Here is a 46,135-nt window from a genome sequence, read left to right as displayed (position 1 = left end):
AGCCGGTTTCCACAGATCATTATTTTATTGGCTGGAACTTCATTTCCGCTATGTGTTAAATTCTTCAAGGCCCGGCCAACATTAAACATTCGCTTCATCCGGTTAATGCGTACCTTTATTATTTTGCTGTCATTGCGAGCCCGAGTGAAACCGTGGCGCGGCAATCCCGGGCGGAGCTGAAAAGGTCAAAAGCTGATTCATCATAGTCACGCCGATGGCGTGACTTGAGGGTCACCCCACCCTTCGACGCGCTGACGCTTGCTCAGGACAGGCAGGGTTTTAAAAGAGGGTTTAACAGAGGAGATCCAAAAACCATAAGGTCCTGGTTTTTAACTTCGCGAAACCTCGTAACTTTGCGGTCAGCTTGTTCTTGAACTGTGCAAAAATAGAAATAAAGCTGCTTCACCGCAAGGTACGCCGGGAAGAACGTTAGAAATCTTAAACCCGTTAAGGATTTTGCCTTAACTCTGTGTACCCTGCTTAACCCCGTGTACTCTGTGTTAAATTGTCTTCTTACCCGATCTGGTATTCATTCAGGTACGCATTCCCAGGATGACCCGAAGTTTGAGGTTTGAGGTTGAACATTTATAGGGTCGTAAAAAGTCCATCCCTGGCTTTTTACTCAACGGAAAGTAAAAAGTGTCATTTTCACTTTCCTCACAAATCTTATTAATCCAGTAATTCACGGATGGTGTGACTCAGAGCATCAAACTGAACAGGTTTGATTAACATCCTGCTGTTCTGTATCTGCTCATGGTTTCCGAGCATACGTTCCGTATCATATCCCGTTACAAAAACAATCGGCATAACGGGATTCACCTCTCTAATAAGTTTGGCAAGTTGTATGCCGCTGTAATGCGGCATCACCACATTCAGAAGAGCAAGGCTGATCTCTTCCTGATGCGCTTTGAATGCTTCAATACCCCTCCTCCCATCTTCTGTCTGTATAATCTTGTAGCCCAAAGATTCCAGCACTTCGGCGGTTGTCTCACGAACATGCTGCTCATCATCGGCAAGGAGAATTGTTTCGCCCTTTGCTTCAAGAGGTCCAATCAATGCCGTGGTTTTTAGATCTTCGCTAAGTTTTCCGATGAGCGGCAGATAGATGTGAAAAGTTGTTCCTCTGTCTTGCTCGCTCTCCACAAGGATGAATCCCGAATGGCTCTGCACTGCACCATAGACCATCGACAAACCCAGCCCGGTTCCTTTGCCGACCTCTTTGGTGGTATAGAAAGGCTCAAACACCTGATCCAAATGTTTTTTCGCTATGCCATAACCGTTGTCGGATATACTCAGGTGGGCGAATCTTTTACCCTCGGCTTCAGGATGTTTTGTTAAAAAAGTATCATCCGGATCATAATGGGAGAGCTTCAATTCGATGCGTGGTTCAGGTACATCTTCAACGGCATTACGCGCGTTATTCAACAGATTCAGAAGAACCTGTTGCAACTGAGTAATATCACCACGAATCAATACCGGCTCGCTGGTTACATCATGAATGACTCGGATATTCTCCGGGATCGTTACCTGAACAAACTTCAGGGAATCCTCCACAAATGAGTTCATGGATAACTCTTGCATCTCCACAATGCCCTTGCGGGCAAAAGTGAGCAACTGAGAAATCATGGCCGCAGCCTGCCGGCATAACCTTTCAATTTTGTTGATTTTATCCACTGCCTCTGGTAGCTGTTCGCCTTGTTGAATCTTTCTTTTGGCTAGATACATATTGCCGGTAATACCGGCCAGTATATTGTTGAAGTCGTGGGCAATACCACCCACCAGCGTGCCGATTGCCTCCATTTTTTGTGCCTGCTGAAATTGCTGTTCCAGCGACAACTTCTCGCTTAGATCTGAAAAAACTTTGACATAATTGGACAGTTTGCCATCGTTGGCATGGATCGCAGTAATCGAGATGTACTCCGGAAACTCCTCTCCACTTTTTTTGCGACTCCATAGTCTCCCTTGCCACTGCCCGGTTTCTTTGACAGATTTCCACATCTTCCGATAAACAGATCTGTCCTGACGCTCTGAATGTAACATCTGGAGCTTCCTGCCTACCGCTTCTTGCTTCGGATAACCTGTGATTTGCTCAAAGGCTCGGTTCACACTGATGATGTTTGCGCTCGCATCTGTAATTATAATGCCATCCACCGTATTTTCGATGGCTCGACTGGCCAGATGCAGTTGATTTTCCGCCTCTTTCCTGGCCAGCATTGCCCTGAAGGCCACGCCATAGGATATCAACAATTGCATGAGCGGCCGTGATGCAGCACGAATCCTTTCAGCATTAAGCTTAGATAATGCGATCAGTTCGGCAATAGCATGATCATGCATTTCTCCTATCGTTTCAGGGGGAGTGTTGGATAGAACCATCTTCTGCCCCAGACTTTCAATGGCAGCAAGTGGGGCTTCATCAAGAGAGTCAGCGTATTCAGCCAACAGTGAAGTGTATTGCTCCGAAAATGTGTCCTTGTCAAAGCTCATGAGTTTAATCCCTCATGGCGGTAAAGCAACACGCAGGCATCCAGATTAAAAAACGGACGTAGCCCATCCTACAACGCGGTATCAACATCAGCAATACCGGGATCATAGTGTGTGAAAAAAGATTGCCGGCCAGCTCGGATACCGCCATGGCAGGGTAATAACCATCCAGACAAGACCTGTCAACAGCTCTGCCTACTTCAATGCATGACGGCGAGCAACATGGATATAATACTCATCATGCACAGGGACATCGAGGGTACCTCCTTTGCAAGCCTGAATCAGGCAGGTGCCGCCACAGCGAGAGTCAACACGTCTGTAAATTCCCAAGCCTTGACACGAAATTCTTCCTTTGCCATCAGTCTGTCGGTGCGGCGACTGGTGTCCAATTTACTATCGATCACCTCAATCCATAATCCAGGCTCCAACGATCTCATCCTGTTTTGTTTTAATCAGTTCTGCAACAGTCATCGGTTTGGTCATGGGTAACCTCTTCAATGATATATTCACACACTTAAGCATAATGACTTTTTGCGAAGTCATCAACTTTGATAGGGTCGTAAAAAGTCCATTGCTGGCTTTTTACTCTACGGAAAGCGAAAAGTGTCATTTTCACTTTCCTCACAAATCAACAATTTGCGCTGCAAGTCATTGATTTGGGCGCCCATTAGTGGGCGCGTTGATGACTTTTTGCGAAGTCATCAACTTTGGACGTTGGTGTGAGGTTCTCCCACACCGCCTCTGCTCCGCAGCTCCATGTCTTCGCGTCCGTTTTTCATCTCTGGACTCTGATCTCTGGACTCTGAACTCTGGACTCTGGACCGGTGTTATCCCCATGAATTCCATAGTTTGATCCAGATTCCCTGATGCCGGTTGTCAGCCGAGCATGGAAAAACCCTTGACAGACAAGGATAAATGCCATTAAAATTAACCGTAAGCGGGAATTAACACTTAACACTTAAGGGTGAGGGGTGCGATGACGAAACTGGTAAAACGTAAGGATATCTGCCGCCTGATTGGGATCTCCCCGTCCAAGGTCAACTTCTACACGACCCAGGGGCTGTTTCCGCTCAAAGGGAGAACCCGGGGAGGCTATGGCCTCTACGATCCTGATACGATCCTGGCCCGCTTCCGTAGAATCCGCGAACTGAAGGCCGACAGGCTTACCATTGTGGAGATACGGGAACGGATTATGGATGAAGAGGAGGAGCGGGGGCAGTTCCTCGAGTTGAAATTTGACGATTAGGAAGAAAAAAACCGCGAATAGGCCAAGGCCATCGGTTGTGCGTCTGCTCGTGCGGGAGAGTTCCGAGAATCTGACCGCGGTTCTCCGAAAAGCTCTCCCCCATACCCTCTTCCAGATGGAGGTGGTCCAGGCAGTGGCGGAGTTCGTCGAGAGACTGCAATCGGGCGGAACGGATGTCGTCCTTCTGGATCTCTCAGTTCCGAGCATCGAGAACAAACGTTCCTTCGATGCCATCCGCAACCGTTATCCCACACCGCCGGTCCTGGTTTACGGGGACAGCGATTCCATTTCGACCATGTCGAGTTTTCTCAAACATGGGGCCCACGGCATGTTCTGCGTCAGCGACGGGACCGATACGATTATTCACGCTGTGCGTCAGGCGGCCTCACACTATCAACTTGTCAGGGAAAACGCGGCCCTCCAGGATGCTCTTGACCGTAGGAAGAAGGCTATCGATATTCTCGAGCGTCTCGGTGAGGCTATGTCAACCATCTTTGACGTCAGGAAAATACTCAATCTTACCCTGAGGGTTGTCCGGAGGGCCCTTGACTGCGAGGGCTGCTGTCTTTACCTGGTCGACAGGGATTCCGGGGCGCTCATTGACAGTCGGGACCTGGGCGATAACGGCGAACATCCACAGATGGAACTGTGGGGAGCGGGCGGGAAGGGAAGAGAACACATCCTACGCAAGGCCGCCGATCTTTCATTGAAAAGAGCCGAACCGCTTAATCTTGATGGAATGGATGGCTTGATGGACCTGGATCGATCAGCTTGCGCAACCTCCGATGAGGGAGACCTGCGGAACCTTCTTACGGCTCCATTGTCCGTCAGAGGCGATATCCTGGGGGTGCTCGTCGCCGTAAACAGGTTGGGTCGTCGGGACTTTTCGGGGGGTGATGTTGAAATCCTGGAATCGGTGGCGCGGCAGACCGCCTTTGCCCTTTCGGGAATCCGGACCTTGAAAAGAGAACAATCGTTCCAGGAAAAACTGGGCGATCAGGTCCAGCTGGCCACGGCCCGTCTCCAGGAGAGGAACCTTGAACTCCAGAAACGGCTTGAGGAGAAAGGGGCGGCCAGCAGAAAAATCGCGGCGATGGCTTCGGAGATCAGCGAGAAGAACCAGTCCCTCGAGGATATGATAGAACAGTTCAGGGTCATCCACGAGATAAGCCAGGTCATCGGTTCTGAGCTTGAGCATGAGAGCCTGATAAAGAAAATCATCCTGGAATCGGCATCCCTGCTGAAGGCCGAGACCGTCTCCATCATGCTCAAGGACACCGAGGGAAGTCTTACGATCAGGCATGCCCTTGGCCTCAGCAATGATGTCATCAAAAACACGAGGGTCAGGCCGGGCGAGGGGATATCGGGTTGGGTGGTCGAGGAGGGAAAGCCCATCCTGGTCAAGGATGTCAATAAGATTCGCCATGAGGCATCGGATAGTACGCTTTATCACAGTGATTCACTGCTCTGTGTCCCCCTCAAGATCAAGGGGAAGATCTCCGGAGTGCTCAATGTGACCAACCGGGTGGGAGGGGGGGCCTTTGACGAGAGAGACCTTTTCCTTCTGACGATTCTTGGGAACCACGCCGCCATCGCCATCGAGAACGCCAAGCTGTACGGCACCGTAAGGGAGAACTATTTCAACACGATCAAGGCCCTGGTGAATGCGGTTGAGGCCAAGGACAGCTGGACCAAGGATCATTCCGAGAACGTCACCAACTACAGTCTCAAGATCGCGGATTATCTGGGCCTGTCCGCAGAACAGAAGGACATCATCCAGTATGCGGGCGTTCTTCACGATATCGGGAAGGTCGTAATCAGCAGCACCATAACCGACAAGCCCGGCCTGCTGACGGACGAGGAATGGGATCTGATGAGGGAGCACCCCCTTATCGGGCAGAGAATTCTGGATCCCATAGATTTCCTCGAACCGGTCAAGGTCTGTATCCAGACCCACCACGAACGCTGCGATGGTTCGGGCTATCCCTTCGGTCTGAAGGCCCACGAAATTCCTCTGGAGACCAGGATTCTGTCTGTCGCCGATGCATTCGATGCCATGGTGCATTCCCGTCCCTACAGGGAGGCGCTTAGTCTGGATGAGGCCGTGGGCGAGTTGAAGCGGTCCTCCGGAACCCAGTTCGATCCCGCCGTCGTGAATGGTCTTGTCAGGATAATCGAGGCCGAGGATGCGTCCGGCGGGCTGGAACACTAGGATGGGCGCCATGAGAAAAACACCGGTCAGGGGGGATGGTGGTGTTACGGCCTACCTCAAGGTGTTTACCGAGTCATTGGGCATCCACCTTCTTCTCGCGGGCCCCGACGGGAAGCCCGTGGGTAGGGTGGAGGGCCTCAGGGGGCTATGCGGCTGGATGTGTGCGGCCAATCACCAACCCTGTGTGGATGTTTGTATGAAGCCAAAATCCGGCTTTTGCGCCGATGACATTATTCGGATAAACCGTTGCCCTCTTGGCTTGACCGTATTTGCGATGCCCATCATCTACAGAAAAAAGCTCATGGGCTACCTCCGGGGCGGCGGCGTCCTGCCCGTGGAGGGGTTTGTGCCCGAAATCTCCGTGTTGACCGGGACCGGAATGGACCGTTCCGATGCCTGTACGGCAGCGGCCATGACCGCGGAAAATTTTTTCCGGCCTGTGGCGGAGCTGTCCGCCCTGCTGAGAGGGGTAAAGAAGAGCCTTCAGATATTTGCGGGTACGCTTAGGCTCAAGAACGCCGCCGACAGGAGGATAAGGCAGGTTGAAGGTCTGTTCGGCTCCCTCGATGGGCTTCAGGCCGAACTTCCGAGAAGGGATATCGCCGGAATTTTCATAAACGCCATCAATATCCTCTTCGGGATCGATTCGACCTTTATGGCCGTGCCCAGGCCTCTTGGGGAAGGGCTTTTTCTGCTGGCCGCTTCCGGGGATGACACCCTTCTTCCGGGAGAGGTGGGGGGTAATATGGGGGGTCGGTTTTCCAGGGTCTTTGATGAGCTCCTGGAACCGTATCTCATGCAGGACATGGTCGCTCTTCTTGATGCCGGCTTCCCCGAGAGGGTCTACCGCGCATGGCTTATCCCTGTAGGTACCGGTGAGAAGAGGAGTGGGCTCCTCGTCCTACTCAACTCCTCCCTGTCCTCCGCGGATATTCGGCTCATAAGTGGGTTTTCGGGGGCTCTGGCGCAGGCATTCCGCATATTTCATCTGGAAAGGCAGGCGGAATCCCTCATGGACGAGAGGGCGTTTCTCCTTTCACTCGTCAAGGAGCTGATGGGGGCCGCGGAGGAAGAGGAGGTCTACGAAATCCTCCTGTCGAAGGCCTGTTCCATAACCGGTGCCGAGAAAGGTTCCATAATGTTCCGGGATGACGACGGGAAGCTTTCCGTGAGGAAGACCTTCGGGCCCGACGAGGAGGTCCTGAAGGGATACCGGACCCGTCCCGGGGAAGGAATAGCGGGTAAGGTTCTCGCGACGGGCACTCCCATGCGCGTCGAAGATGTCGGGAGAGACCTCGGGGGTACGCCGAAGCGCTCAAGATACAGGACCGGTTCTTTCATATCCCTCCCGCTGATCCCGGGCAGCCATCCACCCGGGGTTCTCAACCTGTCGGACAAGGTTTCAGGGGCCCCATTCAGCGAGGTCGACCTGGACCGGGTTCGGGCCATCAGTGACCATGCCCTCCTGGCCGTTGAGCGGGCCTACTATATCAACAGGTTGAAAGACGTTACCTCCCAGGCATCCACAGACGCCCTGACCGGTCTGGCGAACCGGATGCACCTCATGGAAAACCTGGACAGGGAAATGGAAAGGTGCCGCCGCCACGGGCGGGCACTGTCGGTGGTCATGGCGGACGTTGACCGGTTCAAGGAGTACAACGATCATAACGGGCATCTTGCCGGGGACGAGGCATTGAAGGTTATCGCCTCTGTAATGAAGCGATCGGTGAGAAATATCGACATTGCCTGCCGGTTCGGAGGAGAGGAGTTCTGCCTCGTTCTTCCGGACGTGGACACCCGCGGAGCCGTGATAATCGCCGAGCGGATTCGCGAGGAGGTTGAGCGAACATGTTTTCCCGGCGAGGAGAAGATGGCATCGGCCAGGTTGACCCTCAGCCTCGGAGTTGCCGGCTTCCACGGGCTTGCGATGTCGGCCGAGGGGTTGCTTCATTCGGCCGATATCGCTCTTTACTGTGCAAAGAAGGACGGCCGCAACCTGGTCCGGACAGCGGAATTTAACCGGAATCCGTCAACGCCCTGCGTGGCGGGTCAAGGGGTTTTTCAGGGTGGGAGGGGAACAAACCATGCCTGAGCCAAGCGGTAGGAACCGGAGGAGAAACTTCTTTATCAAGCAGTGGTTTCAGCTGAGGTACATGCTCCTTCTTGCCGTCGGCACCCTTTTTGGGGGTGTGGTTTATGCCGTTGTTCTGAGATATTTCTTGCGGAAACGTCTTCTGGAACTGATGTACCAGAGCCATTCTGTCCTTGTTAATACATGGCAGGCCCTTTATCCCATCATTTTCGGGTCGACCATGGTTCTGTTTTCAGGTTGTCTGGTCCTGTTGCTTGTCTTCCTGCGGATCTTCGCGGCCAAGGTAGAAAGGGCGGCCGGGGAGGTGGAAAGTCTTTGCAGTGACCTGGAGGAACACCTGAATGAGACTGTGGAGTTCAGGGGGATTTCCGTAAAGGAGTTCAACAAGGTTGGGGCAAAGATGTTGGATATGGTTCGGTTCTACCAGGGCCGGTGGGAAAAAATCTCGAAAGAGGCCGGAGAAATTTCGGAACTTCTAGGGAGGATGACGGAGGGAGGAGACGGTCTTTCTCCGGATATGGCGCGCCGGCTGGATGTTTTGCTTGACCATCTGTTTCGCAGCAAGGTGGAGCTGGATGAGTAGGGTGGTTAGGTGGCTTGCTCCGGCTGTTTTACTGACCGTCCTTGCGGGGACTGTCCTTTGGTCCGGCGCCGATACGTTGAGGGATCCTCACACCGCCCTATCCGACCACCGACAATGTGACCTGTGCCACGAGGTCGGGGAGGACGGGACGGTGCTGCCCGACAGGTTAAAAGGGCCCATTATCGACCAATGCTACTCGTGTCATCCCCCCGGGAAAATGGGCAGATCCCATCCGGTTAACGTTGACCTCAGGCGGAACAGGATGTTCCCGGACATGGAGGTCCCGGAGGTTCTTCTGGTCGGCTGGGATTGGGATGATGTCCTGACATGCGTTACGTGCCATACGGTGCACGAGGATTGGAAATCCGTCACCAAGTGCTTCCCCGGTCAGGAGCCTCTGAATATGGGTGGGAACCCCCTGTATTACCGGACCTACTACCTTCGAATCTCGGGGGACCCGAAGCTGGGATGGGCCCCTCTTTGTGATGCATGCCATAAGCTGCTTTAGGGAGGTACACATGAGCAGGTTCATCAATTCCGCCTTTATCCTGCGAAACCTTATCGCCTTTGCAGCGGCAACCCTTGCCGGATGTTTTGCCGCCTATTCCATTCTCTATTGGTCCCTTTCAAGGGACCTGGGGGAATCCTACAGCAGAGCTTTCTATCTCATGAAGGTCCTGAGGGAAGGAACGGGCCCCGTAGTCTGGTTCGCAGTTACCCTTTACGGGATCGTCATCTCCATATTTGTCCTGACCATCGCCCTGTTCGCCACACACAAGGTTGCCGGCCCCCTTTACCGGCTGGAAATGGCCCTGGAAATGGCCCTGAGGGGCCAACTGTCGGAGTCGGTGCATTTCCGAGCCCGGGACCAGATGGTTCCCCTCGCCGAATCCATTGGCCGCCTTATCTCCGTCATCAGGAGAAAAGAGACCGGTTTGACGGAACTGGCAGAGCAGATCCGGTCCGCTCGTGACGACATGGATGGAAAAATCAGATCCAAAGATCCTGGATGGATGGATTCGGCGGCGGGTGTGAAAGAGATGCTTTCCAGTCTTTCCGTCGCGGCCCGATCCAGAAATGGGGAGATATAGGTGACCGGTAAAGGCAGAAAAAGGCTCGGTGAGGTTCTGGTGGATGCCGGTCTCATCAATCAGGATCAGCTCACAGACGCGCTTTCCGAATCCGCACGCAGCGGGATACGTGTCGGAAAGGTCCTTGTGGACCGCGGCGTTATCTCGGAGACCGACCTCACCCGCGCTCTGTCCAACCAACTCAAGATTGAGATGGTCAGCCTCAAGGAAGCCCCGCCCGATGGGGACCTGGTTGACCTGCTCCCCGAGACGCTGGCGAGGAGATACAGCATCCTCCCCTACAGGCTGGATGGGGATACCCTGGTGGTGGTCATGGCGGACCCCCTCAATGTTTTTGCCACAGATGCGCTGCGTGGTGTTACGGGCCGCTCCCTCCGGAAGGTGATCGCTTCCGAGTCCGAGATTGGCGAGTGGATCGGCGATCTCTATGGCCGCGGGTCTCTCCTGGGGTCTGCTCTTGCCGATGCCATAGCTGATTCGGTCACCCTGGGGGAGGGGGAGGAATCTCCGGATCGGCTGATGAGGCTTGCCAGGGAGACACCGGTTGTCCGTCTGGTTAACGCGCTCCTTGGCCAGGCCATCGGTCAACGCGCCAGTGACATCCACATTGAACCCCAGGAAAAGGAGGTCAGGATCAGGGTCAGGATCGATGGGATACTGGAAGAGGCCGCCAAGGTGCCGTCCCACCTGAAACTTGCCCTGACATCCCGCATCAAGATCGTTTCCGGTATGGATATAGCCGAAAAACGCATTCCGCAGGATGGACGCTTCAGGTGGACCGAGGGGACGCATGATGTCGATGTGAGGGCGTCGACCCTCCCCACTGTCTACGGGGAAAAAGTCGTTCTGCGGATCCTCGATCGAGCATCGGACGTCCTCGATCTGTCGGAACTGGGATTTGGGGAGGAACATCAGGTCATCATCCGTGATCTCATCCACAGGCCCTACGGCATCATTCTCCTGACCGGTCCCACCGGGAGCGGAAAGACGACCACCCTCTATGCGGCCCTCAACGAGATAAACGTCATCGGACGAAATATCGTCACCGTGGAGGACCCGGTGGAGTACGAGATCGCCGGGCTCAATCAGGTACAGGTCGCTCCCAATATCGGATTGGGGTTTTCATCGGTGCTCCGAAACGTTCTCAGACAGGACCCGGACGTAATTATGGTGGGGGAAATCCGCGATGCCGAGACCGCGAACATCGCCGTCCACGCGGCTTTGACGGGACATCTCGTTTTTTCCACCCTCCACACGAACGACGCGGCCGGGGGAATTCCGCGGCTGCTCGAACTCGGGGTAGAGCCGTATCTGATCCGTGCATCGGTGCTGGGGTTCCTTGGGCAGCGTCTCGTTCGGAGGATCTGCCCGCAATGCAGGACGGAGGTCTCCCTTTCCCCCGATGTCCGATCCCTTCTGTGGGGGGAGTGGGTCGGGGAGACCTTTTTTCAGGGCCATGGATGCGACGAGTGCAGGGAGACGGGGTACCACGGCAGGACGGGGATCGCCGAGATCTTCAAAATCAATCGGCGGATCAGGGATCTTGTCGCCCGTGAGATCTCCCATGAGGCCCTGTCGGCCGAGTTGAGAAAAGAAGGGTTCGTCTCCATGAGGGAGGATGGGATCGCCAAGGCCGCCAAGGGAGAGACCAGCCTGGAGGAGGTCTTCCGGGTTACACAGGATGTTGAACTTTGATGACTTCGCAAGAAGTCATCAAAGCGCCCACTTAGGGGCGCTCAAATCGAAGATTTGTGAGGAAAGTGGAAATGACATTTTTCGCTTTCCGTTGAGTAAAAAGGCATAGAAGGACTTTTTACGACCCTATCAAAGATGATGACTTCGCAAGAAGTCATCAGGAAGGACTGAGGGTTTGCCAAACTTCAGGTATCGCGCAAGGGATGATGGGGGGAAACTCATCCAGGGGACGCTGGAGTCGTCCTCCGAGACGGCCGTGGCGGCGAGGATCAGCGACATGGGCTATCATCCCGTGGCTATCTCGCCGGTGAGCGGACACCGGGGATTTCTGAAACGGCGCGGGAGGAAGGTTCCCATCGCCGAGGTGGTGGTTTTCTATCGACAGATGGCAACGATGAATGACGCCGGCCTGCCCCTCATTTACAGCCTCAACACTCTTGCGGAGGGGACCGGGAACCGTCGTTTCAGGCAGGTCGTCGAGTCCGTCCGAATGGGAGTTGAGGGTGGTGAAACCCTGTCTGACTCCATAGCCAGGCATCCCGGTGTATTCGATGAGGTTGCCATCAACATGATCCGTGTAGGGGAGAGCAGCGGCAACCTGTCGGAGGTGCTCGAGAGGCTGGCCGAGTATGGAGAAAGGTCCGCCGAGGTCCGGGCGCGGGTAAAAAACGCTATGGCCTACCCCATCGTACTTTCTGTCCTGGCTCTGGGGGTGGTGATCTTCAGCCTTGTGGTCGTGATGCCGCGCTTCGCCTCGATTTTCAAGAGGATGAACGCGCCTTTGCCCCTGCCGACCAGGATGCTTATGTCGGCCAGTTCGGTGGTCAGGCACCAGGGGTGGCTTATTCTCGGCATCATCATCCTGGCCATTGTAATATTCAGGCTCCTCCTGAGGACCGACAGGGGACGCTGGGCCTGGGACGGGTTTCTGTTTCGTATCCCGGTTTTCGGACCTTTGAGGATGAAGAACCTCTCGGCCCGTTTTTCCCGGAATATGGGAACCCTCATTGACAGCGGAGTGGATATCCTCTTCGCCTTCGAGATCTGCGAGAAGACCTTGAAAAGCGTTCGTCTGGAAAGAGCGTTGCAGATTACCCGGGACAGCGTCAGGGAGGGGGAGAGCATCGCCCCTGTCCTGGAACTGCAGCGTGTCTTCCCTCCACTCCTCCACCGCATGATCGCTGTGGGCGAGGAAACGGGACGCCTGGGACAGATGCTTTTCAGACTGGCCGGCTACTACGATCTCGATGTGGAAATGACCATCAAACATCTCACAACCCTGCTCGAGCCGTTCATGATTATCGTTATGGCCGCGGTGGTGGCCTTCGTGGCGGGCGCCACGCTGCTGCCGCTGTTCAATATCGTCAAGTACATGCACTGAGGTGATCTTTTTTGCCGCTTTTAGCGAAATAATTATACATCAAAAGGAAAGGAGGGGATCGACGGCAGAGAATAAAGAGCGATTTATCGGACGTTAAAAAAACCGCCTCTGGTCCTGGAATTGCGGATGTCCATCCGTACAGATCCATGAAGTATACAGGGCCAAAGGGCAAACGGGGGTGTTGGACCGGCCCCTGGAACCGAAAAAAAGGAGGATGCAAGATGAGAACTCGCAGGGAAAAAGGTTTTACGTTGATAGAACTGCTGCTGGTGATCCTGATCATCACCGGATTGGCGGCCATCGTGGTACCCAATTACATGAAGGTGTCGGACCAATCCGACACTGCCGTAAACAAGGCCAATGAGGAGTCCATCAGGGCCGCGGCCCGTCTCATGGTGCTTGACGGTGGCCTGACTGCCGTTTCGGCCGTGTCTAACCTGAATACCAATAGTGGTGCGATCAACTTCGCGTCCCATACCGCCGTCTATGTCCATGGACCTTACCTGGAGTCAATCCCGATCACATCTGCAGCCGGGACTGCGTATTTGGTAAGTTTGAACTCATCGACCGGTGCGATCGGTATTTCTCCGGTACACTGATGATTTGCAGGTTATCCGGCCCCCGATGCACTGGGGCCGGATAACCTTAACCTGAGGTACTGCACATTGAAAGGTTTCACTCTGGTGGAGGTGCTTGTGACTATCGGGCTTCTCCTTACCATAGCCCTGGTAGTTGTATTTACCTTATACTCCTCGTCTCCGAACACGCAGCTGAGGGCGGCGGTGGAGCAGGTTGCCGGCGATGTCCGCCTGGCCCAGGATCTGGCCATAAGCGAGCGGGCCCGCTACAGCATCCTGTTTACCGCCGGCTCCGCGGCCTATGCCCTGCGGAAGTGGGACGTGGGTACGTCCGCCTGGATCGCGGCGTCAGGTACCCAGACGCCCGCTTCCCTCCCCGATTCAACCACTGTCCAGTCGGTCGTCGATCTCACCGCCGGGACCCTTATCTTCGATTCCATGGGCGCCCCATACGAAGGGACCGGGACCGGATCTCCCCTCGTGGGCTCCGGGGCGGGAGGGCTGGACCATATCGTTATCTCCAGCGGGAAGATCGGGCGGACGGGCGAGGTGACGATCACTCCGGGGCCCGGAACGGTGGAGGTCAGCTGGTGACAAGGCCGGGCGATGATGCGGGGGCTTCGGCGGTGGAGACCATTGCGGGCGTAGCGGTCCTTATGATCATCTTCGCCTTTATGCTGAGTATCTACAGCGGCCAGGTTCACCGGGCGGACGAGGGCATATTGAGAGCGCAGCTCAGGGCCCTGCGGATGCAGGCTAAACTGTTTAAGGTTGTCAGGGGCCGCTGGCCCCAGGACACTAAGGAACTGGTGCAGGATCCCCTGAGCATCTTTCCCCTGGGTGCGGCGAACCTTCCCCAGGAGCCGGCCAGCAGGATGTTAAAGGCCGGTCCGGTCCTGGCTGTCGCGGCGGACGAGGATGGATACCCTGTTGATCCTTGGGGCAATCGTTTCGTGTACGAGCGTCTCACGGGCCGTATCCGGTCCGGGATGGAGGGCTATGAGAGCTGGTAGCTGCCGGGAAATGGCTTTTGTGAACTCCGGGATGGATCTGGATTTCCGAAGGAGTGGGGGGTTCACCCTTGTGGAGATGATCCTCTCCCTCACCATTCTGGCGGTGGCCATCCCGGTTCTGGTGAGCCTTTTTTCGGGTGGACTCAGACAGCCCCAGTGGGCCAGGGAACAGACCCAGGCGCTGTTTCTCGCCCAGGGGCTGATGGAGGAGATTGTCACCCACAAGTGGGACGAGGCGGCGACCCCTCCCGGGCACACCAATGTTCCAAGTACCATCGGTCTTGACGCGGGGGAGGTGATCGGAGACAGATCGACCTACGACGATATTGACGATTACGATGGGCTTTTGGACAACCCCATGCATGATGCCAAGGGGACGACTCTGACGGGGTTTGCCGGATTCTGGTCCCAGACCCATGTGGACTATGTGGCGTCCGACAAAGCAACCCCGGACTTCGATACCGCCCTCGGCAAGGGGGCCGGGACCGACTTTAAACGGGTGAACGTAACGGTAAACTGGCCCGATGGAAACGTTACCCTTACCGCGATGAGGGGAAATTTCTGATGATTTCGGCAAGGTTGTCGGTGGAATGGAAGGCCCAGGGAGGCCTGACCATCGTTGAGCTGCTCCTGGCCCTGGCTATCATGGCCGGGGTGTCGGTTGTGTTCGTTGCCCTTCTCACCTCGGGTCTCGATGCCTGGGAGGCCGGGACGGCCCAGTCCCGAACGGACCAGGAGGTGCGGCTGACCCTGGAGAGGATTTCGAGGGAGCTAAGGGCCTCACGCAGCAGGGCGGGTGATATCACCATAGGCGCCGGGAACACGTCCATCGCGTACCCGCTTGACACCGACAATGACGGTGCCTACGAGACCACCGTTCGTTATTTTCTGAGCGGTTCGAACCTCATGCGCCAGGAAAATGGCCTGCCGGCGGCGGGGAACAGGGTGCTCAAGGACGTAACCGGTGTAGTTTTCGATGACCTGTACGGAAACAGCCGCCTCATTGCGGTCACACTGGCCATCATCCACCCGGTGGAAGGGTCCAAGGGGAAGGGCGCCGTCACTATGGAGACCAGCGTGGGACCTCGAAATGACTGATCTTCGGCGGAAAACCGCTCTTGATGGGGAGGGAGGCTCGACCCTTGTGGTTGTTATGGCGCTGATCCTTACATTGCTCGCATTGGGTTCGGTGTTTGTCAGGCTCATGGGCGACGAGGCCATGATCGCCCAGAACCTGGAGTCGAGGACCCAGGCTCTTTACCTGGCCGAATCCGGCGTACATGTCGGCATTGTCTACCTTCAGGATAACCCGGCCTGGCCCGGGATTTTGCCCAAAGCCAAGGTGTCCTACCCAATGGCTGGAGGGACCATGTCCTACAGGATCGATACCGTCGCCGGATCGGGTTTCAGCAAGGCGTTCGTGGTGGGAACTGGAGACGTGGCCGGTACCCAGAGGGAACTGGAAGTGACGGTGTTGCGATGAGGCGCTTTTTCGCCGTGGCAACGGGCCTTGTCCTGTCCTTGCTGTTTCTGTCGGGGACGGCTGCGGCGGGGACCTATTCCATGTCGCTGCTGCAGGATCCGGCGGTGGTGATGGGCGAGAGTACCGCCTCCTTGGCACTCAGTGTTACCAACACTTCAGGCGTGGGCGGGGCTTCCATTGGATGGATCAGGATTTATGTGGACCCGGCCGTCTATTATGTGAGTAATTCCAATACCGCGCCGACCGGTTGGAACGTTCGAAGGATCAGAAACACGGGACGTGGGGGGAGCTACATTATCTACGAGGCGACCTCCGGGAGGATAGCCCCCAATGGGAGTGTAGTGTTCAATCTTGTCGTGGCCGGGACGAATGACGGCCCGTTCCCCGCGGACGTCAACGATATGACGGATGCCTTCGATCGTGTGGATGTCCGGACGAGCAGCTCAAGAATGGCGGAACGGTTTACGGGAACACCGCCCACCTGGAAAAGGTATGGCCTCAAGATCCAGCTCTTCGCAGTCCCTTCCGCCCTGGGTACAGGGCAGAATATTGCGGTTTCAGCAGCGGTCACCAACCGGACCACCGTCACCCATGGGCAGGTTTCGCCTGGGTCTCTGTCGCTGTCCGGAAGCGGATCGGCCATTTACAGCACCGGCCCCGTTCCCCCGAATTCGGACCTGGCCTCGGGCAACCTTCAGGTATTTTCCTATAATTATACCTCCGGGCTGTCCGGAACGGTGGTTTTTTCAGGATCCGCCGCGGACGGGACCACCGGGATGGCTACTTCCCCGACCGGGCGATCCAATACGGTTATTATCGGTGATTTTACCGCCATCATGGCCCTTGTCCCGTTAAAGGTCGCAGACGGGCAACAGGTCACGGCCACCATGACGCTGACAAACAACGGGACTGATTACATCGCGTCGGTTGTACCGTCCGTCGCCACCTCGGGCACTGCCGGCCTGGCCATAGTTTCCGGCCCGACGCCGTCTCTCATCGGGGCCATGGCACCCGGGACCAACCAGGAGATACGATGGGTATACAAAGCAACCGGAAACGTGGGCGATACCTACCGATTATCAGGCCGGGCAACCTCGAGTACGCTGACATCGATCCCCGATCCGGCCGTCAGCCCTTGGGGCGTAATCTCCGCTTACTCCGCCGTGGTTTCACCGGACATTGTCGCCTCCGGTGCGGTTAACCTGTCCCTGGTCTTTACGGTCTTCAATAACGGATCCTATCCCGTCCGGCAGGTGAAGATCAACACCCCGGCGGGATGGAACCTCCAAACTGCGTCCGGGCCGTCCGGGTGGAGCGTCAGAACCTCCGGCAACCCCGTTACGGTCCGATTCAGAACCCGGACCGATTCCATCCCCGTTGGAGGAAACGGGGTGTTCAGCCTGATTTTCTCATCAATCCCCACCGTTTCAAGCTCCACCGAATTTAACTTCCTGGTTTCCCTGTGGGATACCCGTACAAGGCTGAACAGGATCGCCACAGGAGCCGTGGAAACATCGGTCACCGTGAATCCATATTCGATTACGCTTTCGGCCATCCCCCATGCGCCGCCAAACCTGATTGCCGACGGGGTCCAGTCCTATGCCCTTTCCGCCACGTTGAATGGGCCGACGGGTCCCGTGGCCGACGCCCCAGTCCTCTTTACGTCCACTGCCGGAAGCCTCGCGTCCGGTGCTCCCGTTACGGACGCCTCAGGACAGGCGGCAAACAGCCTCACCGGGCCGCTGAGTGCCTCACCGGTCACCGCCACCGTTACGGCTCAATACCTCGGGGCCTCGGCAAGCATAGTTCTCCCCTTTAATCCATATACCGGCCTGCTCATGGATTACCTTCCCGGGACGCTGGGCCCGACGTCAGTCTCGCCAGGCGACACGTCTGTTGTATTCGTCCTGAACGTTATCAATACGGGGACGGCGACGGTTTCCGGTCTGGCCCCGTCCACCAGCTTCAGCTTCTCGGACACAGGTTCTGGTGGAACAAGTACTTTCACTGCGCTCCTGAACAATTCAAACCCGACTTCCATCGGACCGGGGGCGACGGCGACACTGACCTTTCTCGCCCGGAATGTGGCTAACGCTTTCCTTTCAGGGAGCTACTTCCCTGTACTATTTCTGGATGACGGCTTCTCCGCTCCCGGTACGAGGCCGGTAACCGATCCGGTTACGGTTGCAGGTGGTGCGGCCCCCATAACGATTATCCAGTGGAGGGAATCCATCCAGTGAGGGCGGTGAATTCCAAAAGTTCAAGAGAGGTGAGAGGATGTATTTAAAGAGATTCGGTCTGAAGGAGGAGCCCTTCAAGCTGACGCCGGACCCCAGGTTTTTCTACAGGGGAGAACAGCACGAGCGGGCCTTGGCGGAGCTTCTGTACGGCGTGGAGCAGAGGAAGGGCTTCATGGTCCTGACGGGGGAGGTCGGCACCGGCAAAACCACCGTCTCCAGGGCCCTTCTCGACTCCCTTGGCCCCGAATATGAGACAGCCCTTGTCCTCAATCCCCGTTTAACGGCCGACGAACTCATAAGGACGGTCGTCCAGGATTTCGGTGTAAAGAACCTGCCTGCCGGCGCCACGAAGGGTGAACTTATCGCGCATCTCAATCGGTTCCTTCTTAAAATCGCGCTTGATGAAAGAGGGGCCGTACTCCTGGTGGACGAGTCCCAGGAATTGTCCGGGGACCTTCTCGAGGAACTGCGACTCTTAAGCAATCTTGAGACGGACAGGGAGAAGCTCCTGCAGATCATCCTCATCGGTCAGCCCGAACTGGTGGAAACGCTGTCCTCAAAGGAACTGCGTCAACTGAGACAACGGGTTGCCGTATGGGCACATCTTGGCCCCCTTGACCCCGAGGAGACCGCATCCTACATCAGCAGGCGCCTCACCGTGGCCTCAGGTGGACAGCACCTCGTGCATTTTACTCCAAAGGCCCGCAAAGTCCTTCACCGACTCAGCGGCGGTTACCCCAGGACCATCAACCTGATGGCCGACCGGGCTCTGCTGGGTGCCTTTTCGAAGAATACGGGTCGGGTGAATTCGGGCGTGGTTGTCAAGGCCGGCCGGGAGGTGGCGGGGGGACAAGCCGCCCCGGTTCGAGGTCGCCGGACTGCGGCGGCCGTTGTGGTGATTGCCGCCATTGTAATGGTTTCCCTTCCGTCCGGGACAGAGAATCTGACCCGTGCTCTTGGTCCCAGTGCTTTCAATGGCGTCGTTACCGAAAGTCGCGCGGCTGTAGGGGGTCTTCCCGACCTGCTTTCCCGCTACTTCATCCTGACCGGGTCAGATCATTTAAGCAGGGAGGCACTGCTCTGGCGGATCAACGGGCGGACGATACAGGATCTTGCTTTCGCTTTGCGCGGCATTGAGGCCAGGGAGCGATATGGTATGTCAATGGCGGAGGTATCTCTCGATGAGGACCTCTGGAGGCTTGCCGGGGTTGTCGGGATTGTCCCTCTAAGGAAGACCGGCGGGTTTGGCCTGATCCGCCCTGACGATCAGGCGGCAGGCGGGTGGCGTATCCTCGTTCCCGGAGAACGTGAGCGCTCCGTGGATGGAGTTAGGGGTGGTGGGCCACCCGGGATGGCGAAGGCACTGGTGCTTTACCGGCCTGACCCGGGGCTGCAATTGTCGCTCAAACGGGGTGACCGCGGTCCCGCCGTTCGTGTCCTGCAAGCCGCCCTGGTTTCCCTGGGGATGCTTGCCCGGGATCAGGCGATCGGGACATTCGGACCGAAAACCGAACATGCCGTCGCAACCCTTCAGAAGCGTTGGGGCCTCGGGATCACCGGGGTACTGGATGACGCCACGGGATATTACCTCTCCCGATTTGACGGTAGGGGATGGGGAAGACAAACATGAGTATTATCCATGACGCGTTAAAGAAAGTTCAGGGGACACCGGACACCGGCCTGCCCGAGAAGACCCCGTCCGGAAGGGATAAGCTCGGGACAACCCTAAAAGGTTCCTCGATATTGATCGCCGTGGCGGTGACGGTGGGGATACTGGCGCTGGGAGTCCTGGCGTGGAGGGTGGGGATATTATCGAAGGGAGCGGCCACACAGGACGGCACCCCAACGCCTCGTAATATTCCTTCGGCAATGACGACAACAGTCCCGACGGCGAAAAATGCCGCTCCCCATCCAAATCCTGCGATTGACCGTACGAAAAAACTGGACATGGATGCTCAACGGTACCTTCGTATCGGGGATCTTTCCGCGGCGGAGAAGGAATACAGGCAGGCCCTCGCGCTGTCCGGGGGCAATCGTGCTGAAACAGCCAACAACCTGGCGGTTGTGCTCAGGAAGGAGGGGAAGCTCAAGGAGGCCCTCTCCTTATATAATCGCTCCCTTGCGGAGAATCCCCGCTACGCGGAAGCGCTGAATAACAGAGCTGTTGTGTTCCGTAGAATGAAGAGATACCAGGAGGCGGAGAGGGACCTGGAAAAGGCCCTGACCCTGGTCCCGGGATATGCGGTGGCGCAGGCAAACCTTGCTATTGTCCTCGAAGCTGCCGGACGGAAAAAGGCGGCGGTGGCAGCCTACCGGAAGTACCTTGGCAACCCCTCTCGCCGCCCGGGGCTGGAGGAGGCCCTGATCCGCAGAAGGGTCTCGCTTATCGAGGATGAGATAGCCGGTCTGGAGCTTCGGAAAGGTGTCGGAGACAGCAGCGGATCAGTCGGGAGGTAACGTTTCATGTTTCTCGGTTCAGGAAAAGTCCTGGGGATCGATATCGGTCGGAGGGATCTTAAAATCATTCAGCTGAAGGGGATGCCTAAAGATCCCAACCTGGCCGCATGGGCGATTGTAGCGAAGGAAAAACGATCCTTTGAGGGGAACGGATGGCGCCCCGACCTTTTTGAGGATATCGCCCTTTCCCTCCAGATCCACGGCATCAAGGGGGGAAAGGCCTACGTCTCTCTTCCGGACGATATGGTGAGGCTTTCCTACCGCAAGCTTCCAGCCATGCCCCCGGCGGAGCTGAAAAGCGCCATCATCTGGGAGATCCGTAAGGAATGGGACATGACGGTCGAGGAAATGGTAGTCGACTATATTGAGATGGGTGAGGTCGTGGCCGGGCCGAACAGAATGAACGCCTATCTGGCTGCCGTTTGCAAAAAAAGACCCGTTGAGTTTCTCGGCAGGAGTTTGCTGGACATGGGAGTCAAGGTCCAGTCACTGGAGTTTTCGACGCTTGCCCAGATCTCCTGTCTGCTGGCTTCAGGCAGCGCGGATGGCGCCATTGGACTGGTGGACCTCGGCGCATCCCAGACCAACCTCATTATCCTGAAGGACGGTTCCGTCAGGTTTTTTCGCATGATCCCTTCAGGGGGCGACAGTATCAGCGAGGCGATCTCCCAGGCAACGGGACTTACCTGGTGGGAAGCGGAGAAACATAAGCGAATGGGTGTCCCGTCCGGGGAAGGCGGAGATGAGCAGATGGTCCGGGCCTTTCGGGGCACGCTGGAACTCATTATCGATGAGGTGTTTCAGACCCTCCGGTTTTATGTCGCGGAACGCAAGGAAGGCCCTGTGGAACGTCTTGTGCTCACCGGGGGTGGGGCACTGATGCCCGGTGTAGAGGGTCCATTTCAGGATGTGCTGGGGCTGCCTGTCGAGGTGTTGAACCCGTTTGGGAATCTGCCGGTATCCAGTGGCGTGAGGGACAGTGATATGGTGGTCTCCCAGGGCGGCAGGCTGGTTACAGCTCTGGGACTGGCCCTGAAGGAGTGAAATCGAGATGAAATATCGTACCAACCTTCTGCCTGGGAATGTGAAGGCCGGGAAAACCCTGCAGTCAGGGAATCTGATCATGGTCCTCCTGGTGGTTTTCTTCATCACCGGTCTTGTGACCATCGGGGTCATGTATGAGAGGCGGTTCATCGCCATCCAGGAAGGAATTGCCAGCCTGAATTTTCAGAAAAATCAGCTGTTGTTCGAGGAGGATAAGGCCAAAGAGGTCCTCAGCAGGATCGAGAGTATCCAGGCCAGACAGGCCGAGGACGGAAAAGTGGTAAAGCTGCTCGAAGGTCTGGTGCGGGGAAGAATTCTCTGGTCAAGGGTCCTTGCCCAGACAACGTATATCGTCCCGAAAGGCGTCTGGCTGAACTTCCTGAGCAGCAGCGGCAGTGAAGCCGGCCGGAAACTGGTATTCCGCGGAACGGCATTGTCCAATAAATGGGTGGCGCGGTTCCTGTTTTACCTGGAAAACCATCCGGACTTTTCCGGGGTGAGCCTGGAGTACAGCAGGCTCACAAAAATGGGCGGCAAGGATCTCTACAGTTTCGAGGCCCACGCCGTCCTCTCCTCCACTGCAGGGAGGTTTTGAGATGACCCAGGTACGAGACGTCCTTTCACGCCTTCCCGGAAGGTGGAAACTGGTCCGCTACATGGTCCTTATCCTGGCCATGATGGTGATCTACCTTCCCTTCCAGAGGTTCTACATCGGGCCCAAACAGGAGAGGATCGAGGCATCCAGGAAGAGGATGGATGTGGTGGCCGGAGAGGTGCGTTCACTTCACACAAATGTTGGGGACATGAAGATCCGTGCCTCCATGGAACAGGACGTGTTGGAGAATTTCAGGCTTATGGAGGAACGGCTGGACGCCGCAAAAAGGATGCTGCCTACCAGGGAAAACATTTCCGGGCTGCTGGAAAAGCTTACTCAGCCCGGAGTCCGAGCCGGCGTTTCAGTTCTCAGCCTGATGCCCTACCCCCCCGAGGATATCCCCAACCTGACCCGGCAGTCTTTCAAAATTCAGGTTGAGGGAAGATATATAAATATCGGGAAATACCTGTTGGCTCTGGAGAGTATGGACAGGCTGATCCTTGTCGACAACCTCCAGATTACCGGCGGCGACCAGGATAACAGGAAGGTTCAGGTCCAGATACTGGCCTCGACGTACCTTCTCAAGGAGGAGTGATGAAACCTGGATTGATCCTGGTTATTCCTGTCACGCTTTTCATGCTCTCCATGACTGCCGTAGCGCACGGTGCTTCTCTCTCCGACCTGGATGTGGAGTGGTTCAGGGAGAATCCATCACCGGTCAGTTGGGGACCCGATCCGTTCATCCCCAAGGTCTCCCTGAGTGTTCCCGGAGAATCGTCGGGGCCGTCCGATCGCGGTATCTCTTTTACGGCTGTCATCATGGGTGGGGGAAAACCGGCTGCCGTGTTAAACGGGGTCGTTGTCCATCCAGGAGACAGCATTAGAGGTAGCAAAGTTCTTAGAATAATGAAGAACTCAGTGTTGCTCAAGGGACCCGCCGGCTCCGTTGAGATACCTCTCAAACCGCTTTTTAACGTCAAAAGCAGTCTTCCCTGAAGGGGTTAAAGCCATGAAGAAAACCGGAAGATCCAGAACCGCCGTTCAACTCCTCACAGGCTGCCTCGCCCTGTTATTCCTGTATGTGGGATGGGCATGGGCGGCGGGCCCTTACGACCTGGAGTTCAGGGAGGCGGACGTCAAAGATGTCCTTCGCCTCCTGGGCGATCAGGAGGGGATTAATATCATTATCGGAGACGGGGTTAAAGGCACCGTAACAGCGAGTTTTCGTGGGGTCGGGTTCGAGGAGATCCTCGACTCCATCATGAGGATGAACGACCTTCGGGCGGTAAAGGATGGATCCATCCTCAGGGTCGAATCCAGGGCGGACATGGTCGCTAAAGGCGACACCATGGTACGCCGGATTTTTCGCCTGGACTATTTTAAGGCTGTGGAACTGGCCAAAACCCTTGAAAAGGCCGTATCCCAGGACGGTTCCATTACCCCGGATGAAAGAACAAACAGTCTGCTTATCTACGACAGCCAGCAACAGATGGCGGGGATTGCGGCGCTGATTAAGGACCTGGACCAGCCCGTTCCCCAGATCATGATCGAGGCCCGTATCGTAGAGACCACGACAAACTTCGCCAAGGAACTCGGGGTCCGGTGGGGATTCCAGTACACGCGGACGTCGGGCAGCAACGTCACTCAGGTGTTCGGCACGGAAGCAGGCAACAGCATGGTGAATGTACCGGCTGAGCCAGTGGTCTTCGGGGGCGCCGGTTTCTCCTTCGGCAGGCTCGACGGGTCACTGAATCTCGATTTTCAGCTCACCGCCATGGAGGACAGGGGGTGGGGCAAGATCATATCCACGCCCAAGATAGCAACACTTGACAGAGGCGAGGCCACCATCCAGGCCGGGGTCAAGATACCGATCCAGACCGTCAGTGAACAGCAGGGGGTTGGCACCACGAAGGTGGATTATATCGACGCATTCCTGAAGCTTACCGTCACCCCCCAGGTCACATCCCAGGGCCAGATCGTGATGAAGATCTCCGCCGAGAGGACAGAGCCCGACTGGAGCAGAACAGTGGATGCGGTTCCCGCGCTTCAGACCCGGGAGGCGCAGACCCAGGTCAGAGTCCGGGACGGTGAAACGGTGGTGATCGGGGGGCTCCTCCAGGAAAACGAGAAAAAGGTTGAAAGTCGGGTCCCGATTCTGGCGGATATCCCCCTCATTGGCGGGGCGTTCAAGCGTAAGGAAAAGACCAGGGACAATGGGGAACTGCTGATCTTTATTACACCGAGGGTGATCTCACCCAATTGAATTCCGTGGAGTAAAAAGCCATGGATGGACTTTTTACGACCCCATCAAAAATGATGACTTTGCAAGAAGTCATCAAAGCGCCCATTTAAGGGCGCTCAAATCGAAGATTTGTGAGAAAGTGAAAATGACATTTTTCGCTTTCCGTGGAGTAAAAAGCCATGGATGGACTTTTTACGACCCCATCAAAAATTGACTATCGGATCTGCTACGAGGATACCGATTCAGGCGGTGTCGTCTATTATGGGAACTATCTCAGGTACTTCGAGAGGGGTCGCACGGAATACCTGCGCCTACGGGGGTACTCCGTAAAGCAGTTCGATGATCAGGGATGTTTATTTCCCGTAGTCCGTGCTGAAATAAACTACCGGTCCCCCGGCTTCTACGATGACCTCATAAGGATCGAAACAGATATGGTCCGGGTGGGGAAGACCTCCGTTACCTTCGACCACAGGGTTTTCCGGTCTGCCGACGACACCCTCCTGGTTAAGGGACGGACGACGGTGGTCTGTGTCGGCAGGAATTTAAGGCCGAGGCGCATTCCGGAAGAGATAAGGGATCTGGCCGGCGGGCCGATACTGGTCTGATGGCGGACACTCACAAGCACCTTGATGACAGTCTTCGGGTTACCGTCATCGGCTCCATCCTCAACGTGGTCCTCATCGTTTTCAAACTGACCCTTGGCATTCTTGGCCACAGCCGTGCGCTTGTGGCCGACGGCCTCCACTCCATGACAGACCTGATGACCGACGCCATACTCATCGGTGGTCTCATTGTCGGTGCAAAGCCCACTGACGAGAGCCACCACTATGGGCATGGAAAAGTGGAAATATTGGTGGAGATGGCCCTTGGGAGTATTCTCGTCCTGGCCGGCATCCTGATCATCTACGACTCCGGCAGAGCCCTCCTGCACCCCCCCGATACGGGTCCGTCCCTGTTTGTCATCCCGGCCGCCCTTTTCAGCGTCATAAGCAAGGAGTGGCTCTATCGGATCACCATGCGCACGGCAAGAAGTGAAGGACGCCCCGCCCTTGTTGCCAACGCCTGGCACCACAGAAGCGACGCCCTGTCCTCCGTGGGTGTGCTCCTGGCCGTCAGCCTTGCCATCATACATCCTGCTTTCGCGGTGGCCGATCCTCTTGTCGGTTTCTTCGTGGCCCTTCTCGTCATCGGGATGGGTGGGAAGATCGGGTGGAATGCGGCTCTCAGGATCATCGATACCGCGCCGTCCGGGGACTTTATGGAACGCGTCAGCCGGATGATACGGGAGATTCCCGATGTGAGAAGCATCAGGAACCTGAGGATGCGGTACGTCGGCCGGCTCATCGCCGTGGAGGTCCATCTGGGCCTGGATCCGGAGATGACGATAGATCGCGGCCATGAGGTGGCCTCCGAGGTGAAAAGGTCGATCCTGGAGAGGGACAGCCGCGTCTTCGATGTTCTGGTTCATATGGAGCCTGAAAATGGAGAGCCACGGCAGCGTGATGTCCGGGCAAGAGGTGAATTTCGGTCGTAAGGCACCGGGGCGATAGGTTTTTCGCCCTTCGGCAGGCTCAGGACAGGCAGAGGTCGCATGGTACGCAGAGGAGGAATTTGGTTTAAAGAAACATCAAGTACTGGTTTTGGGTTTTCTCAGCGGGCTCCGCGTTCTAGCGAGTCGCGCTTGTAGCATGACGAGCGAGCGAGAGAAAGAAAGATTTCAACCCCCCGGCTTGACCCGGATGGACCGGAACCGTTCCACCGTGACCTGGCCCGGCCTGCCTCCCTTGACCTTCCGGACCCATTTTCTCTCCGTCACCATGATCTCTACCGTTGAGTCCTTTTTCGCGCCGCTTTTGGCTGCCGCCAGCCGGCCCGCCGCCACGATTACCTCCTCGGGGGGGCGCCGTCTTTCGGTGAGGATGACAACATGTGAACTGGGGTAATCCCGCGCATGGAGCCAAACGTCGTGGGGTGAAGCCGCCTCGAAGGTTACCCTCTCGTTGTCGGCTGCGCTTTTGCCTACGAGGATGGTGAACCCGTCCTTCCAGTAGCGCCTGCCCGGGGGTTTTCCTGATTTTCCACTGCCGGGTTTTTTGCGTCCGGCCCTGCCGCCTGTTTCCGGGGGGCGGATCCTTTTCAGGAGCTCTTCGGCCGGTTCCACGTTGCCGTTGTAAAAGGCCTGCCGGGCTTCCTCAATATTTTTCAGGGCCGATTCCATGTCAGCCCTCTTCTTTTTTATGGCTTCAAGGCCTCGCTTGAGCCGTTTTGCCCGGGAGAACAGACGGTCCGCGTTGGCCCGGGCGGTAATAGATGGGTCCAACTCGATCTCGATGGAAGAATTTTCATCGGAAGGGTAGGGTAGTGTGACCTGAGATGCGCCTCGGGGGATCCGTGATAGATTGATCAGGATGGACTCGGCTTTCAACCTGGACTCCCCGTATCGCCGGCATCGGTCCTCCTCGTCTTCGAGTATTGCCAGTTTGCGCAGAATCTTTTCCGCCTCATTTTTCAGGTGGTCGGCCATATTTTCAACGGGTTTCGGATCAGTGGATCCTTCGTCGGGTCCGGCCATCCCTTTCCATTCCCACGCCGCCTCCGGGAAGGACGTGAATAGCCGGATTAATTCGGCCTCTTCGTCGGCCAACTGGAAGGGAAAAAGGTTCCATCGGTCCCCCTGCAGGGCCAGGCATCCCGACTCCCCGGTTGACTGTTCGGATATCTCCCTTAAGACCGTTGACAGCTCCTCAGATCCGCCCCGTGCGGCCCTTGATACGGCCAATCGCGCGGTTACAGGCGAAAGACCGCGCACGAGTTCCAACAGTTCGCGGACCCCGGGATAGGGATTCTTGATCAGTTTTTCGGCCGAAATCTCCTCAATGGCTGAACCGTCCCTGGCAGGCGGGGGCACCCATCTATGCCCTGGGAGAACCGGTCGGACCCTGCTTCTGGCGACAGGCACCTGCTTAAGGGAGCCTAATATCCTTTCATCGGAGTCCAGAAGGATAAGGTTGCTGTGGCGTCCCATGACCTCCAGGACCAGGATGAAGGTCTCTCCCCGCTTTTTGGGCCACCCGGCGGAAAACTCCATCCTCACGATCCTGTCCCCTTTTTCCGGCAAGGACATTGAGGCCAGCGCCGCCCCGTTTATTCGGGCGGCCAGGAGTTCGGAGAAGGGTCCGCCAGGACCCTTTGCCTCGAAGCCCATTGGGGGGAGAAACAACCCCGGGCGGTCCGCCCGGATGGAGAGGAGGAGGTGCCTCCTCGCTCCAAAGGCAAGGAGTACTTCACCCGTTGCGGTCCGGCGGACGCCGGACACCCGTTTTCCACTCAGCCGCGGGGCGGCCTGGGTGACAGCGGCTCTCAGGGAAAGGTAATCCATGGCGGGAAATTATCATATTCATCCCATCATTTGTAGGGTCGTAAAAAGTCCATTCGTGGCTTTTTACTCAACGGAAAGCGAAAAGTGTCATTTTCACTTTCCTCACAAATCAACAACTTGCCCTGCAAGCCATTGATTTGGGCGCCCTTCCCGGGCGCGTTGATGACTTCTTACGAAATCATCAATTTTAATAGGGTCGTAAAAAGTCCATGAATAGCTTTTTACTCAACGGAAAGCGAAAAGTGTCATTTTCACTTTCCTCACAAATCTTCGATTTGCGCGCCCTTCAGTGGGCGCAAGGATGACTTGCGAAGTCATCCTTGCGAAGTCATCCTTGCTTGACAAATCGTCGCCGGAAAGTATGATGTGAACGTTTACCTGCGCACCCTGACGGGAGGCAGGTCACAGTCGATGCGACAGAACGGTTTTCACCTGGACGGATGAAGGAGGAGGGAGAATATGAGGAGGGCCTTTATCGTTATTTTCGCGCCGGCGTTCCTTTGCAATGCGTCGGCTGTCATGATCCCCATCCCTTCAACACCAATTACAGGTACCTGAGGGTAGACACCAAGGAGGAAAGACGATGGGGGCGTTTTGCGCCTGCTGCCGCAAGGACAAGGTTGACAAGAGTGAGATCTGATCCCTCCCGGGTTCCAAGGATCGCCCTGGGATCGGACCATGCCGGGTTCTCCCTCAAGAGCCTGGTCAAGGGTCATCTCAAGGCCAGGGGAATCTCGGCCATTGATATTGGTGCCGATTCTGCGGATTCGGTGGACTATCCGGACTTCGCCCGCAAAGTGGTGGATAAAATCCTGGGTGGCGAGGCCGACCTGGGAATCCTGATCTGCGGGACCGGGATCGGAATGTCCATGGCCGCCAACCGCCACCGGGGTATCAGGGCGGCCCTCTGTCACGATCATTTTACCGCGTCGGCCGCACGTCGGCACAACAACGCAAACATCCTCGCCATGGGCGGCAGACTGATAGGGCCCGATCTGGCGAAGGAGATTGTCGACACATGGCTGGACACGCCCTTCGAGGGCGGCCGTCACAAGCGCCGAACGGACAAGATGGACAGGTAGCCGATAACGTGTAAATGCCGTGCCGGGACAACCGCATGGCCAAAATCTTTGGAGGGAAAGGGCTTGTCATTAAAACAGTTTGACCCGGAGATATATAACGCCATACGCCTGGAGACCGAGCGGGAGGAATACCAGCTCGAGCTCATTGCCTCGGAGAATATGGTCAGCGAGGACGTTCTGGAGGCCCAGGGCTCGGTGATGACCAATAAATATGCCGAGGGTTATCCCGACAAACGTTATTACGGCGGCTGTACTTACGTGGATATGGCCGAGAAATTGGCCATAGAGCGGGCCAGGGAACTTTTCGGGTCGGAATATGTCAACGTCCAGCCCCATTCGGGGTCACAGGCCAACATGGCAGTCTACTTCGCCGTTCTGGAGCCGGGAGATACGCTCATGGGGATGGACCTCGCCCACGGCGGGCACCTGACCCACGGCAGTCCGGTGAACTTCTCCGGGCGGCTTTACAACGTTGTATCCTACGGCGTCAGGGAGGATGATCAGCGCATCGATTTCGACCAGGTCCGGGAATTGGCGCTTGAGCATCGGCCGAAGCTGGTGATGGTTGGGGCCTCGGCCTATCCCAGGACCATAGATTTTCCTGCATTCAGGGAGATCTGTGATGAAGTGGGGGCCGTCCTGGTTGTAGACATGGCACACATCGCGGGACTGGTTGCCGCAGGTGTGCATCCGAGCCCGGTGCCATGCGCCCATATCGTTACCACTACAACGCATAAAACCTTAAGAGGCCCTCGCGGGGGCATGATCCTTTCCGGGAAGGAGTTCGCCAAGGCACTCGGGAGCCGTGTATTTCCAGGCTCCCAGGGCGGCCCGCTCATGCACGTCATCGCTGCCAAGGCGGTGGCCTTCAGGGAGGCCCTGCAGCCGGGTTTCAAGAAATACCAGATGCAGATTGTCGCAAACGCCAGGGCCATGGCGGATGAACTCGCGGAACAGGGATTCCGCCTCGTCTCAGGCGGTACGGATAACCACCTGATGCTCCTCGACTTCAGGGATGAGGATTTTACCGGCAAGGATGCCGAAGAGACCCTCGACCGCGCAGGGATAACCGTAAATAAGAACACCGTACCCTTTGAGACCCGAAGTCCCTTTATCACAAGCGGCATCCGCATCGGCACGCCCGCCGTTACAACCAGGGGAATGAAGGAAGGAGAGATGGTTAAGATTGCCCGGTGGATAGGCGAATCGATTCGCCGACGGGACGACGAGGGATTTCTTACCGGAATAAAAGAACAGGTGAGGGAGCTCTGTGTAAAGTTTCCCGTTTATTCCAGCAGGCTTGAGGACCAGGCGGGGAGGTGACTCTTCCATGTGATAACCGTCCCTCGTGGGACCAATATTTCATGGAGATCGTTCACCTGGTCGCCAGCAGGTCAACCTGTTTAAGGCGTCAGGTCGGGGCCGCTTTTATCAAGGACAGGAACATATTGGCCACCGGCTACAACGGTGCGCCGTCCGGTGTCCCTCACTGCGCTGAGATGGGATGCCTGAGAGAGCAGCTCGGTATTCCATCCGGTGAAAGGCACGAGATATGCCGGGGCCTTCATGCCGAGCAGAACGGAATCATTCAGGCGGCAAGGCACGGCATCAACCTTTCGGGATCTACGGTGTACACCACCGACAGCCCATGTATTATCTGTGCCAAGATGCTTATTAACGTTCGTGTGGAGAGGATTGTCTGCGGACAGGGATATCCCGACAGCCTTGCAGTCGAGATGCTCGCTCAGGCAGGGCTTAAGGTGGAATATCGCGAGGGAAACAGGAAATGAAATGTCCATTCTGCAGCGATTTCGACAATAAGGTGGTTGATTCCCGCCTCACGGGCGACAGCGACGTCATCCGGCGACGGCGCGAATGCCTCGGTTGCGGCCGGCGCTTTACTACCTATGAGAGGGTTGAGGATATTCTTCCCATGGTGATCAAGAAGGACGGTCGTCGTGAGCCGTTCGACAGGGCCAAGATCCTCTCCGGGATTCAGACCGCCTGCCAAAAGAGGCCCATCAGTGTCCAGATGTTGGAAGAGATCGTCGACAGGATAGAGAAGAAGGTCCAGGAAAACGGGGAGAAGGAGATCAAAAGCAGCACGGTAGGTGAAACGGTTATGCAGGAGCTGCATGACCTGGACGAGGTGGCCTACGTGCGCTTTGCCTCCGTTTACCGCTCATTCAAGGATATCAACGAATTTATGGATGAGCTCAAAGACCTTCTGAGTGAGGAGGAAACCCGGCGGCTGAATGGGAAGAAAACAAAAAAATAATTCACCTTTTTCATGATGACTTCGTAAGAGGTCATCAATGGACTTTTTACGACCCTATCTTACATGGAGTCATACCAGGATGAAGAGACAGTTCCACGGGGGGGTTCATCCCCACTATCACAAGGAAACCAGGGACCTGGCGATCCGGAGTATACCGCTCCCCGGAGAATTGGCGGTCAGCCTATCCCAGCACATCGGCGCTCCTGCCAAGGCCATCGTTTCCAAGGGGGACAGGGTCCTGAAGTACCAGCCCATTGCGGAGCCGTCCGGTTTTGTATCTGCGGGACTACATGCACCGGTTTCAGGGACGGTAAAGGGTGTCAAGCCTATGTTGCACCCCTCCGGTCGTTTTATCCCCGCTATCCTTATTGAGCCCGACGGGCTTGATGAGGCCGAGGATACCTCCCGACACGCGGATCCCGGCCTTGAGAAGGGGCCTGAAGCATGGAAGGAGATGGTGAGGAACGCAGGTGTTGTCGGGATGGGCGGCGCCGCCTTTCCAACTCACGTGAAGCTTAACCCTCCGGAGGACAAACCCATTGATCTTGTTGTCGCCAATGGGGTCGAGTGCGAGCCGTTCCTCACTGCTGATCACCGTCTCATGCTGGAAGACCCCGGCCCGATTATCGGCGGGCTGCGCCTGACCATGGAGATCGTTGGCGCCGGCAGGGTCATCGTGGCCATTGAGGCCAACAAGCTTGACGCGGCCGAAAAGATCCGGTCGATGGACCTGCCTCCCGGCTGTGAGGTTGTGGTATTACCGGTCAGGTACCCGCAAGGGGCCGAAAAGCAGCTTATTTTTGCCCTGACCGGCAGACAGGTGCCATCGGGGGGCCTCCCCATGGACGTGGGCGTTATAGTTCAGAATGTCGGAACTCTGGCCGCCATCCACCAGGCTGTCACAATGGGCCGTCCCCTTGTCGAGAGGGTCATGACTCTTGGCGGGACCCTGCCCAAAGGACCGGGAAATTATCTGGTGGCGGTGGGGACTCCTCTTTCCCACATCATAGAGACCACAGGCGGCCTCCAGGGCCCGGCCGCGAGGATCATCAGCGGGGGCCCCATGATGGGGTTGCCACTGTCGGGTTTTGAGAGCTCCATGACCAAGGGAACGAGCGGCCTGCTCGTCTTCGGGGCGAGGGACTTCAGGGAACTTAAGCCCCGTCCCTGCGTTCGCTGCGGGTCATGTGTGAGGGCCTGCCCGGCAAACCTGCTGCCCTATACCCTAGGCAACATGGTCGAGTGGGACCATTTCCATGACCTTGAGGAGTACCATATCAGGGATTGTATCGAATGCGGATGTTGCACCTATATTTGCCCTGCCGACCGAAACCTGGTGCAGTACATCAGACAGGGCAAGGCTGAACTTCTGGCGAGGAGCAGATCAAAATGACCAAGAGTGTTCTTGCGCCCTCTCCCCATCTGAGGTCGCCCAAGACAATAGAAACAGCAATGTACAGCGTCATTGTGGCGCTTGTGCCCGCCGCGGTCGTGGGAACATACTTTTTCGGCCTGAACGCTGTCAGAGTCATGGTTGTATCGATTCTGGGCTGCCTTGTTGTAGAGGGCTTTGTACTTCGCTTGAGAGGCAGGGGGCTGTCCACGCTGAAAGACGGCAGCGCAATCCTCACCGGCCTTCTTCTGGCAATGAACCTCCCCTCGTCCTCTCCGGTATGGATGGTCCTGATCGGATGCATTGTTGCCATCCTTGTGGGCAAGCAGGTCTACGGCGGGCTGGGCTACAATCCATTCAACCCGGCTCTCGTGGCGAGGGTTTTCCTCCTCATCAGCTTTCCCGTGGCCATGACGACATGGCCTGAGCCCGGAGTGTTTTCCCTCTCTCTCGACACTGTGACCAAGGCAACCCCGCTTGGCGCCATGAAGACAAATCTCCTTTTGCACGGCAATCTCGGTGATATTGCCCATATGAGCCTTCTTGATCCCTTCATGGGACGTATGGGCGGAAGTCTGGGTGAGGTCTCCGCAATTGCGTTGCTCCTCGGAGGAATTTTTCTACTGGCGCGGGGGGTAATTACCTGGCATATACCAGGGAGTTTCCTGGCCACCGTTTTTGCCATGACCGGCCTTTTCTGGCTGATCAATCCCCAGAAGTACGCTTCACCCTTCCTTCATCTCGTTACAGGCGGTCTTCTCCTGGGGGCCATCTTCATGGCCACCGATTACGTCACCAGCCCTGTGACGACCAAGGGCATGATCGTATTCGGCGTCGGATGCGGGGCCATCACGGTCTTCATAAGGCTCTTCGGCGGATATCCCGAGGGGGTTTCATTCGCTATCCTCCTCATGAACTCGGTAACCCCCATTATTGATCGCTATACGAGGCCTACGGTCTTCGGTTATTCACCTGCCAAGGAGGTGAATGCATGAAAATCGGGACGGTGCGCCTTGTTGTGGTCCTTGGCGCGATCTGCCTGGTCGCAAGTCTTGCCCTGGCGATGGTCTACGAGGTGACGAAGGCGCCCATAGCCTACCAGATGAAGCTCGAGGTCATACGGTCGCTGCAGGCCGTCCTCCCCGGGATGGAGATCGACCCGGACAGTCAGTACATCGACCTTCCATGGAAGAAGGACCAGACGGTACGTGTGTACAGGTCCACAGGTGCCAACGGCATTGAAGGTGTTGCTTTCCAGGTCATCGCTCCGGACGGGTACAGCGGCAAGATCCAGATCATGATGGGGGTTCTCCCCGATGGGCGCCTGGGTGGTATCGAGATCCTCTCCCATGCGGAGACACCGGGGCTAGGCGCGCGAATCGTCGAACCCTCCTTCAAAAACCAGTTCAAGGGGCGTTCTTTGAAAAACACCAATTTCAAGGTCAAGAAAGATGGTGGGGATATAGACCAGCTCACAGGGGCTACGATCTCCCCGAGGGCGGTCGTTGGCGCGGTCAGGAGAGGCCTCGTCTGGTTCAAGAAGAACCGGGAGAAGGTCCTCTCCAATACGGAGGGAACCTCATGACCGGTTATCGGGAGGAATTCACCAAGGGGATATTCGACGAAAACCCGGTGTTCCGTATGGTTCTCGGGCTTTGCCCGACCCTTGCGGTCACGAGCAGTGTCATAAACGGCATTGCCATGGGGCTTGCAACGCTTTTCGTCGTGGTCTGTTCCAATACGGTCGTAGCCTTTCTGCGAAAAATTATCCCCGACAAGGTCCGTATCCCTACATTCGTTATCATTATCGCTTCCTTCGTTACCATCGTGGACCTGGTCATGGCGGCCTGGGCCCACCCCATGCACAAAACACTTGGCCTGTTTATTCCCCTCATTGTGGTAAACTGCCTTATCCTGGGCCGGGCCGAGGCCTTCGCCTCCCGCCAACCCGTACTCAGATCCGTAATTGATGGGCTGGGCATGGGGGTTGGCTTCACCCTGTCCCTGGCTCTGCTCGGGTCCGTCCGTGAGATTCTGGGCAGTGGTACCTGGCTGGGGATCAACGTTCTGGGTGGGGCGTACCCTGACATGCTGGTCATGGTCCTGCCCCCCGGGGCCTTTCTCGCCATGGGGGCGTTGTTGGGGATTTTCAACTCCCTTGGAAAATCATAATCCCCGTTATTTCACCGTGTTCTTAAGGTGGTGGGAAAGCCGCCGAACTGTTGTGGAATAGACACACAATGTTGCGTTAAAGGCACATGAATTTCCCCTCCTCAGTGCCTATTCCGTTATCGCCAACGGTTTGAACCAGTTCAACTATTTGTAAATACGCGTCTTTTTTCCACTTAAGCCTGTTGGATATATTTGGTACAGAAATTGCGTAGAAAGGCCCTGATATGGGGAGCCTTATCCAGCAAAAAACACTCATCGGGACAGTGAAGTTCACCGGCATCGCCCTTCACACGGGGGCGGAGACCTCGGTTCGCATTCTCCCGGGAGACCCTGATACCGGATATCGGTTCCGAAGGATTGATCTTCCCGGTGCGCCCGAGACGGAGGCCACCGTCAAAAATATTTCCGATACGCTTCTCGCTACCAGCGTCGGCCTCAACGGGACTTCGGTAAAGACGGTTGAACACCTTCTGTCCGGATTGGCGGGATCAGGGGTGGATAATGCCCTCATCGAGGTTGACGGGGATGAGATCCCCATTCTCGATGGTAGCGCCGCGCCCTTCGTCCGCGGTATCGAGATGATCGGACTTGTGGATCAGGATGTGCCCAAAAGGATGATCAGGATTCTTAAGGAGATAGAGACGGGTGATCAGAATGTTCGTGCGTCTCTTTCCCCCGCCGAAACCTTCAGCGTCAATTTTACCATCGATTTTGCAAATCCGACGGTTGGCCGACAGTCCATGGAATTTGACTATACTCCCGAAGCGTACAGAAGAGACATTGCATTCGCCCGGACCTTCGGATTCATGAAAGACGTGGAAAAGCTCAGGGAGAATGGGCTGGCCCTGGGCGGATCTCTCGAAAACGCTGTCGTGGTGGGGGATGACGGTGTGCTGAACCCCGGTGGCCTGAGGGCCCCCGACGAGTTTGTCCGCCATAAGATCCTCGATACCATCGGGGATCTTTCCCTGCTGGGCATCCCCATCCTTGGAGCCTATTGCGGCTACCGTGCCGGGCACGCCGTCAACCGCACCCTCATGCAGGAGGTTCTGGCAAATCCGGATCGATGGGAACTTGTCTGTCTGGAGGAGAGGAAGCCGGACAGGATTTTCTACCGCCCCATCCTGGAGGGAGACCTCGACGGAATTCATGCCGCCTCCCCGTGAGCTGTTTCCAACGTCCAACACGTCCAACACCCAACATTTAACGTTCAACGTCCAACACCCAACACCCAACGTCCAGAGTCCAGAGTCCGGAGTCAGAGTCCCGCCTTTCATCCTGTCGGTTTCACTGTTAATATGACCCCATGTTCACTGGCGATGAAGAACCAGGTGGCATCGCCGCCTCCGTTAAGACGCTTGCGGATGAGATGTACGGTCTTCTGGCCCGCACGTTCCCTGTCTGCTGCTATAGCGACGAGTTCTACTTCTTCCCCCAGGTGGTTCCGGACGAGCCTGACTGGCGGTTGTGGGATGACTTCTCGCCGGAAAGGGTGGAGGATGTTTCCCGAAAACTCGCTCGATGGGAGCTGGAGCTGGAGGCTCTGAATTCCGGTGACGCCCATCCTCAGGACCTGATCGATGTTTCTCTTCTGAGCCACCTTGCCATTACGCTCAGGGAACAGTTGGAAGAGGTCCGCTTCCACAGGACTCAGCCTACATTTCACCTTACGATTGCAACTGTCGGACTGCTTCAGGCCATCGAATCCGGGGAAACGGCGGTGCTGGAGATGCGGCTTGGAGGCCTTCGTGATTTTCTTGAAACGTCCGGGAATATTCTGGAGGACGTCCCTGCCCTTTTCAGGGAACTGGGAGTCGAGATGGCCAGGGGCACGATGGCCTGGGTCGCTACCCTGGGAGATATGGGGGGCGCCCGGGATTCCGCTCTCCAGGCCATTGAAAAGTATGGAAAACGGCTAGGTGGGCTCAATGTTCGGGAGGGATTATTCCTGCCCCGTGATCTCGTGGAGAGGATTGCCTCGTACCACATGGCGATCGGACTTTCGGTGGACGAGATCCTGACAGAAATGACTGAAGAGAGGGACAGCCTCCTTGAGGAACTCTCAACCCTGCCCGAAGATCTCAAGCCGGGCGGTCCCTGGATGGAGGCATGGGATAGGATTCCCCGGATTCCCATCCCGCGTGAGGGAAAGGCAAGGCTCCTTTTTCAGGAAATCGGGCGTTTGAAGGATCATTGTCTGGATCTTGGATTGATACCTCCGGATCTGGCCGAAGGATGTCCGGTAGAGGTCAGGGCGCTTCCCTCTTCCATGACCCCTGTGAGGACGGCGGATTCCTACAGTGCGTTGCCGGGATATCCCCCTGCCGGCGGGTTCTTTTTCATCTATGGCGGCGGCAGTCTGGGGAAAGCGTCCGCCCGCATCCACCCCGTGTTTCGCATGACGGCCGCTCACGAAACCTACCCTGGGCACCACCTTCTCGACATCTCCCGGTGGAACCTGGCCCGCGTCGTACGGCGGCCGTTGGAACGCCCTGTCTTTTACGAGGGATGGGCATGTTTTGCGGAGCAACTCCTGGAACAGTCCGGTTTTTTCAGCCGGAGGTGGGACCGCTTCATCCTGATTGTTCGCAGGTTGAGACATGCAATAAGGGGTATTGCCGACCTCGATCTCCACATGGGGCGAATAGACATTTCCGGGACTGCCCGGGTTCTGACCGAAGGCGGTTTCTCCCCCTCCCGTGCAATGGCTACCGCCCGAAAATACTCACTGCGGCCGGCTTATCAGACGTGCTATACTATGGGCTTACGCCGTTTCCGCTCCCTGTTTGACGGGCGGAACTGTATGGAGTCGGTGAACCTGGCCGGAAGGATCCTCAGGCAGGGAGAGATCGGGTTTAGCGAATTAAAACAGGCGTTGAGGTAATAAGTGGAACAGTTTCTCGGCTATCATTCGGAATGGAATCTCGGCAGTCCAGGAGGATGGGACTATCAGCGCATCACCCAGATCATCGGCAAGGCGGTCTGGGAGAGGTTGAATCGCGTCCGGCCCATTGGTGTCGATCTTGATCTCGACCACCCTCTTCTCTATCCGGTTTTCGGTTTTGTCGAGATGCTCGTTGAGGCCCATCGGTCCCGTGCGGGGTCCAACCCGGGTTTTATCGCTGTGGTGGCGGAGGAGGAGACGCTGGAGGATGTGACGGAGAATATCAACCTGGTTGAACGGCTTGACACCATTGACGGGATCAGCAGCGCCCTCATGGCCCCTCAGGATATTGAGATCAGCCGGGGCCGGGTGGCCTGGAGAGGCGATCCAATCTCCCTGATATTCATGGATTTCAACACCGACGTTCTCCTTGATCTTCACCGCAGACATGGTCTGGCCCCCCTTATAAGAGCGGTCAGTGAGGGTCGTGTGATAAACCCGCGCGGCACTGAACCGATCAACGTCAAGAGCATGTTCGAGGTGATAAACAGGTCGCAAAGCGGACGGTTTCAACCCGAAACGGTCCGTCGGACACCCTGGACCCGGAGGTTCTTTCCGAGGCCGACGCAAGGTCCGGACGGGGAGGAGATTCGGGACCTGGTTGAATGGACGCGGGGCAATTGGGGCAGGCTGGTCCTCAAGCCGGAGAGAGGCTATTCCGGTTTTGGGGTCAGGGTGGGCGGAGTGGATAAGGACGGCGACGAAGCCATCGAACTGGCCTTGATGGAGGGGAGCTACATCGTGCAGGAAAGGATACCCCTTAACCTTTGGGCGGAGGACAACCCCGCGCTGAATGTTGGTGAGAGGAAAGTGGTCCTTGAGCGATACCAGACCGATTTCCGCTGTTTGATGGGACCCACAGGCATGTATGGGTTTCTGGTCAGGTTTGGAGGAGTGCCCACCAACGTTGGAAGCGGCGGAGGCGTGCAGCCCCTTGGAGTCCTGCGTTCCCGGATGAGCGTGCGCGACGCCGTTGCACGAATAAACGATGCTATCCTCGAAATGGATTTCGAGGATGTAGCCGATATTGTACGAATGCAGGGTGAGATGGCGATGGATAACAGGTTCACCTACCTTCTTGGTCCCATCAGGATGGCCCTGAGGCCGCGCGTGATCAGCCCTGGTCATCTGGAAGCCCTTGGAAGCTACTGTTCCGCCGTGTGGAAGGACTGCCTTACTTTGGAGAGGATGTGGCTGTCCGGCGAATTGGATGATTACATTGAAATGGAGGAGGAAGAGCTCCAGATTGCCCGTTCCCAGAAGTGGCAGGGCGGCCCGGCTGTTTTCGCCACTGACGGTCTGTTCAGTTTCGGAGCTCATCCGGAGGAGCCTTGAGCATAGAGGTCAGGCCGGATTGGTGGAAGAGCCTTTTCGATGAGATCTACCTGCTCACCGACTCCCGCTCGGTGTGCGATGAGGATCTTACCAGGCGTGAGGTGGACGTTATCTGTGAGATCCTTTCCATGGATCCGCAAAACGCGGTCCTGGATCTTTGCGGAGGACAGGGCCGACACAGTATGGAACTGGTCTCCAGAGGGTTTACGGGGTGCACGGTCCTGGACTATTCCCGGTTCCTCATAGAAAGGGGCAGGGATCTGGCCGCCGCGAGGAGAAGACCGGTCCGTTTCCTCCAGGGGGATGCCAGGAAAACGGGCCTTCCCTCGGAATCCTTTGACTATGTTATCATAATGGGAAACTCACTGGGTTATCTCCCTGAACCGGAGGACGATCTGAGGATTCTGGCCGAATCCATGCGGCTGCTGAAGCCAGGGTCGAAAATCCTGGTTGATACGGCCGACGGAGACCAGGTGAGGGAAGAGATGTCCCCAGTCGCCTGGCACGAGGTGGATGGAACGGTTGTCGTCTGCCGTCGCAGGGAAATCGAAGGGGATGCGGTAATGGCAAGAGAACTGGTCCTTTGCAAGGACAGGGGGCTCTTGCGCGATCAGACCTACCGTATCCGCCTGTTTGACGGCGCGGGTCTTGCGCGTCTGTTGGGTAAAGCGGGATTTTCCAAGGTCCGGCTTCATAGAAATTTTGCCCCTCATGATACAAAAGGGGATTACGGGTTCATGAATCGACGAATTGTGGCTGTGGGAGTCAAACCGGAGGCCTGAGCTTGCCGAAGGGTTTGTTGAACATTGAACGTTCTTTATCACGTTGAACGTTGAACATTGAACGTTGAACGTTTTTCATCCCGTTGGACTTTTTGCGACCCTATCAACATTAATGGAGGATTCCAATGAAGGGAAATCGTATCGTGGGAACGGGAATGGGCGTTCCTTCCAGAGTTGTCACCAACGATGATCTGGCCAGGATAGTGGATACCTCGGACGAGTGGATTACTTCCCGTACGGGGATAAAGGAACGACGTATCGCCGAGGACCATGAAACGACCTCCGATTTTTGCGCAAGCGCGGCATTGGAGGCCCTCGATCGGGGAGGTGTGGCACCGGAGGAGATTGATCTCATAATCGTGGCCACCCTCTCCCCGGATCGGCTTATTCCGTCCACAGCCTGCATTGTTCAAAACAAGATCGGCGCGAAAAACGCCGCCTGCTTCGACCTGGAGGCCGCCTGTTCCGGGTTCGTCTACGGCCTTGCGGTCGCCGACAGCATGATGCCTGAAACCGGGATCAAGCATGCCCTTGTAATCGGTGCCGAAACCCTCTCAAGGGTCCTTGACTGGAGTGATCGAAACACCTGCGTCCTTTTTGCCGACGGGGGTGGGGCAGCCCTCCTTCGGCATGAGGGGGGAGACAGCGGTATCCTGTCCACATACCTGAAGGCCGACGGATCGGCGCCGCCGCCATGGCTGTGTGTTGAACCGGGCGTGGCCGAAATGACGCCCCTGGGGGATTCACGTCTGAAGGATTTTGCCATACGCATGCAGGGTAAGGATGTGTTCAAGTTCGGTGTCAAGGCCCTGCCGGACGCCGTTCGCAATGCGGTGGACAGGGCGGGTCTGACCCTGGATGATGTGGATCATTTCTTTCCGCACCAGGCCAACATGAGGATTATCGATTCCGCCGCCAAGGCCATGAAAATTCCCATTGAGAAATTCTACATAAACCTGGACCGTTTTGGAAACACTTCAGCCGGGACCATTCCCATCGCGTTGGCCGAGGCCGACAGCCGAGGCATCATCAAGGAGGGCGACATCCTGGTCCTGGCCGGTTTCGGAGCGGGGCTGACGTGGGCGGGGGCCGTCGTTCGCTGGTGATAGGACGTCCGGTGTTGTAACCAAAATTCAAACCTGTGTCTTTCTCACAGGGATGAAGGGGATGGAGGGGATAAGGCAAACATCGGAAGCGGAGAAAACCTGAGATCTCTGGGGTTAAGAAGCGGCGCTCCGCGATGAAGCAGATTATTTCACCGCCCGTTCGCTGCGCTCACTGGAGACACAGACTCCATGTTCGTTTTTCTTCTCTCTGGACTCTGGACTCTGGACTCTGGACTCTGGACTTGTTTTACCCTACAGCCCATAGCCTATCGCCTGCTCTACCCCGTTGAACGTTCTTTACTGTATGCATACAATTATGTGCAACTTGCCCATGTAGGTGTGCAGTTATCTGTATTTCAATCTACCTTCTGATTGAAAAACGTTTGAATTACAAAAGGTTACAATGCAGTCCCATCCTGGCCTGATATTTGCTCTTCTTTCGGCATGGGCGGTATTGATAAGGTCAGGAAAGGGATTTCATGATGAAAAAACGGATTCTGGTCGTTGACGACAACGAGTTCTTTATTCAGCAGGAGATTTCCTGCCTGGGGCGGGATCGGTTCTATTTTTATTCGGCCCGGTGCGGGCGTGAGGCCTTGGAAATGGCGCGGAATCTTTTGCCGGACCTCATCCTCCTTGATCATATCATGCCTGATCTCACAGGGCCGGAAGTATGTAGGCACTTGAAAAACGACCCGCTCACCAGTTCCATCCCCGTCGTAATTGTCAGCTCAGGTTCCCGGGAATCTTCCGGGATCGGCACGATTATGGCGCTGTGCGACGGGCTGATCCATAAACCCATTAGGAATGATCTTCTGGTGACAATTGTCGAGGAACTGCTTGACCTCGGCGAACGGCGTCTGGAAAGGGTCTCCTTGTCCCTGCCATGCACTATCTCCAGGGATAACGTGGGGATGAGCGCCAACGTCCTTTCACTGTCTGCGGAAGGTGTTTTCGTTGATATGGCTCCGCTTCCAATCCCGGGAGATGTGTTTGAAATTCGTTTCGCCCTGCCCTCCCGCGAACGGGCGGTGTATGTCCGTTCAGCGGCTGTGGTCTGGACCGGAAGGTTGAAAGAGACCGGTCCGAAAGGGGCCGGGATGCGATTTCTTACCATTGACCCCGTTGATAAGGGATCTATACATGATTATGTACGGTTGATCCTGGAGGTAAATGGGTTTGAAGGCGCGCCCTGTCTTACAGAATCCTTTCCCCTTTAAACTTTTCCCTTCTTCCCCCTGATTTCCTGGAATCCTCAGACTCACGTTCATCCTTGGTAGGGCAGTAAAAAGTCCATTAATGGTTTTGTTACTTACGGAAAGCGAAAAGTGTCATTTTCACTTTCCTCACAAATCTTCGATTTGCGCGCCCTTCGGTGGGCGCGTTGATGACTTCTTGCGAAGTCATCGTCTTTCCATGCCGGATCACAGATTCGTCGGAGAATCCCACCCAGACTCCCAGGGTAGCCATATTTTTCGTTAAGTTGCGAAACAAAGACCTTCTGTTGTAATATCTCCATGTTCAAACCGGGGGAATTTGGATGTGCGCGGAGCGTACAGCCCCAAGTACCCTTGTGCCGGAAAGCCAGTAATGGGGAAAAGGCCATGTTCGTCCGACTGTTCCGCCGACGGTATCTCTATGCGTTATCCGTCCTCGTCCTGAGCGTCGTTCTGTTGCTGATCATCCATGGAATTGTCAGGGAAAACGAGCGGGTTCTGACGACGGCCGTTTTCGAAAGAGAGATGGAAAACTATGCCACGGATCTTCAGAGCCAGATTGATCTATCCACCGAAGTAGTCGAGTCGATTGCGGGTTTCTTTAACGCCTCCGTTTTTGTGGAAAGGGATGAATTCAGGAGGTTTGTGGCAACTCCCCTGTTCCGCCATGCCCAGATCCTGGCCCTGGAGTGGATACCGGCTGTGGCGGACAAAGACAGAGCTGAATATGAGGAAGAGGCCCGTGCGGATGGAATGAACGATTTTCAGTTCACCGAGCGGAAAAGCCGAAGTGTTATGAGAAGAGCCGGCCGAAGGCCGTGGTATTTTCCTGCGTATTATGTGGAACCTCTCCAGGGAAACGAGACGGCCCTCGGGTTCGATCTCGGATCGGATCCTACCCGTCTGGAATCCATCAGAAAGTCGATTGAGACAGGAGCGGCAATATCCTCCGGCAGGATAGCCCTTGTGCAGGGGAGGGGAGATCGTTATGGATTTCTGATTTTTCGGCCCATATACCGCAGGGTCGTTTCCCCGACCACTCCCGGAGGCCCGATGTCGGGCCTGCAGGGTTTCGCCCTTGGGGTCTTCACTGTCTCCAACCTGGTGGTTGAGTCCCTTAAGGACAGGGATATGGAAGGAATCGGGTTCTATCTGTTTGATGATTCAGCGCCACCCGGCCGGAGGTTTCTTTATCATTATGACGAAACCCGCGAAGTTTCAGAACCTGAACCTTTTCACGGGGTTCCGGAGGCCATCCTCCAGGGTGTTAATTATCGAACGAACCTGAGTGTGCCGGGACGCGCATGGTCCGTCCTGTTCTATAGGACTTCCGGGCGTTACGGGATGAATTCCGACAGGGGTTTTTTGGTCCTGACCGGTGGACTGATTTTCATCGGTCTGCTGTGCGGTTTCCTGTGGACCACCATGCGACACGCCCATAAAGTCGAGGGTCTTTTGTCTGAGCTTTCCCGCTCCAATATTGAGCTGAAAAAGGAGATGGCGGAACGCAGGAAGGTTGAGGCGAATCTTCACACGCTCCTCCAGGAGAAGGAGATTCTTCTTAAGGAAATACATCACCGGGTGAAAAATAATCTCCAGATGGTCTCGGGGCTTCTCAACCTGCAGGGGCGGCATGCGGAGGACGAAAAGGCCAAGGAACTTTACCGTGAGAGTGAAACTCGGGTGATGAGCATGGCCCTGATCCATGAGAATCTCTACAGGAACCGGGATCTCGGCCGGATCAATTTTGCGGATTACGTGCGCAGTCTCGCCGGAAACATATCTTCATCCTACGGACAGCGAAAAGAGAATATCGAATTCATCTTTGATCTGGAAAAGGTCGACCTTGTTATTGATACCGCCATCCCCGCCGGACTTATTATCAACGAGCTGATCACCAATGCCTATAAGCATGCCTTTTCGGGGAGGCAGGACGGAGAGGTGAGGATCGGATTCCACGGGTCCGAGGGAACCGGGTATGTCCTGACGGTGGCCGATAACGGGTCCGGGATGCCGGCGGGCAAGGATCTGGGCAGTTTCAACACCCTGGGCATTAATCTGGTCAGGACACTCGTTGAACTCCTGGGAGGCCGCATAGAGATCCACCGGGAAAATGGGACGACGTTCCAGATAACCTTCAGAGAGTACAGGGAGGCCGGGACTGAACTGCATTAGTAGGGCTACGGGGCGAATGGACGTTAGGGCATTTAACGCCTGCAGCCTATGGCTTACGGCCTTTACCCGGATGCCCTGAGGGAAATAAACAAAACCCAGTCATTAGTTGAGATGACCCAGGCCGCTCGCATCATCCGCAAAGCCGACATCGATCTCCATGGCATGTTCATCTACGGGATGGACTCCGCGACTCTGAACTCTGGACTCCGCAACTCCGCGACTCTGGACTCATACAACGTCCCGTAAGGGACGTTCACCCCCCAAGCAGACCCTTCTTCAGGTTTTTATCGAAGGGTTTTTCTCCGAACCACACCTTGAAGAGAGCCTTCATGAAATCCTCCCCCTCGATGAGTCCTTTATTTTCCCCCGACAGGGATATCGATGTGCCCTTGCCGGGTTCGTAAGTGTAGATGAATTGATCGTTCTTAACAGCAGGTTTGGTGAAAAGGGAGATAAAATGATCGATCTTGCGGTTCAGCTCCTCCGATCGGTCGGGAGTGTTTTCCTCGAGTTTTTCCCTGTATTCCTTCTGGAGTTTTTTCGCACTGACGTTTTTATACTTCCAGTGGACAACCAGACGTTTGATCTGATTCGAGTTGATCACCGCGTCGGCCTGGTGAAGGGGAGTTGCCATGTACAGGCCGGAAACGTAGATTTTTATAAACAGCACTTTCCTCAGACCTTGACCGACGAGGACGCAATTTTCCCCGGAAATATTTATGGAATCGGGCATTGAAATGCCCGCCAGTTCGGCGGCCGTTGACGTTCCGGAAATGACCGCCGTTGCAATCACCGCGAGGCAAAGGGTGGCGAGAATAAAAACAGCGGTTCGATAGCGCATGTGGCTCCTCCTTAGGATTCGGCGGGTCCGTTGTGCCTTTTCTCCCGGTTCTTGGCCGTCTGCCAGAACCTTTCCATCTCCTCAATGTTCATGCCGTTAAGCGGCCGGTTTTTCTCCAATGCCATCTTCTCCATCACCTTAAACCTCCGCTGAAATTTTTCGATGGATCCTTCAAGGGCCTCTTCGGGGTGAATTTCCAGGAAGCGGGCCAGGTTAACGGCCATGAAGAGAAGGTCCCCGACCTCTTCTGTTACGGCCTTCTTGTCCTCGGACCTCAGGGCGGTCCGAATCTCCCCGATCTCCTCGTCGAGTTTTCCGAAAAGCTGGGAAACTTCCTCCCAATCGAAACCGTATGCCACCGCCTGTTCCTGGAGCCTCAGCGCCCTGTGCAGAATAGGGGTACCGTGATGCCTTTTCCGGATGTCCTTGCCCTCCTTGTCGGCCTTGATGCGTTCCCAGTGGAGGACGGCCTCCTCATCATTTGCCGCGGTTTCTCCTCCAAAGACGTGGGGATGCCTGCGTATGAGCTTGTCTGTAATCCCGCGTGCGACATCGTTAAGGTTAAAAAGTCCCGTCTCGCCGGCTATCTGGGCCTGGAGGACGATCTGAAGCAGAAGGTCCCCAAGTTCTTCAAGAATTTTATCGGAAGCTCCTCCCTGGATGGCATCCACCAGTTCATAGGCTTCCTCGATGATGTAGGGAATCAGGGAGGTGGGGGTCTGTTTTCGGTCCCATGGACACCCGTCGGGTCCGCGGAGCTGTGCAATGATCGCCTGAAGTTGGTTAATCGCCGGGTTTTCCTTTTCTGTCATGTTGCTCATCCGATGTCCTGTATTGTCGGGCTATCATTCGGCCACACGGCCTGGCGGGCTATTTCCCGTCAGTATGCCAACCACGGGTGAGGAAAACAATGGAGAATATGGATATAATCATATAAAACGGGAAAATGGTATTCAGGGGTGTTAGTTGCTATACTTTTCAGGGTAACTTCAGAGTCC

General features: G+C 56.0%; 43 protein-coding genes. 39 read left to right on the top strand and 4 right to left on the bottom strand.

The annotated features are described in order from the left end of the window. Positions 1-669 precede the first annotated feature (669 nt). Complete coding sequence (locus tag GXP52_02870; GenBank protein ID NOY86230.1) at positions 670-2,484, bottom strand: PAS domain S-box protein; 1,815 nt, start codon at positions 2,482-2,484, stop codon at positions 670-672. A gap of 973 nt (positions 2,485-3,457) precedes the next feature. Between GXP52_02870 and GXP52_02865 the strand changes: the two genes are divergently transcribed. From GXP52_02865 to GXP52_02750, 24 genes are all read left to right on the top strand, one after another. Then, positions 3,458-3,727 (top strand): MerR family transcriptional regulator, encoded by a 270-nt coding sequence (locus GXP52_02865; GenBank protein NOY86229.1) that lies wholly within the window; start codon positions 3,458-3,460, stop codon positions 3,725-3,727. 37 nt (positions 3,728-3,764) lie between these two features. Next, the gene (locus GXP52_02860) at positions 3,765-5,939 is read left to right on the top strand and encodes a GAF domain-containing protein (protein NOY86228.1); all 2,175 of its coding nucleotides are present in this window, start codon (positions 3,765-3,767) and stop codon (positions 5,937-5,939) included. Positions 5,940-5,949: 10 nt separating this feature from the next. Next, complete coding sequence (locus GXP52_02855; GenBank protein NOY86227.1) at positions 5,950-8,031, top strand: diguanylate cyclase; 2,082 nt, start codon at positions 5,950-5,952, stop codon at positions 8,029-8,031. Then, positions 8,024-8,614: a hypothetical protein gene (locus tag GXP52_02850; protein ID NOY86226.1), complete on the top strand. Its 591-nt coding sequence runs from the start codon at positions 8,024-8,026 to the stop codon at positions 8,612-8,614. Before GXP52_02855 ends, GXP52_02850 begins: the two co-directional genes overlap by 8 nt. After that, the gene (locus GXP52_02845; protein ID NOY86225.1) at positions 8,607-9,122 is read left to right on the top strand and encodes a hypothetical protein; all 516 of its coding nucleotides are present in this window, start codon (positions 8,607-8,609) and stop codon (positions 9,120-9,122) included. The genes GXP52_02850 and GXP52_02845 overlap by 8 nt, the downstream gene beginning before the upstream one ends. A 10-nt stretch (positions 9,123-9,132) precedes the next feature. Next, entirely contained in the window at positions 9,133-9,705 is a 573-nt protein-coding gene (locus tag GXP52_02840) for a hypothetical protein (GenBank protein NOY86224.1), read from the top strand. After that, on the top strand, positions 9,706-11,400 hold the full coding sequence (cpaF, locus tag GXP52_02835; GenBank protein ID NOY86223.1) for a Flp pilus assembly complex ATPase component: 1,695 nt from the start codon (positions 9,706-9,708) through the stop codon (positions 11,398-11,400). A 175-nt stretch (positions 11,401-11,575) separates the two neighbouring features. Continuing rightward, positions 11,576-12,781 carry a type II secretion system F family protein gene (locus GXP52_02830; GenBank protein NOY86222.1) on the top strand — a complete coding sequence of 402 codons (1,206 nt, stop codon included), beginning with the start codon at positions 11,576-11,578 and terminating at the stop codon, positions 12,779-12,781. A gap of 221 nt (positions 12,782-13,002) precedes the next feature. Then, positions 13,003-13,380 carry a prepilin-type N-terminal cleavage/methylation domain-containing protein gene (locus GXP52_02825; protein NOY86221.1) on the top strand — a complete coding sequence of 126 codons (378 nt, stop codon included), beginning with the start codon at positions 13,003-13,005 and terminating at the stop codon, positions 13,378-13,380. A 66-nt stretch (positions 13,381-13,446) separates the two neighbouring features. Next, a complete protein-coding gene (locus GXP52_02820; GenBank protein NOY86220.1) occupies positions 13,447-13,953 on the top strand; it encodes a type II secretion system protein in 507 nt (168 codons plus the stop codon). Beyond that, positions 13,950-14,372 (top strand): hypothetical protein, encoded by a 423-nt coding sequence (locus GXP52_02815; GenBank protein ID NOY86219.1) that lies wholly within the window; start codon positions 13,950-13,952, stop codon positions 14,370-14,372. Before GXP52_02820 ends, GXP52_02815 begins: the two co-directional genes overlap by 4 nt. Then, the gene (locus GXP52_02810) at positions 14,359-14,937 is read left to right on the top strand and encodes a type II secretion system protein (GenBank protein NOY86218.1); all 579 of its coding nucleotides are present in this window, start codon (positions 14,359-14,361) and stop codon (positions 14,935-14,937) included. The genes GXP52_02815 and GXP52_02810 overlap by 14 nt, the downstream gene beginning before the upstream one ends. Then, the gene (locus GXP52_02805; GenBank protein ID NOY86217.1) at positions 14,937-15,470 is read left to right on the top strand and encodes a hypothetical protein; all 534 of its coding nucleotides are present in this window, start codon (positions 14,937-14,939) and stop codon (positions 15,468-15,470) included. Before GXP52_02810 ends, GXP52_02805 begins: the two co-directional genes overlap by 1 nt. Next, on the top strand, positions 15,463-15,855 hold the full coding sequence (locus GXP52_02800) for a hypothetical protein (GenBank protein NOY86216.1): 393 nt from the start codon (positions 15,463-15,465) through the stop codon (positions 15,853-15,855). The genes GXP52_02805 and GXP52_02800 overlap by 8 nt, the downstream gene beginning before the upstream one ends. Further along, positions 15,852-18,095 (top strand): hypothetical protein, encoded by a 2,244-nt coding sequence (locus GXP52_02795; GenBank protein NOY86215.1) that lies wholly within the window; start codon positions 15,852-15,854, stop codon positions 18,093-18,095. The genes GXP52_02800 and GXP52_02795 overlap by 4 nt, the downstream gene beginning before the upstream one ends. 37 nt (positions 18,096-18,132) lie before the next feature. After that, a complete protein-coding gene (locus tag GXP52_02790; protein NOY86214.1) occupies positions 18,133-19,725 on the top strand; it encodes an AAA family ATPase in 1,593 nt (530 codons plus the stop codon). Beyond that, on the top strand, positions 19,722-20,552 hold the full coding sequence (locus tag GXP52_02785) for a tetratricopeptide repeat protein (protein ID NOY86213.1): 831 nt from the start codon (positions 19,722-19,724) through the stop codon (positions 20,550-20,552). Before GXP52_02790 ends, GXP52_02785 begins: the two co-directional genes overlap by 4 nt. 6 nt (positions 20,553-20,558) lie before the next feature. After that, positions 20,559-21,596 (top strand): type IV pilus assembly protein PilM, encoded by a 1,038-nt coding sequence (gene pilM, locus GXP52_02780; GenBank protein ID NOY86212.1) that lies wholly within the window; start codon positions 20,559-20,561, stop codon positions 21,594-21,596. Between the two features lie 7 nt (positions 21,597-21,603). Further along, positions 21,604-22,191, top strand: coding sequence for a hypothetical protein (locus GXP52_02775; GenBank protein ID NOY86211.1), 588 nt, complete (start codon positions 21,604-21,606; stop codon positions 22,189-22,191). A gap of 1 nt (position 22,192) precedes the next feature. Next, positions 22,193-22,786: a type 4a pilus biogenesis protein PilO gene (gene pilO / locus GXP52_02770; GenBank protein NOY86210.1), complete on the top strand. Its 594-nt coding sequence runs from the start codon at positions 22,193-22,195 to the stop codon at positions 22,784-22,786. Beyond that, complete coding sequence (locus GXP52_02765; GenBank protein NOY86209.1) at positions 22,786-23,187, top strand: hypothetical protein; 402 nt, start codon at positions 22,786-22,788, stop codon at positions 23,185-23,187. Before pilO ends, GXP52_02765 begins: the two co-directional genes overlap by 1 nt. 13 nt (positions 23,188-23,200) lie before the next feature. After that, a complete protein-coding gene (gene pilQ, locus GXP52_02760; GenBank protein ID NOY86208.1) occupies positions 23,201-24,454 on the top strand; it encodes a type IV pilus secretin PilQ in 1,254 nt (417 codons plus the stop codon). Positions 24,455-24,642: 188 nt separating this feature from the next. Further along, positions 24,643-25,038 (top strand): YbgC/FadM family acyl-CoA thioesterase, encoded by a 396-nt coding sequence (locus tag GXP52_02755; GenBank protein NOY86207.1) that lies wholly within the window; start codon positions 24,643-24,645, stop codon positions 25,036-25,038. Beyond that, positions 25,038-25,967: a cation transporter gene (locus GXP52_02750; GenBank protein ID NOY86206.1), complete on the top strand. Its 930-nt coding sequence runs from the start codon at positions 25,038-25,040 to the stop codon at positions 25,965-25,967. The genes GXP52_02755 and GXP52_02750 overlap by 1 nt, the downstream gene beginning before the upstream one ends. 183 nt (positions 25,968-26,150) lie before the next feature. On the opposite strand, the gene GXP52_02745 is transcribed toward GXP52_02750, so the two are convergent. Continuing rightward, the gene (locus GXP52_02745) at positions 26,151-27,812 is read right to left on the bottom strand and encodes a fibronectin-binding domain-containing protein (GenBank protein NOY86205.1); all 1,662 of its coding nucleotides are present in this window, start codon (positions 27,810-27,812) and stop codon (positions 26,151-26,153) included. Between the two features lie 440 nt (positions 27,813-28,252). On the opposite strand from GXP52_02745, the gene rpiB reads away from it, so the two are divergent. The 15 genes from rpiB to GXP52_02670 all read left to right on the top strand — a co-directional run bounded on the left by rpiB (position 28,253) and on the right by GXP52_02670 (position 44,296). Then, the gene (gene rpiB / locus GXP52_02740) at positions 28,253-28,894 is read left to right on the top strand and encodes a ribose 5-phosphate isomerase B (protein ID NOY86204.1); all 642 of its coding nucleotides are present in this window, start codon (positions 28,253-28,255) and stop codon (positions 28,892-28,894) included. A gap of 63 nt (positions 28,895-28,957) precedes the next feature. Then, on the top strand, positions 28,958-30,217 hold the full coding sequence (locus GXP52_02735) for a serine hydroxymethyltransferase (GenBank protein ID NOY86203.1): 1,260 nt from the start codon (positions 28,958-28,960) through the stop codon (positions 30,215-30,217). Continuing rightward, positions 30,214-30,684, top strand: a complete 471-nt coding sequence (locus GXP52_02730; protein NOY86202.1) for a cytidine deaminase — start codon at positions 30,214-30,216, stop codon at positions 30,682-30,684. The genes GXP52_02735 and GXP52_02730 overlap by 4 nt, the downstream gene beginning before the upstream one ends. Next, positions 30,681-31,172 carry a transcriptional repressor NrdR gene (nrdR, locus tag GXP52_02725; protein ID NOY86201.1) on the top strand — a complete coding sequence of 164 codons (492 nt, stop codon included), beginning with the start codon at positions 30,681-30,683 and terminating at the stop codon, positions 31,170-31,172. The genes GXP52_02730 and nrdR overlap by 4 nt, the downstream gene beginning before the upstream one ends. 79 nt (positions 31,173-31,251) lie before the next feature. Then, on the top strand, positions 31,252-32,565 hold the full coding sequence (gene rsxC / locus GXP52_02720; GenBank protein NOY86200.1) for an electron transport complex subunit RsxC: 1,314 nt from the start codon (positions 31,252-31,254) through the stop codon (positions 32,563-32,565). Beyond that, the gene (locus GXP52_02715; protein NOY86199.1) at positions 32,562-33,560 is read left to right on the top strand and encodes an RnfABCDGE type electron transport complex subunit D; all 999 of its coding nucleotides are present in this window, start codon (positions 32,562-32,564) and stop codon (positions 33,558-33,560) included. Before rsxC ends, GXP52_02715 begins: the two co-directional genes overlap by 4 nt. Next, a complete protein-coding gene (locus GXP52_02710; protein NOY86198.1) occupies positions 33,557-34,150 on the top strand; it encodes an RnfABCDGE type electron transport complex subunit G in 594 nt (197 codons plus the stop codon). Before GXP52_02715 ends, GXP52_02710 begins: the two co-directional genes overlap by 4 nt. After that, positions 34,147-34,737 (top strand): electron transport complex subunit E, encoded by a 591-nt coding sequence (locus tag GXP52_02705; protein ID NOY86197.1) that lies wholly within the window; start codon positions 34,147-34,149, stop codon positions 34,735-34,737. The genes GXP52_02710 and GXP52_02705 overlap by 4 nt, the downstream gene beginning before the upstream one ends. A 224-nt stretch (positions 34,738-34,961) precedes the next feature. Beyond that, positions 34,962-35,903: a UDP-3-O-acyl-N-acetylglucosamine deacetylase gene (locus GXP52_02700; protein ID NOY86196.1), complete on the top strand. Its 942-nt coding sequence runs from the start codon at positions 34,962-34,964 to the stop codon at positions 35,901-35,903. A 140-nt stretch (positions 35,904-36,043) separates the two neighbouring features. Next, positions 36,044-37,621 carry a DUF885 domain-containing protein gene (locus GXP52_02695; protein NOY86195.1) on the top strand — a complete coding sequence of 526 codons (1,578 nt, stop codon included), beginning with the start codon at positions 36,044-36,046 and terminating at the stop codon, positions 37,619-37,621. A gap of 3 nt (positions 37,622-37,624) precedes the next feature. Then, a complete protein-coding gene (locus tag GXP52_02690; protein NOY86194.1) occupies positions 37,625-39,016 on the top strand; it encodes a hypothetical protein in 1,392 nt (463 codons plus the stop codon). Further along, positions 39,013-39,798, top strand: coding sequence for a class I SAM-dependent methyltransferase (locus GXP52_02685; protein ID NOY86193.1), 786 nt, complete (start codon positions 39,013-39,015; stop codon positions 39,796-39,798). The genes GXP52_02690 and GXP52_02685 overlap by 4 nt, the downstream gene beginning before the upstream one ends. A gap of 125 nt (positions 39,799-39,923) precedes the next feature. After that, positions 39,924-40,904 (top strand): ketoacyl-ACP synthase III, encoded by a 981-nt coding sequence (locus GXP52_02680; protein NOY86192.1) that lies wholly within the window; start codon positions 39,924-39,926, stop codon positions 40,902-40,904. A 479-nt stretch (positions 40,905-41,383) separates the two neighbouring features. After that, the gene (locus GXP52_02675; protein NOY86191.1) at positions 41,384-42,124 is read left to right on the top strand and encodes a response regulator; all 741 of its coding nucleotides are present in this window, start codon (positions 41,384-41,386) and stop codon (positions 42,122-42,124) included. Between the two features lie 384 nt (positions 42,125-42,508). After that, the gene (locus GXP52_02670) at positions 42,509-44,296 is read left to right on the top strand and encodes a hypothetical protein (protein ID NOY86190.1); all 1,788 of its coding nucleotides are present in this window, start codon (positions 42,509-42,511) and stop codon (positions 44,294-44,296) included. Between the two features lie 253 nt (positions 44,297-44,549). On the opposite strand, the gene GXP52_02665 is transcribed toward GXP52_02670, so the two are convergent. After that, on the bottom strand, positions 44,550-45,137 hold the full coding sequence (locus tag GXP52_02665) for a hypothetical protein (protein ID NOY86189.1): 588 nt from the start codon (positions 45,135-45,137) through the stop codon (positions 44,550-44,552). Between the two features lie 11 nt (positions 45,138-45,148). Then, complete coding sequence (mazG, locus tag GXP52_02660; protein NOY86188.1) at positions 45,149-45,958, bottom strand: nucleoside triphosphate pyrophosphohydrolase; 810 nt, start codon at positions 45,956-45,958, stop codon at positions 45,149-45,151. Between the last annotated feature and the right edge of the window lie 177 nt (positions 45,959-46,135).

This window comes from Deltaproteobacteria bacterium, from assembly GCA_013151915.1.
In the GTDB taxonomy this organism is placed as follows: domain Bacteria; phylum BMS3Abin14; class BMS3Abin14; order BMS3Abin14; family BMS3Abin14; genus BMS3ABIN14.
This window is presented reverse-complemented; position numbering and strand designations above follow the sequence as displayed.

Coding starts and splice junctions, on each gene's coding strand:
- GXP52_02870 (NOY86230.1), bottom strand. CDS start 2,484: ATGAGCTTTGACAAGGACACATTTTCGGAGCAATACACTTCACTGTTG.
- GXP52_02865 (NOY86229.1), top strand. CDS start 3,458: ATGACGAAACTGGTAAAACGTAAGGATATCTGCCGCCTGATTGGGATC.
- GXP52_02855 (NOY86227.1), top strand. CDS start 5,950: ATGAGAAAAACACCGGTCAGGGGGGATGGTGGTGTTACGGCCTACCTC.
- GXP52_02850 (NOY86226.1), top strand. CDS start 8,024: ATGCCTGAGCCAAGCGGTAGGAACCGGAGGAGAAACTTCTTTATCAAG.
- GXP52_02845 (NOY86225.1), top strand. CDS start 8,607: ATGAGTAGGGTGGTTAGGTGGCTTGCTCCGGCTGTTTTACTGACCGTC.
- GXP52_02840 (NOY86224.1), top strand. CDS start 9,133: ATGAGCAGGTTCATCAATTCCGCCTTTATCCTGCGAAACCTTATCGCC.
- GXP52_02825 (NOY86221.1), top strand. CDS start 13,003: ATGAGAACTCGCAGGGAAAAAGGTTTTACGTTGATAGAACTGCTGCTG.
- GXP52_02810 (NOY86218.1), top strand. CDS start 14,359: ATGAGAGCTGGTAGCTGCCGGGAAATGGCTTTTGTGAACTCCGGGATG.
- GXP52_02805 (NOY86217.1), top strand. CDS start 14,937: ATGATTTCGGCAAGGTTGTCGGTGGAATGGAAGGCCCAGGGAGGCCTG.
- GXP52_02800 (NOY86216.1), top strand. CDS start 15,463: ATGACTGATCTTCGGCGGAAAACCGCTCTTGATGGGGAGGGAGGCTCG.
- GXP52_02795 (NOY86215.1), top strand. CDS start 15,852: ATGAGGCGCTTTTTCGCCGTGGCAACGGGCCTTGTCCTGTCCTTGCTG.
- GXP52_02790 (NOY86214.1), top strand. CDS start 18,133: ATGTATTTAAAGAGATTCGGTCTGAAGGAGGAGCCCTTCAAGCTGACG.
- GXP52_02785 (NOY86213.1), top strand. CDS start 19,722: ATGAGTATTATCCATGACGCGTTAAAGAAAGTTCAGGGGACACCGGAC.
- pilM (NOY86212.1), top strand. CDS start 20,559: ATGTTTCTCGGTTCAGGAAAAGTCCTGGGGATCGATATCGGTCGGAGG.
- GXP52_02775 (NOY86211.1), top strand. CDS start 21,604: ATGAAATATCGTACCAACCTTCTGCCTGGGAATGTGAAGGCCGGGAAA.
- pilO (NOY86210.1), top strand. CDS start 22,193: ATGACCCAGGTACGAGACGTCCTTTCACGCCTTCCCGGAAGGTGGAAA.
- GXP52_02765 (NOY86209.1), top strand. CDS start 22,786: ATGAAACCTGGATTGATCCTGGTTATTCCTGTCACGCTTTTCATGCTC.
- pilQ (NOY86208.1), top strand. CDS start 23,201: ATGAAGAAAACCGGAAGATCCAGAACCGCCGTTCAACTCCTCACAGGC.
- GXP52_02750 (NOY86206.1), top strand. CDS start 25,038: ATGGCGGACACTCACAAGCACCTTGATGACAGTCTTCGGGTTACCGTC.
- GXP52_02745 (NOY86205.1), bottom strand. CDS start 27,812: ATGGATTACCTTTCCCTGAGAGCCGCTGTCACCCAGGCCGCCCCGCGG.
- rpiB (NOY86204.1), top strand. CDS start 28,253: ATGAAGGAGGAGGGAGAATATGAGGAGGGCCTTTATCGTTATTTTCGC.
- nrdR (NOY86201.1), top strand. CDS start 30,681: ATGAAATGTCCATTCTGCAGCGATTTCGACAATAAGGTGGTTGATTCC.
- rsxC (NOY86200.1), top strand. CDS start 31,252: ATGAAGAGACAGTTCCACGGGGGGGTTCATCCCCACTATCACAAGGAA.
- GXP52_02715 (NOY86199.1), top strand. CDS start 32,562: ATGACCAAGAGTGTTCTTGCGCCCTCTCCCCATCTGAGGTCGCCCAAG.
- GXP52_02710 (NOY86198.1), top strand. CDS start 33,557: ATGAAAATCGGGACGGTGCGCCTTGTTGTGGTCCTTGGCGCGATCTGC.
- GXP52_02705 (NOY86197.1), top strand. CDS start 34,147: ATGACCGGTTATCGGGAGGAATTCACCAAGGGGATATTCGACGAAAAC.
- GXP52_02700 (NOY86196.1), top strand. CDS start 34,962: ATGGGGAGCCTTATCCAGCAAAAAACACTCATCGGGACAGTGAAGTTC.
- GXP52_02695 (NOY86195.1), top strand. CDS start 36,044: ATGTTCACTGGCGATGAAGAACCAGGTGGCATCGCCGCCTCCGTTAAG.
- GXP52_02680 (NOY86192.1), top strand. CDS start 39,924: ATGAAGGGAAATCGTATCGTGGGAACGGGAATGGGCGTTCCTTCCAGA.
- GXP52_02675 (NOY86191.1), top strand. CDS start 41,384: ATGATGAAAAAACGGATTCTGGTCGTTGACGACAACGAGTTCTTTATT.
- GXP52_02670 (NOY86190.1), top strand. CDS start 42,509: ATGTTCGTCCGACTGTTCCGCCGACGGTATCTCTATGCGTTATCCGTC.
- GXP52_02665 (NOY86189.1), bottom strand. CDS start 45,137: ATGCGCTATCGAACCGCTGTTTTTATTCTCGCCACCCTTTGCCTCGCG.
- mazG (NOY86188.1), bottom strand. CDS start 45,958: ATGAGCAACATGACAGAAAAGGAAAACCCGGCGATTAACCAACTTCAG.